This window comes from Actinomadura sp. 1N219 (assembly GCF_044326405.1).
Taxonomy (GTDB): Bacteria; Actinomycetota; Actinomycetes; order Streptosporangiales; family Streptosporangiaceae; genus Spirillospora.
Genome location: NZ_JBIRAY010000017.1, coordinates 57,004 through 114,674, shown reverse-complemented (window position 1 = coordinate 114,674; position 57,671 = coordinate 57,004). Strand labels below are relative to the sequence as shown.

General features: G+C 71.6%; 46 protein-coding genes (2 of these 46 only partly in view). 17 read left to right on the top strand and 29 right to left on the bottom strand.

Annotation, left to right across the window (positions count from 1 at the left end):
• On the bottom strand, positions 1-316 hold the beginning of the coding sequence (locus ACH35V_RS36690; RefSeq protein ID WP_395979474.1) for a hypothetical protein. It extends 365 nt beyond the left edge of the window; only the first 316 of its 681 coding nucleotides appear in the window; its start codon is at positions 314-316; its stop codon lies off the left edge, out of view.
• Between the two features lie 406 nt (positions 317-722).
• On the opposite strand from ACH35V_RS36690, the gene ACH35V_RS36685 reads away from it, so the two are divergent.
• The 4 genes from ACH35V_RS36685 (at position 723) to ACH35V_RS36670 (ending at position 4,708) form a co-directional block, all read left to right on the top strand.
• On the top strand, positions 723-902 hold the full coding sequence (locus ACH35V_RS36685; RefSeq protein ID WP_395979473.1) for a hypothetical protein: 180 nt from the start codon (positions 723-725) through the stop codon (positions 900-902).
• 204 nt (positions 903-1,106) lie between these two features.
• Positions 1,107-2,735, top strand: coding sequence for a hypothetical protein (locus ACH35V_RS36680; RefSeq protein ID WP_395979472.1), 1,629 nt, complete (start codon positions 1,107-1,109; stop codon positions 2,733-2,735).
• A 337-nt stretch (positions 2,736-3,072) separates the two neighbouring features.
• Positions 3,073-3,573, top strand: a complete 501-nt coding sequence (locus ACH35V_RS36675) for a SigE family RNA polymerase sigma factor (protein WP_395979471.1) — start codon at positions 3,073-3,075, stop codon at positions 3,571-3,573.
• Positions 3,566-4,708, top strand: coding sequence for a hypothetical protein (locus ACH35V_RS36670; protein ID WP_395979470.1), 1,143 nt, complete (start codon positions 3,566-3,568; stop codon positions 4,706-4,708). Before ACH35V_RS36675 ends, ACH35V_RS36670 begins: the two co-directional genes overlap by 8 nt.
• Before the next feature lie 135 nt (positions 4,709-4,843).
• Here the strand turns inward: ACH35V_RS36670 and ACH35V_RS36665 are convergent, their stop codons facing one another.
• Entirely contained in the window at positions 4,844-4,978 is a 135-nt protein-coding gene (locus ACH35V_RS36665; protein ID WP_395979469.1) for a hypothetical protein, read from the bottom strand.
• A gap of 107 nt (positions 4,979-5,085) precedes the next feature.
• Between ACH35V_RS36665 and ACH35V_RS36660 the strand changes: the two genes are divergently transcribed.
• Positions 5,086-5,775, top strand: coding sequence for a class I SAM-dependent methyltransferase (locus ACH35V_RS36660; RefSeq protein ID WP_395979468.1), 690 nt, complete (start codon positions 5,086-5,088; stop codon positions 5,773-5,775).
• Positions 5,776-5,960: 185 nt separating this feature from the next.
• On the opposite strand, the gene rox is transcribed toward ACH35V_RS36660, so the two are convergent.
• Both rox and ACH35V_RS36650 read right to left on the bottom strand, forming a co-directional pair.
• On the bottom strand, positions 5,961-7,382 hold the full coding sequence (gene rox / locus ACH35V_RS36655) for a rifampin monooxygenase (protein ID WP_395979467.1): 1,422 nt from the start codon (positions 7,380-7,382) through the stop codon (positions 5,961-5,963).
• Positions 7,383-7,621: 239 nt separating this feature from the next.
• On the bottom strand, positions 7,622-8,224 hold the full coding sequence (locus tag ACH35V_RS36650; RefSeq protein ID WP_395979466.1) for a TetR/AcrR family transcriptional regulator: 603 nt from the start codon (positions 8,222-8,224) through the stop codon (positions 7,622-7,624).
• A 58-nt stretch (positions 8,225-8,282) separates the two neighbouring features.
• Between ACH35V_RS36650 and ACH35V_RS36645 the strand changes: the two genes are divergently transcribed.
• The 3 genes from ACH35V_RS36645 (at position 8,283) to ACH35V_RS36635 (ending at position 11,498) form a co-directional block, all read left to right on the top strand.
• Positions 8,283-9,146 (top strand): alpha/beta fold hydrolase, encoded by an 864-nt coding sequence (locus ACH35V_RS36645; protein WP_395979465.1) that lies wholly within the window; start codon positions 8,283-8,285, stop codon positions 9,144-9,146.
• A complete protein-coding gene (locus ACH35V_RS36640) occupies positions 9,143-10,555 on the top strand; it encodes an erythromycin esterase family protein (protein ID WP_395979464.1) in 1,413 nt (470 codons plus the stop codon). Before ACH35V_RS36645 ends, ACH35V_RS36640 begins: the two co-directional genes overlap by 4 nt.
• 358 nt (positions 10,556-10,913) lie before the next feature.
• Positions 10,914-11,498 (top strand): short chain dehydrogenase, encoded by a 585-nt coding sequence (locus ACH35V_RS36635; RefSeq protein ID WP_395979463.1) that lies wholly within the window; start codon positions 10,914-10,916, stop codon positions 11,496-11,498.
• Positions 11,499-11,512: 14 nt separating this feature from the next.
• Here ACH35V_RS36635 and ACH35V_RS36630 read toward each other — a convergent pair whose 3' ends face one another.
• Entirely contained in the window at positions 11,513-12,052 is a 540-nt protein-coding gene (locus ACH35V_RS36630) for an EF-hand domain-containing protein (RefSeq protein ID WP_395979462.1), read from the bottom strand.
• A gap of 217 nt (positions 12,053-12,269) precedes the next feature.
• On the opposite strand from ACH35V_RS36630, the gene ACH35V_RS36625 reads away from it, so the two are divergent.
• Positions 12,270-12,725, top strand: a complete 456-nt coding sequence (locus ACH35V_RS36625; protein ID WP_395979461.1) for a tellurite resistance TerB family protein — start codon at positions 12,270-12,272, stop codon at positions 12,723-12,725.
• A 182-nt stretch (positions 12,726-12,907) separates the two neighbouring features.
• Here the strand turns inward: ACH35V_RS36625 and ACH35V_RS36620 are convergent, their stop codons facing one another.
• From ACH35V_RS36620 to ACH35V_RS36580, 9 genes are all read right to left on the bottom strand, one after another.
• Positions 12,908-13,798: a M56 family metallopeptidase gene (locus tag ACH35V_RS36620; protein WP_395979460.1), complete on the bottom strand. Its 891-nt coding sequence runs from the start codon at positions 13,796-13,798 to the stop codon at positions 12,908-12,910.
• Entirely contained in the window at positions 13,795-14,157 is a 363-nt protein-coding gene (locus ACH35V_RS36615; RefSeq protein ID WP_395979459.1) for a BlaI/MecI/CopY family transcriptional regulator, read from the bottom strand. Before ACH35V_RS36615 ends, ACH35V_RS36620 begins: the two co-directional genes overlap by 4 nt.
• A 217-nt stretch (positions 14,158-14,374) precedes the next feature.
• The gene (locus ACH35V_RS36610; protein ID WP_395979458.1) at positions 14,375-14,950 is read right to left on the bottom strand and encodes a snapalysin family zinc-dependent metalloprotease; all 576 of its coding nucleotides are present in this window, start codon (positions 14,948-14,950) and stop codon (positions 14,375-14,377) included.
• Positions 14,951-15,193: 243 nt separating this feature from the next.
• The gene (locus ACH35V_RS36605; RefSeq protein WP_395979457.1) at positions 15,194-16,588 is read right to left on the bottom strand and encodes a serine/threonine-protein kinase; all 1,395 of its coding nucleotides are present in this window, start codon (positions 16,586-16,588) and stop codon (positions 15,194-15,196) included.
• Positions 16,575-18,806, bottom strand: coding sequence for a PQQ-binding-like beta-propeller repeat protein (locus ACH35V_RS36600; protein ID WP_395979456.1), 2,232 nt, complete (start codon positions 18,804-18,806; stop codon positions 16,575-16,577). The genes ACH35V_RS36605 and ACH35V_RS36600 overlap by 14 nt, the downstream gene beginning before the upstream one ends.
• 193 nt (positions 18,807-18,999) lie before the next feature.
• Complete coding sequence (locus tag ACH35V_RS36595; protein ID WP_395979455.1) at positions 19,000-20,235, bottom strand: ABC transporter permease; 1,236 nt, start codon at positions 20,233-20,235, stop codon at positions 19,000-19,002.
• A gap of 1 nt (position 20,236) precedes the next feature.
• Positions 20,237-20,986, bottom strand: a complete 750-nt coding sequence (locus ACH35V_RS36590) for an ABC transporter ATP-binding protein (RefSeq protein WP_395979454.1) — start codon at positions 20,984-20,986, stop codon at positions 20,237-20,239.
• Between the two features lie 32 nt (positions 20,987-21,018).
• Positions 21,019-22,227, bottom strand: a complete 1,209-nt coding sequence (locus tag ACH35V_RS36585) for a peptidoglycan-binding protein (protein WP_395979453.1) — start codon at positions 22,225-22,227, stop codon at positions 21,019-21,021.
• Positions 22,224-22,769: a hypothetical protein gene (locus ACH35V_RS36580; protein WP_395979452.1), complete on the bottom strand. Its 546-nt coding sequence runs from the start codon at positions 22,767-22,769 to the stop codon at positions 22,224-22,226. The genes ACH35V_RS36585 and ACH35V_RS36580 overlap by 4 nt, the downstream gene beginning before the upstream one ends.
• Positions 22,770-22,895: 126 nt before the next feature.
• On the opposite strand from ACH35V_RS36580, the gene ACH35V_RS36575 reads away from it, so the two are divergent.
• Together ACH35V_RS36575 and ACH35V_RS36570 are read left to right on the top strand one after the other, a co-directional pair.
• On the top strand, positions 22,896-23,570 hold the full coding sequence (locus tag ACH35V_RS36575; protein WP_395979491.1) for a response regulator transcription factor: 675 nt from the start codon (positions 22,896-22,898) through the stop codon (positions 23,568-23,570).
• A gap of 43 nt (positions 23,571-23,613) precedes the next feature.
• Positions 23,614-24,792 (top strand): sensor histidine kinase, encoded by a 1,179-nt coding sequence (locus ACH35V_RS36570; protein ID WP_395979451.1) that lies wholly within the window; start codon positions 23,614-23,616, stop codon positions 24,790-24,792.
• Between the two features lie 187 nt (positions 24,793-24,979).
• Here ACH35V_RS36570 and ACH35V_RS36565 read toward each other — a convergent pair whose 3' ends face one another.
• Both ACH35V_RS36565 and ACH35V_RS36560 read right to left on the bottom strand, forming a co-directional pair.
• The gene (locus tag ACH35V_RS36565) at positions 24,980-25,234 is read right to left on the bottom strand and encodes a hypothetical protein (protein WP_395979450.1); all 255 of its coding nucleotides are present in this window, start codon (positions 25,232-25,234) and stop codon (positions 24,980-24,982) included.
• Between the two features lie 5,523 nt (positions 25,235-30,757).
• The gene (locus ACH35V_RS36560) at positions 30,758-32,434 is read right to left on the bottom strand and encodes a phospholipid carrier-dependent glycosyltransferase (protein WP_395979449.1); all 1,677 of its coding nucleotides are present in this window, start codon (positions 32,432-32,434) and stop codon (positions 30,758-30,760) included.
• An 801-nt stretch (positions 32,435-33,235) separates the two neighbouring features.
• Between ACH35V_RS36560 and ACH35V_RS36555 the strand changes: the two genes are divergently transcribed.
• A complete protein-coding gene (locus tag ACH35V_RS36555; protein ID WP_395979448.1) occupies positions 33,236-34,897 on the top strand; it encodes an alkaline phosphatase D family protein in 1,662 nt (553 codons plus the stop codon).
• 145 nt (positions 34,898-35,042) lie between these two features.
• Here ACH35V_RS36555 and ACH35V_RS36550 read toward each other — a convergent pair whose 3' ends face one another.
• Positions 35,043-36,185, bottom strand: coding sequence for a winged helix DNA-binding domain-containing protein (locus tag ACH35V_RS36550; protein WP_395979447.1), 1,143 nt, complete (start codon positions 36,183-36,185; stop codon positions 35,043-35,045).
• Positions 36,186-36,328: 143 nt separating this feature from the next.
• Between ACH35V_RS36550 and ACH35V_RS36545 the strand changes: the two genes are divergently transcribed.
• Positions 36,329-37,189, top strand: coding sequence for an LLM class flavin-dependent oxidoreductase (locus tag ACH35V_RS36545; RefSeq protein WP_395979446.1), 861 nt, complete (start codon positions 36,329-36,331; stop codon positions 37,187-37,189).
• A 480-nt stretch (positions 37,190-37,669) separates the two neighbouring features.
• Here ACH35V_RS36545 and ACH35V_RS36540 read toward each other — a convergent pair whose 3' ends face one another.
• The 9 genes from ACH35V_RS36540 to ACH35V_RS36500 form a co-directional block, all read right to left on the bottom strand.
• Positions 37,670-38,305: a DUF4360 domain-containing protein gene (locus tag ACH35V_RS36540; protein WP_395979445.1), complete on the bottom strand. Its 636-nt coding sequence runs from the start codon at positions 38,303-38,305 to the stop codon at positions 37,670-37,672.
• 40 nt (positions 38,306-38,345) lie between these two features.
• Entirely contained in the window at positions 38,346-38,999 is a 654-nt protein-coding gene (locus ACH35V_RS36535) for a DUF4360 domain-containing protein (RefSeq protein WP_395979444.1), read from the bottom strand.
• Between the two features lie 325 nt (positions 39,000-39,324).
• Positions 39,325-39,552, bottom strand: coding sequence for a hypothetical protein (locus tag ACH35V_RS36530; protein ID WP_395979443.1), 228 nt, complete (start codon positions 39,550-39,552; stop codon positions 39,325-39,327).
• 182 nt (positions 39,553-39,734) lie between these two features.
• Positions 39,735-40,568 carry a S1 family peptidase gene (locus tag ACH35V_RS36525; RefSeq protein WP_395979442.1) on the bottom strand — a complete coding sequence of 278 codons (834 nt, stop codon included), beginning with the start codon at positions 40,566-40,568 and terminating at the stop codon, positions 39,735-39,737.
• Between the two features lie 228 nt (positions 40,569-40,796).
• Complete coding sequence (locus ACH35V_RS36520) at positions 40,797-42,104, bottom strand: S8 family peptidase (RefSeq protein WP_395979441.1); 1,308 nt, start codon at positions 42,102-42,104, stop codon at positions 40,797-40,799.
• A gap of 276 nt (positions 42,105-42,380) precedes the next feature.
• The gene (locus ACH35V_RS36515; protein WP_395979440.1) at positions 42,381-43,679 is read right to left on the bottom strand and encodes a M14 family metallopeptidase; all 1,299 of its coding nucleotides are present in this window, start codon (positions 43,677-43,679) and stop codon (positions 42,381-42,383) included.
• A gap of 391 nt (positions 43,680-44,070) precedes the next feature.
• Entirely contained in the window at positions 44,071-45,021 is a 951-nt protein-coding gene (locus ACH35V_RS36510) for a M28 family metallopeptidase (RefSeq protein ID WP_395979439.1), read from the bottom strand.
• A 324-nt stretch (positions 45,022-45,345) separates the two neighbouring features.
• Complete coding sequence (locus tag ACH35V_RS36505) at positions 45,346-46,584, bottom strand: S8 family peptidase (protein WP_395979438.1); 1,239 nt, start codon at positions 46,582-46,584, stop codon at positions 45,346-45,348.
• 140 nt (positions 46,585-46,724) lie between these two features.
• Positions 46,725-49,589 (bottom strand): ATP-binding protein, encoded by a 2,865-nt coding sequence (locus ACH35V_RS36500; protein ID WP_395979437.1) that lies wholly within the window; start codon positions 49,587-49,589, stop codon positions 46,725-46,727.
• 265 nt (positions 49,590-49,854) lie between these two features.
• On the opposite strand from ACH35V_RS36500, the gene ACH35V_RS36495 reads away from it, so the two are divergent.
• Entirely contained in the window at positions 49,855-51,708 is a 1,854-nt protein-coding gene (locus ACH35V_RS36495; RefSeq protein WP_395979436.1) for a protein kinase, read from the top strand.
• 15 nt (positions 51,709-51,723) lie between these two features.
• Here the strand turns inward: ACH35V_RS36495 and ACH35V_RS36490 are convergent, their stop codons facing one another.
• From ACH35V_RS36490 to ACH35V_RS36480, 3 genes are all read right to left on the bottom strand, one after another.
• The gene (locus ACH35V_RS36490; protein ID WP_395979435.1) at positions 51,724-52,539 is read right to left on the bottom strand and encodes a hypothetical protein; all 816 of its coding nucleotides are present in this window, start codon (positions 52,537-52,539) and stop codon (positions 51,724-51,726) included.
• Between the two features lie 125 nt (positions 52,540-52,664).
• A complete protein-coding gene (locus tag ACH35V_RS36485; protein WP_395979434.1) occupies positions 52,665-54,128 on the bottom strand; it encodes a protein kinase in 1,464 nt (487 codons plus the stop codon).
• Positions 54,115-56,310 (bottom strand): PQQ-binding-like beta-propeller repeat protein, encoded by a 2,196-nt coding sequence (locus ACH35V_RS36480; protein WP_395979433.1) that lies wholly within the window; start codon positions 56,308-56,310, stop codon positions 54,115-54,117. The genes ACH35V_RS36485 and ACH35V_RS36480 overlap by 14 nt, the downstream gene beginning before the upstream one ends.
• A 91-nt stretch (positions 56,311-56,401) precedes the next feature.
• Here ACH35V_RS36480 and ACH35V_RS36475 point away from each other — a divergent pair, with 91 nt between their 5' ends.
• The 3 genes in view from ACH35V_RS36475 to sigJ are tightly spaced (at most 20 nt apart) and all read left to right on the top strand, a layout consistent with a single transcriptional unit that may run on beyond the window.
• Entirely contained in the window at positions 56,402-57,067 is a 666-nt protein-coding gene (locus ACH35V_RS36475) for a 4Fe-4S single cluster domain-containing protein (protein ID WP_395979432.1), read from the top strand.
• A gap of 20 nt (positions 57,068-57,087) precedes the next feature.
• Entirely contained in the window at positions 57,088-57,498 is a 411-nt protein-coding gene (locus ACH35V_RS36470) for a YchJ family protein (RefSeq protein WP_395979431.1), read from the top strand.
• An 11-nt stretch (positions 57,499-57,509) separates the two neighbouring features.
• Positions 57,510-57,671, top strand: the beginning of a protein-coding gene (gene sigJ / locus ACH35V_RS36465) for an RNA polymerase sigma factor SigJ (RefSeq protein WP_395979430.1). It continues 690 nt past the right edge of the window; 162 of the gene's 852 nt are visible here — the first part of the coding sequence; the start codon lies at positions 57,510-57,512; the stop codon falls past the right edge of the window.

The window sequence follows — 57,671 nt, the reverse complement described above, 5'->3', positions numbered from 1 at the left end:
CGAGCACCTGCTCCAGCGCCTCGGCCGTGTGCCGCTCGACGACCTCAAGGGCACCGGTGAACGCCGCCAGGCCGGTGGTGGTCGCGTGGATGCGGCGGAGTTTGTGCTGGGCGTGCGGGGAGGCACGGTCGCTCCAGGCGTAGAGGAGCCGATGCGCCTGCGCGAACAGCGTGTCCCCCAGTGCGTGCAAGGTCTTGGTGGCCGTGTAGAGCTCCCGCGACGTGGCGTAGTGGGCGTCCCAGGCCCGGGCCTCCTTCAGAGGACGCAGCCACATCGCGATCTGCTGGGGCGTATACCGTTCGGCGAACTCGGCCACCGGCCGGTCTCGGTGCACTGTCAGCTGCGTCGTGACGGGTCGGCCCGCAGGTGGAACGTCCGTGCGCGCGGTGCGGGCAGGCATCGGCTGGGGCGGTGCCGAGGTGCCGAGCCGCGGCCACACCGACCCGGTAGAGGACGGCTCCCGCTGCCACACACCGGTGTGCGCGAGCGGGCCCAGGTATTTGCGGATCGCCTCCCGTCGCGGTCTCGGCCTGGTGGTAGTTCTCCGAGGTACGGGCGAGCCGAGCCGCGACGTGCCACAGGTTGCGGTCGATCGCGCCGAGAACCGCGCCCGCGTTCCCGCGCGCCGACATGTAGAGCCCGTTGAGGGTCACCGCGGTGTGCCAAGTGCCGAAGTACGCAGGCGCCTGCACGCCCACCGGCACCCTGGTCGCGTTGGACGCATGCCAGACGCCGGCCAGCGTGCCGCGCTCGCCGGACAGGCTTCGAGTCACGCCGTCCATCTGCGCGGGCAGATGGACGATGTGGCCCGGCTGCGCGGTCAGCCCTGGCCAATCATGGCGGTATTCGAGCATCGCACGGATTTCTCGGTCGGCGCCGACCACGGGGGCCACGCGAGTTGATCATTTCCGGGGGACAATGAAAGATCAGAGTACCTTAGGCACCCGTGGGACGAATGTGTCGCCCTGCACCTCTAGGATGCGTGCATGCCGATGCCTTTGCTTCCGGCCGAACACGCCCTTGTGCAGCACATTGAATCCGGACAGGTAACCGCTTTTGGGCCTAATGGGTCACATCGGGGTCAGGTAGGCGCCGGGGACGACGTCGTGCGGGCGGACGTCCTGCGCGACCTGCTGCTGGGGCGCAACGGCATGGAGCCGCCCCCGCAGCCCGGCGTGATCCTAAACGGCGTTCGGCTGGCGGGGATCATGGACCTGCGAGGCGTGGAACTGGGGGTCGGCCTTTTCCTGGAGGACTGCACGGTTCTGCAGCCGATCAAGATCAGCCACGCGCGAATCCCCCGCCTGGTATTGACCCGTTCCAAGCTCGCCGGAGTGGAGGCGAACGACGCGCGCATCGACAACGGCCTGGACGCACGCGAGATCATTTGCACGGGACCGGTGGAACTGCACGGAACTCGCATCGGCGGGCAGACCAATTTCACCGGCGCAAGGATCAACGCGGGGACACGGGTCGCGCTGCTGGCCGACGATCTGCGCTCCGACGGGGACCTGCTGCTGCGCGCAAGCTTCCGCGGAGGCGGAGGCGGAGGCGGTGGCGCCGGGGCGGTGCGGCTGGTCGGCGCGACCGTCGAGGGCAATCTCGACCTGGTCGGCGCCGAGATCACCGCCGACGGCGGGGCGGCGCTGCTGGCCGAGCGCGCCGACGTCGGCGGCAACCTGCTGCTGCGCGGGCTGCGGGCGCGCGGCCGCGGGGACGGCGGCCGCCCGGACGCAGCCGAGGCCGCGGTGGTCGTGCTGCGCGGAGCCACCGTGCGCGGTCAGCTCAGCCTGGAGGACGCCGACCTGACCGGAGGGGGGATGTGCGCGCTGGCCGCCGAGGGCGTCCGGGCCGAGACGGACGTCTTCCTCACCCGCATGCGCGCCACCGGCGCCCATCCCGACGGTGTCGTGTGGTTCACCGGCGCCGAGATCGGCGGAAGCCTGGTCTGCGACGGCGCCACCGTGACCGGCGGTGCGGGAGGGCGCGCCGTCGACCTTCGCATGGTGACGCTCGGCCGCACGCTCAGCATGCGTCCCGACCTGGCCGGAACGTCCGGTCGCGACCTCGTCGCCCTCGACGGGCTCACCTACCGGATGGTCCCGCATGGCATGACGTGCGCCGAATGGGTCGCCTTCCTCCGCGACCGGGCGTGCTACGCGGCGCAGCCCTACCGGCAGCTCGCCGACGTCTACACCGCCGCCGGATGGGACGACGACGCCCGCAAAGTGCTCATCGCCCAGCAGGACGACCTGCTGGCCGGCGGACGCGGCCTGTCGGGCGCCGAACGGCTGCGCCTGCGCGTCCTGCGCATCGTGCTCGGCTACGGCTACCAGACCTGGCGCGCCCTGGTCGGCCTTGCCCTGACCGTCGTCGCGACAGTGATCTTGACCGTGGTGGCGGCGCAGACGACCGACGCCGTCCAGATGCCTCCGCGCCCCGGCCCCGCCCCCGCCCCCGCGGACGCCCCCGCCGCGGTCGCGGCCGGAGAAGGCGCCTCGGGTCAGGGTGAGGACGGGCAGACGCGCCACTGCCAATTTGTCGACCAAGTGGGACTGGGGATCGAATTGGCCATCCCACTGCTGAACACGACGAGGCGGACGCGGTGCAACCTCATCGCCACGTCCGACGGAGAACAATGGATCGTGGCGGCCGGATGGGCACCACAATTTCTGGGATGGGCGTTCGCCACACTGTTCGTAGCAGGCTACACAAAGCTGATCCGCCCCGCCTGACCCCACCGCCTACCTGAGATGCTTTTATTTAGCACTCACAGCCCTCTTCCAGACCCCAATATCTTGGGATTTTGGCCGAGATGGGTTAGGGACGTGCGATTGCAAAAGATGTGCAAGTTGCTTGGCGCGGCTGTTCTGGGGAGAGAACATGTCTGGGTTCGGGGTCCTGCCGCGACCTTTTGTCGTGCCGGCCAAGGCGAGGGCGGCGACGGCGGGGCCTGGCGAGGACGTCCTGGTGGAGTAGGCGGTTGCCCGTGACGGCGACGCAGCCTCGGCTTTTCGGTGGCGTGCAGCGTTGGGGCGGGGTCGTGTGTCCTTGGGTGTTAGGAGGTGCATCGTGTCGGACGAGGAACTGGCCCGGTTCGACGACTTCGTGTCGAGCCGGTTGCCTGCGCTCTACCGATACGCCTGCGCGCTCACGGGCAACCGGCACGACGCCGAGGACCTCGTCCAGGAGGCCCTGACCAGGACTGGCGCCGGGTGGCGGCGGGTGCGGCGCAAGGACGATCCGGAGGGCTATGTCCGCATGACCATGGTGCGGCTCATGATCAACCGGAGGCGGCGCAACCGTGAGCAGTTGATGGCCGACCCGCCGGATCGGGCGGCCGATGACCAGCAGCTGGACGGTGTGACGGCGCTTGCCTCGGCCCATGCGGTGCTGGCCGGGCTGCCAAGGGGAATGCGGGCCGTGCTCATGCTGCGCTACGTCGATGGGTTCAGCGACGAGCAGATCGCGATCGTGCTCGGATGCAGCGCCAGCACGGTGCGGAGTCAGGCGTGCCGTGCGCTCGCCAAACTGCGAGCCGCCGCGGACACTCAGGAGGAGTCACATGGATGAGCTTGAGCGAAAGCTCGGGGAACTGCTCACCTCGCCGTTCAAGGACGAATATCCGCCGGCGTCGCTGCGGAGCGAGATCCTGCGTCGCGCGGCGGCCCGGCGGCGGAGGGTGGCCGCTGGAACCGTGGCGCTTGCGGCGGTCGCGGGCCTTACTCCGGTTGCGGTCATGCAGGCCGTCCCGGAGCAGTCTCCTGTGGACGATCCCGCGACCGTGACGACGACATCAGGCCGGACGAATTTGAGCCCCATGGTGGAGCCCGGCACGATCGTCGAGATCCCGAGAGATCTGCCGGGCAAATCGCCGTTCGAGGCAATGGCGCTTAACAAGAACGGCACAGTTCTTGGGGCTCCGCAAGCAGGCAGCAGCGGTAACAGTGAACAGGCAACCGGGATTTGGCGTGCGGGCCCCCAAGGGGGTATTCCTGCGCTCGTTACGGAGACCCGTCCCGCAACTCGCGCGTACCTCTGGGCAATGGCGGTCGGGGACGCCGGGTACCTGTGGCCCGATGGTGAGCGGCTTTCCTGCCGGGGGCCTGGCGGCGAGGGCCCGACCCGGACCCTCGATGCATCCTGGGGCGGACGAGAGCGATTCCTCGCCGATGGCCCGGCTTTTGTCTGGGGCGGCAATGCCGGCGCTTTGAATGTGGCGACTTCTTGCGGTGGCCAGACCCGAACTCATCGGGTCGGCGGAACGTTGGAAGCCTTCTCTTATCCGCATGCGATCGTGCGGGCGGGAGCAGACCTTCGGCAGGTCGATGTGCGCGATGGCTCCGTACGCGACCTTCCCCGGCTGGGATCAGCATCGGCGGACTTGGTTTTCGCGGCGAACTCGCGTCTGGTCGCCTGGGCAGGCGGCGGAACCCTCACGGCGCTCAACAGGGACACCGGCGGCTCGCGCAAGATCCTTCGCACGCTGCCTCACGCGACGGACACCGCCTATGCGGGCCGGATCACCGCTGGTGATCGAATCGTCGTCTACACGGCCGCGCATCAAGACGAGGATGAGGCCGAGTCGGTCGTCTACGACGTCCGGACCGGTCGTGAGGCCAGACTCGACGGAGAGGCCTGGGCAGCGGGCGGCTGGCTGCTGTGGCGAGAGGGCGCCGACTACCGACTCGCCCGAGTGCGCCCCTGACCGTCATCGGCCCGCGCGGCTGGACGCCATCGAACTGCGCAACCCTCTGCGAATCGGCGACGTGCAGGCAATCATCCGACATCCAGGCCGCCCGATGAAGCGGCGCTTCGTCCACACGTACACACGCGAGGTCCTTTAGGGCGCGTCCACGCCGGGGGCGAGCGGCACGGTGTCCAGGATCCCGACGACGACGAACCAGCGGTCGTCGAGCCAGACCTGCGTGCCCGCGGCGGACACGCCCAACCGCCGCGCCGCCACCGAGCCCAGCACCGCCGCCTAATAGTTCCGCTGCGCCGGGTTAACCAGGTGCCGCTGCGGAGCCGTCCGGGAAGTAGCCTTGGTCGGTGTTCTCGGCTCAAGGTCCGTCTCTGCGTGAATTGGCGATCCAGGCTCTGTCCTCGGTTGAGGACGCTTATGACCTGCTCGCGCCCAAATTCAACCACACGCCGTTCCGCACCCCCGACCGCCTGCTCGGCGCGACCGCGGATGCGCTGCGTCCGCTCGGGCCTTTCGGTGAGGGGCTGGACGTGTGCTGCGGTACCGGCGCGGGGATGGAGGTCCTTCAGCCGCTGTGCGAGGGCCGGATCTGCGGTGTCGATTTCAGCAGCGGAATGCTCGCGCAGGCGCGCAGCGCACGTCCGGACGCCGAGTGGGTACGGGCGGACGTCCGGGCCCTGCCTTTCGACGAGGGCTTCGACCTGGCCGTCAGTTTCGGGGCGCTCGGACATTTCCTGCCCGCCGAACGGCCCGCGCTGTTCGGCGGGGTGTACCGCGCCTTGCGGCCTGGAGGGCTCTTCGCCTTCCCGATCGGTGCGCCGCCGCCCATCGCCTCGGCCTGGTATTGGGCGCTGCTCGGATTCGACGTCGTCATGCGAATTCGCAATGCGGTGTGGCGTCCTCAGTTCGTCATGTACTACCGCACGTGCCCGCTGGGCGCCGTCCGCGACGATCTGACGGCGGCCGGATTCACCGTGACGACCGCTCCCTTGCAGGCCTTGGGGCAGCGCGCGGACGGGAGCCCGCGATACCGGCTCGTCCTCGCCCGCAAGCCCGCGAACGTCCGTTAGCTCTTCCTCCTGTGCGCCACGACCCGTTCCCTGGCGGCCCAGCGGCGGGATCAGTACCGGCGACGCGGCCCGCTGCCCTGGGTCAAATAGACATTCATGCACGCGGACGCCACGCAGATACCGCCGGACGGCGCGCGGCCAGGCGCAGGGGCGCGGGCGCTCGTGTGGGGCGTGGTGTGGCGGGGTCAGGTGCGGGCGCCGAACCATCGGGGTAGGTGGTCGAGGAGGTCCTGCTGGTTGTCGCCGGTCCAGGCCACGTGGCCGTCCGGGCGTATGAGCATGGCGGGGGCGGGCAGGTCGGCGCTGACGTCGACTACGTGGTCGACGCGTTCGGTCCAGGCGGCCGTCGAGAGTTGTCCGGTCTGGTCCAGTAGCAGGCCGCGGCCCTTGTGCGTCAGCTCGTAGAGGCGGGCCCGCTTCAGCGCCACGTCCCGCATCCGGCGGCCGACGAGCGGGTTCTCGTCGCCGAGGTCGTACCGGACGCCGATCGCGATGATCTTCTCGACCAGGTACCGGTTCACCTCCGCGAAGTCCATCAGCTCCGACACGAGCCGCCGCACCGCCCGGGAGCCCGGCTCGTCGGACATCAGCTCGGTCTGCGCGCGGGTGTTGTTCAGCACGTCGCCCGCCACCGGGTGCCGTTCGGCGTGGTAGGTGTCCAGCAGCCCGTCCGGCGCCCAGCCGTTGACCTCGGCGGCCAGCTTCCAGCCGAGGTTGAACGCGTCCTGGACGCCGAGGTTGAGGCCCTGCCCGCCCAGAGGCGGGTGGACGTGCGCCGCGTCGCCGGCCAGCAGCACGCGGCCGACGCGGTAGCGCTCGGCCTGCCGGGTGGCGTCGCCGAAGCGGGACAGCCAGCGCGGCGAGTGGACGCCGAAGTCGGTGCCGGCGTAGGCCCGCAGCTGCCGCTTGAACTCGTCCAGGGTCGGCGGCGTGCCGCGGTCCTCGGCGACGCCTTCGGCGGGCACGACGACGCGGAACGCCCCGGCCATCGGGCCGACGCCGAACCTCAATTGGGTCTTGCGGACGTCCGCGACGATGGCGGCGATCTTCACCGGGTCTTCGGTCACCTCCATTTCGCCCAGCAGGGTTTCGGCCTTGGTGGGCTCGCCGGGGAACCCGACGCCGAGCGCCTTGCGCACTGTGCTGCGTCCGCCGTCGCAGCCGACGAGGTAGCGCGAGCGGAGGCGGGTGCCGTCGGCCAGTTCGACGGTGACCCCGTCATCGTCCTGGCTCAGCCCGGTGAGCTCGCGGCCGCGCCGGATCTCCGCGCCGAGCTCGGTGGCGCGCTCCGTCAGGATGCGGTCGGTGATGGGCTGCGGGATGCCGAGGACGTAGGGGTGCGTGGTGTCCAGCCGGTCGGGCGAGGGCTTGGGAATGGCGGCGAAGAAGCCGCCGATCGGGACCTTCCGTCCGTTCGCGAGAAACCGGTCCAGCAGGCCGCGCTGCTCCATCACCTCGATGCTGCGCACATGCAGGCCGAGCGCGCGGACGAACGGAGTCGGCTCGGCCTCCTTCTCCAGGACGAGCACGCGCACGCCGTGCAGCCGCAGCTCGCTCGCCAGCATCATTCCGGTCGGTCCGCCCCCGGCAATGATCACGTCGATCATGAACCGCCCATTCACTGAGGTCGTTTTCCGGCCGGCCGCTCCGTGCACACGTGTTATTCGTGAGCCCCGGATTTCCACGCGCGCCGGCCTCGGACGGAGATTCTGCGGCACGACCCGGGTCTTGCCGCAAGCCCCCCAGTGCGCTATACATTGAAAGTGGCAGGGAGTTGCGGTCTCCCTGCCTTTTTTCGTGCGGTGTGGACGAGCGAGCCCATCGGCGAATGCAATGTCCGGCCGGTTTATGGCTTCAGTGCCTCGATGATCGGTCCCACGACGGCCATCACGTCGCGTCGCGCGGCGGACGTGTCCTCGGCGGCGCTGACCAGGAGGGCGGCCTCGTCCGCCACCGCGAGCAGCGCGTGGGCGAGCACCTTGACCGGCAGTTCGCGGACCGTCCCGTCGGCCATTCCCTGGGCGAGGACGCCCTCGACCATGCCGAGGATGTGCCGCTGGCAGATCTCCCGCCAGCGGGCCCAGCCGAGCACCGACGGCCCGTCGACCAGCAGGACGCGCTGCAGTTCCGGCTCCTCGCAGGCGTCGAGCCATGCCAGCAGGGCCCGGGTCATCGTCTCGCCGAAGTCGCCCTCGGGGGCCGTGGCCGCCGCGTCCGCCACCTGCCGTGCGGCCTCGCCCTCCAGCTCGTCGAGGACGGCGACGAAGAGGCCGGTCTTGTCGGCGAAATGGTGGTAGAGCGCGCCGCGGCTGACGTCCGCCTCACGGACGATCGCGTCGGTGCCGACACCGGCGAAGCCGTGCTCGGCGAAGAGCCTGCGGCCGGCGCGCACGAGGGCCGCCCGGGTGGTGGCCGAGCGGTCTGCTTGCGTTCGACGAGGTTGTTTCATACAGTCTGTCCGTAAGATACATGCAGGTTGTATGTTACTTGAAAAGGAGGTGGGCCGGATGGAGATGATCGATCTGCCCCACGGCACCGTAAGCTACCGGGCCGCCGGACCCGAGGACGCCGCGTCCCCGCCGGTCGTCTTCGTCCACGGGTTCCTGGTCGACGGATCGCTCTGGTCCGGCGTCGCGGACCTCCTGGCCGCGAAGGGCGTCCGGTCCTACGCCCCCGACTGGCCGCTCGGCTCGCACCGCAGGCCGCTGCCGCGCCCCGCCGACCAGTCGCCGCGGGGCGTCGCCCGGCAGATCCTGGCGTTCCTCGAAGCCCTCGACCTCACCGACGTCACCCTGGTCGGGAACGACACCGGCGGCGCGCTGTGCCAGTACGTCCTCGACACCGACGCGAGCCGCGTCGGCCGCCTGGTGCTCACCAACTGCGACGCCTTCGACACCTTCCCGCCCTTCCCCTTCAGCGTGATCTTCAAGCTCCTCAAGGGCCCGCGCCGCCTCCAGTTCAACCTGCAGCCGATGAAGCTGCGCGCGTTCCGCCACTCGGTGCTCGGGTTCGGTCTCCTCGCGCGGAGATTCGATCCGGCCCAATCCCGCTCATGGATCGAACCGTCGCTCACCGACGCGGGCGTGCGGTCGGACGCGGCCCGGTTCCTCCAGGCGGTCGACCCGGGCGAGCTGAACGACGTCTCGACGCGGCTCGCCGGCTTCCGCGGCCCCGTCCGGCTGGCCTGGGGCACCGCCGACCGGGCGTTCAAGCCCGCTCTCGGCAGGCGGCTGGCGGGCGCGTTCGGCGACGCCGAGTTCGTCGAGATCCCCGGAGCCAGGACGTTCGTCCCGCTGGACGCGCCGCAGGCCCTCGCCGACCAGATCGCCGACATCGCCAACGCCACCTCGTCACCGAAGGAGCCGACATGACCCGCGAGACGCCAGGACGGAGCCTCGTCCAGGGGCCCTCTCGCCGCGCCCTGATCACCGGCGGCACCGCCGCGGCCCTGGGGCTGGCCCTGCCGCAGACCGCCCGCGCCGCCGCTCCGGCCGCCGCCGCGAGCGACCTGCGCGCCTGGCTGGACCGGCACGCCGTGCCGCTCCCCCGCCTCGACGCCGGAGGACCGCTGGACGACCTTCGCGCGCTGCGTCCCCTGATCGGCGACGCGCGCATCGCCGGGATCGGCGAACCGGTGCACGGCGGCCACACCGTGACCACGCTCAAGCACCGGGTGGCCCGCTTCCTCGTGGAGCGGCTCGGCTTCCGGACGATCGCCTGGGAAGAGAGCTGGGCCGCCGGAACCGCCGTCGACCGGTACGTCACCACCGGCGCGGGCGACGCCGCCTCGGTGGTGGGCGACGCGTTGTTCATGCTCCGCAGCCACGGCATCCTCGAATTAGTGACGTGGATGCGGGAGTTCAACGAGGGCCGTCCGCCGCACGACCGGGTGCGCTTCCTCGGCGCCGACATCCTGGAGCTGCGGCCGGTCCTGTACGAGGAGATCCGCGCGTACGTCAAGGACGTCGCGCCGCACCGGTACGCCGACCTGGACCGCCACCTGACGGAGATCGCCATGCGCGGCGGGCCGCAGCAGCATCTGGTCTGGTACAACAACCCCGAGTTCACCGACGAGCTCAAGCGTCCGTACATCGAGCACGCCCGCGCCGTCCTCGACCTGGTGCGCAGCGCGGGCCCCGGACGGTCGCCGGTCTCGCGGGACGACGCCGTCCAGCACGCGCAGGCCCTCGTCGGCTGGTACGAGTCCTACACCACCGCCGGTGACCGGCAGGACACCCGGGAGCGGTACATCGCCCGCTTCATCGAGACCTGGCGCCGCCGGACCGGCCACCGCATCGCCTACAGCGCCGCCAACGCCCACACCGCCGGCGTCGAGGAGCAGGTGATCTCGTTCCCCGACGAGTACCCCGGGCCGGACGTCACCCGGCGGCGGATGGCCGGCGGCATCCTGCGCCGCGTCCACGGACGGCGCTACCGCTCGATCGCCACCGTCTTCGACCACGGCGACGTCCTCACCGGCTGGGAGAAGGGCGGCCCGAGCGTCTACACGATGCCGCCCCCGCACGAGTCGTTCATCGACCGCGACCTCGGCACGGCGCGCCTCCCCGACTACCTCGTCGACCTGCGGCACGCCGCCCCACCGCCGGTCCGGCGCCGCCTCGACGGGCCCGCCAAGCTGCGGACCGTGAGCGCCGCCTACGTCCCCGAGAAGGACGCCGAGTACTACCACACGGTCGGCTCGCTGTCCGGCGCGTTCGACGCGATCCTGCACATCGACCGGATCACCCCGACCCGCCTCCTGAACGCCCCTCCCTCCTGATCAGGCGCCACCTGGCCTGACCAGGGACCACGTGGTCTGAACAGAGGCCACCCCGCCTGAGTAGGGGCCACCCCGCCTGAGCGGGGGCCGCCTGGCCTGAGCGGGGGCCGCCTGGGCGTCCGGTCTGCCGTTGACCTCAGAGCACGACCGTGAGTTCCGCAAACCCGCAGGACAGAAGAGTGCCGGGTCGCCATCGAAGCTGCCGATGGCGACCCGGTCTCCGTCCGATCACCCATGCCGTGGACGCAGGCCGAAGTGGGCGCTGACGCAGGTTGAACAGGGCGCTCGGCCGGAAGCGTTCTGCCGCCCCTGGGGTTCGGTGATCAGGTTGCGGGCTCGCTGGGCCATCCTTGTCGGTATGAAGGTGATCGTTGTCGGAGCGACCGGAACCGTGGGACGCGCTGTAGTGGGCGCATTGGAACCGGCTCATGAGGTGGTGCGGGCTTCCCGCCGTGGACCGGTCCGCGTCGACCTTGAGGACCCGCGTTCCCTGGACGCGCTGTTCACAGCTGTGCCCGATCCCGATGCCGTGGTCTGCTGCGCTGCCAGCGGCCCACTGGTTTCGTTGGAGTCTGTATCGGACGAGGAGTTCGTCCAAGGGCTGCAGGGCAAGCTTCTGGGGCAGGTCGCGCTGGCGCGGCGGGCGCTGCGTCACCTGCGCGACGGGGGCTCGATCACGGTCACCGCGGGCACCTTCGCGGCTCCGCTGGCCGATGGTTCGCTGGGCGCTCTGGTCAACTCCGGCTTGGAGGGCTTTGTCCGCAACGCCGCAGATGAGCTTCCGCGCGGACTTCGCATGAACGTCATCAGCCCGGGTTGGATTCGCGAGACTCTCGAACACTTGGGAATGGACGGCTCGTCCGGCACACCGGCCGCAGACGTGGCTCGTGCCTATGTCGAGGCAATCGAGGGAACCGCTCAAGGCCAGACGTTCGTCCCGTAATGGTGAGAGCCGCTTCAGTCGATTCCGCCTAGGAAAGTCTTGGTTTCGGGGTCGATTTCGAGGTAGTACCTGATCCAGGCCCTCTGGTACTCCTCCCTGGAGATCGTGCCGTTTCCGTCGGTGTCCATGTCGGCCGCGGCTTGGCGTGCCTCGTCCGGGGCGAGGCCGGCGTTCTCAAAGAACTTCTGGAGTTCGGCCAAGTCGACCTGTCCGTCGTCGTCGGTGTCGATGACCGCGAACTCCGCGTCAGCCGCGTTCGCGATGCTCTCGGAGAAGAGCGGGCCGGCGCTCATTCCACCGGCCATCGCGTTGACGAATTCCTCGCGCGAGACGCGTCCGTCGGAGTCGGCGTCGGCGTAGTGGGTGACGACCTCCCAGAAACGCCGATACGCGGCGTGGAGCGCCTGGCTCTCGGCGGAGTCGACGGAAATGTTCCCCGCCTGCACGACGCCGCTGGCCAGCGCGGACAGATCGTCGGCCTCGATCACTCCGTTCTGGTTGGCGTCGAAAAGGTCGAAGGTACGGCCGTATCGGAATGCCGCACTGTCGCTCATATGAGTTCCTCCCGAGGTTCACCGTGCTGGACGCAGAACGTCACCGTATCCCTACACACGGTGCCTGACACATGGCGGAGAGTGGTCCAGGCCCTAGCTGCGGATGGACATTCGCACTACCTCGGCTCCCACCGCCCTCGGGGGACGGCGTCGCGGCTACTACGGTTGTAGCAGGTCCGTTAGTGTCGGGTGGGACGACCAACGAGCGGAGGAAGCAATGCCTTTCTGGGACAAGCTGCGCGAGTCGACCCAGACCATGCAGACGCAGCTGCTCAGCAGGAAGAACGACCTGAAGAGCGGGGCGTTCCGGGACGCGAGCATGGCGATGTGCGCCCTGGTCGCCGCCGCCGACGGCAGCGTCGACCCGACCGAGCGGCAGAAGACCGCGTCCCTCATCGCGAGCAACGAGGTACTGCAGAACTTCCCCGCGGACGACCTGCAGCGCCGCTTCAACGACAACGTGTCCAAGCTGACCGCGGACTTCGACTTCGGCAAGGTCGCCGTCCTGCAGGACATCGGCAAGGCCAAGAAGAAGCCCGCCGAGGCACGCGCCGTGATCCAGATCGGCATCATCATCGGCGGCGCGGACGGAAACTTCGACAACTCCGAAAAGGCCATCGTCCGCGAAGCCTGCTACGCCCTGGGCCTGGACCCAGCCGAATTCGAACTCTGACCCCCGCCGCCTTCCCCCACCTGCACACCTCTTGACCAGGCCCAACACCCCACCGGCCCATGCCCGGCAGCTGACCGCGCCCCAGAGGCCAAACCGCACCCAGAGGCCAAGTGGCGCGCGTGGTGGGTGGGGGGCGCGCGGCGGGTGGGTGGGTGTGGCGTCTCGGGGGTGGGGGGGTTTCCTTAGCGGAGGGCTAGGAGGGCCAGGAGGCAGGAGATGGCGGCCTGGTCGAGTTGGAGAGTGGCGGCCGTGAGGGAGCTTGTGACGAAGCCGTTGCCCATGAACAGGAGCGGGCCGGTGACCGTGTTCCGGTCCGGCGGCGTGCTGAGGAGTGCCTCGACGCGCTGGACGACGCCGGACTCGGCGAACGGGGTGGCCGGTCCGGGGGACGGAGGGTGGGCGAGGGCGGCCTTGGCGATCGTGCGGGCGACGAGGGCGCGGTCGCCGGTCGCCTCCGCGGCGTCCTCGTCCGCCCATCGCTCCACCGCGAGCCGCAGCCGCTCGTTCAGCGGCCGGAGCGGCGGGAGCACGGCCGCGCCCAGTGCGCCGGCCGCCGCATAGCGATGGTGGCGGTGCCGCAGGTGGGACGACTCGTGCTGGAAGACGACGTGGAGTTCCTCGGCCGTGAACGTCCGGAGCATGCCCTTCGACAGCAGCACTCCGCCGTGCCTGCCAGGAACCGCGACGGCGATCGGAACCTCGGTGTCCAACGGCTCCTGGGCTTGTGCTCGTGCGGTGCGCAGTTCGTCCAGCCAGCTGATGGCGGCCTGGGCCGCGAAGAGCAGCCCGGCGGCGGACAGGACGGTCGCCGGGATTCCCACCAGGCCCGGGACCGGCTCGTCGTCTCCGAACAGCGCCCACTCGGGGACGTGCGCGGCGGCGGACGGCGCGAGCGTGGCCGCGTAGTTGATCGCGACGAAGACGCCGGTGCCGAGCGCGGCGACCGCCGTCATCGCGCCGGTCGTGGCCAGTAACCGCGCCGACCAGGACGGATGAAGGGGCAGCCGGGTCCGGCCGAGCGCCGAGCTCAGCGCCAGCATGATGGCGAGGGGCAGGAAGGTGAACCAGTTCACCCGCGGTCCTCCGGCCGGTCGAGGAAGCCGCGCAGCTGGCGCGCCTCCTCGTCCGTGAGCGTCTGGACGAACCGGTTCAGCACACCGCCGGGGTCGCTGGCGTGGCGGAGGTGCTCGCGCATACGGTCCGCCACGAGTTCCGACTCGTCGACGGCGAGCCGGTACCGGTAGTGGCGGCCGGCTCGTGTCCGCGAGACCAGCTTCTTCTCGTACAGCCGGTGCAGGATGGTGTTCACCGTCGTGTACGCCGGGTTCCCTTCGAGTCGTTCCACCAGCTCAGCGGTCCGGGCGGAGCCGCCGAGCCCGGCCAGCGCCGCCAGCACCTCCGCCTCCAACTGCCCCAACGGCCTACGCGACAACGGCTTCTCCCTGCACGGTCGCCTCCCACACGAGCCGCGGGCATTGATGACCAGCTACAACTGCCAGAACGGCAGGTAGTTTAACTGCCCGGACGGGACGCCACGGCGTTTCTGGGGGCGGTGAAAACGCCGTGGCGGCCCGTTGTCGCCCATGGTCTAGGGCTGTCGCAGCCGTGTGCGGGCTACCGCAGGTGTTGGGTCACCTGCGGGTGCGCGGTCACGGTGCGTCGACCACGAGGCTCCCGGCGAAGGGGCTGCTGGAGGTGGCACCAGTGCGGTAGTTGGCCTCCACCCGCGCCTTCTCTGTGCTGTTCGGGACGGGGTTCTTGCAGGGCACCCCGGCAGTGGACCCGGACATCAGCGACGTGCACGGACCGGGCTTCATGTCGGGCAGGCCGAGGCTGTGGCCCAGTTCGTGGGAGGCGATCCGGGTGGTGTCGTACCCCTGGGTGACCGCCTGGCGGCCGAACCACACCTGGACACGTCCACCGGGACGGACGGGGCCGACGATGGCGCGCGGCCAGCCGTTGTCCGCGATGATCTGGATCTCCGCCCGGGCGCCGGGCTGGGCCTCGACGAGCTTGACGTTCTGGACGTTGTCGTTCCACACCTTGACGCCGGCGGCGACCGCGTCCTGGAACTCGGCGGCCTGGCTGTCGTCGTAGTACAGCGTCGTCTGCAGGACCGGGCGGGGAGCCGGGGCCTTGCTCGGCGCCGCCGTGGCGGTCGGTGCCACCGACAACGTGATCGCGGCGGCGCCGATCATGGCGCCGATACTCAACTTTCGCAGCATGCGGGGGGCCTCCTCTGGTTCGAGGTTTGGGAGCTACTGCGGGCGACCCGTGTCGGGTCGGGGCGAGCATATTGGCGTCGCCTCCGCATAACAAGTGGCGTGAACTGTCATAGATATCGCCTTCGTTATGGCAGTTCTGCGCCACGTGCTGGACAGGTTGGTGACCACATTGGCACAGGAATTGACTTGGCCATCAAACCGGTTAATGCGTCATCATCCCGACTGGAAATGGGCCCGGCGGGATCAGACGGTTCCTTTGTAGGAATCGCTGACGTCCTGGCTGGCGCTGGAGCCTCCCGCGCTTGAGCGCTCGGTCCCGTCCACGATCACTTTGGTGACGTAAGTGCCCGCGCCAAAGCGGTAGTCGATCCGCCAGGCAACGCGCTGCGGCTCTGCCGGTATTTGGACCACCCTTCGGTAGGGCAGCCGTTTGTTGCGTACCGTCACTCTTTGCCCGTTCACCGTGGTGGTCAGCGATCTGAGCATGCTCGTGCCGAAGATGTAGAACTCCAGCGTTCGGGTGGTCGGGGCGGACGCCGGGGCCGCTGAGCTGGTGGTGGACGGGCCGGCGCTCGGCTCGGCCTTGGCCGTTTCCGGTTCGTCGTCCAGCGACAACATCGGCGGGATGGCGAAGGCCAGCGCCAAGGCCGCGGCGCACGCCCCGCCTGAGATCGCCAGCGTCCGTCGGCGGACGATCCGGCCCGGGAACGGAACAGATCCGCGTGGAGTCGGGGTCGCAGGCGGGGTCGCAGGCGGGGCCGAGGAAGGGGGCGGGATTGGCACTGGTGGGTTTGCTGCTTCGCTCGTCCGGCGGTCTATCTCTGCCGTCACGATCGGCGGCAACTGGAGGGCGGAATGGTCTTCGGCGCTCGCGAGGGCCAGTGCGGCGGCCAGTTCGGACATGGTCGGGCGGGCGGACGGGTCGGGACGCAGGCAGTCGGAGATCAGCGTCCGGAGGCGGTCGTCGGTGATCCCGTCCAGTTCCTCGCCGGACGGCGGCATTCCCGTGCAGGCGTATGCCAGCGTCGCGCCGAAAGAGTAGACGTCGCTCGCCGGAGAGACGGGTGCTCCCGCTGCCTGCTCGGGTGACATGAAACCCCAGGTGCCCGCCGGTTCTCTTGCGGCCGGAGCGCCGGCCGGAGTCGCGGCGGGAGGTAGGTCGGCGGCGATTCCGAAGTCGATCAGGCGGGGTCCGTCGGCCGTCAGCAGGACGTTCGCGGGCTTCAGGTCCAGGTGGACGATCCCGGCGCCATGGACGGACGCCAGCGCCTCAACGACACCCGCGGCCAGCGGAAACACCAGGTCAGGCGGCAACTGACCGAGCAGCCCGACCGCTTCCCTGAGCGACACGGACGGCAGGAACTGCGTCGCCAGCCAGGGAAGCTCGGCGTCGGGGTCGGCGTCCAGGACCCCTGGGCTGTAGCGTCCGCTGACGGTCCGGGTGGCCGCGACCTCGTGGCGGAAGCGGTCCCGGTACTCCGGCTCGCGGGCGAACTCGGCGTGCATCAGCTTGACCGCCACGGGACGGCCGCTCCCGGAACGCCCGAAGTAGATCATCGCCATGCCGCCCGCGCCGATCCGGGCCAGGATCCGGCAGCGACCGACCGTCCGAGGATCGTGTGGCTCAAGAGCCTGCACGGGGGGCTCCGTCCGGAGGCTGCGGAGGGGCGACGGCTTCCACGGCGCCCTCACGGGTGCCGAGGAAGACCAGTCCCGCGGTGCTCGCGATCACGGGATCGCGGTCTATCTGGGCTTTGTGCGTCCACAGAATGCGTCCGTCGGCCGCGTTCAAGGCGTACACCGTGCTGGTGTGGGTGCAGGCGGCGAAAAGCGTGCCGCCGAACAATGCGAGTTCACTGTCGGCGTTAAGAAAGCGGGACCAGCGCTCCTCGCCGGTCGCTGGGTTCAAGGCGACCACGCTGCCGTATCCCCCGTCGGCGTACAGCACGCCGCCGGATGACAGGAGCGACGAACCGTTGAACCAGGTCGGGCCCCTTCCCTTACGCCAGGCCAGCGTTCCGTCATCGGCGCGCAATGCGTGCAGGACGCCCTGCCGATCGCCGACGAAAACGAAACCGTCGCTGACCAGGAATGCGTAGACCAGGTAATTTCCGAGGTTCAGCGGATAGGTCCATCTCTTCCGTCCGCTGGACGGGTCGAGCCCGACCACCGCAGTCTTGTTCACTGCGGCGACCAGGCCGGAGTCGGCTGCCAGCCCCGTCTGGGGGGACACGTCCGCGACCCAGCGCGTGTCGCCGTCGCGGACGCCCACCGCTCTGATCGGGCCCTCGTACCCGAAGCAGGCAACCGGCCCGGAGACGGCCATGTGCACCAATCCCTCCCGGTAGTTGCGCTCCCAGCGAGTCTCGCCTGAGACGGCCTCGACGGCCTTCATCCACGGTTGTATGGGATTGCTGAGGTATACCGACTTGCCGAAGGTATGGCTCCCGTTCCCCGCATGCTTCTTCCACAGGGTTTTGCCGGTTTGAACATCCAGGGCGCGGACGTCGCTTTCCTGGCCTTCCGTGACCACCACTCCGTCCGCTGCGAACACCTTGGGGTAGTAGTCGCTCACCTTGGACTTCCAGCGCAGGACGCCCTGCGGGGGCGGGGTCGTCGACGCGGATTTCGGTGATCGCGGGGCGCCGGCGCGTGGCTGCTCGGTATCGCAGGCCCGGACGAGCGCCACCGCACCGAACGCGGCGAGCGCGACCGGCGCGGAAACGATCAACGCCCGGCGGCTGAGCTGCGGCGATGGGCCTGAAGGCGGGGTGGGCGGGGCGTCTGTCGGCGCATCGCCGGATGCGGGTTCGCGACTCGGCTGCGGCTGCGGCTGCGGCTGCGGCTGCGGTTGATCGCGTCCGTCCATCGGCTCGGCGGTTTGCGCGTCTTGCGGGTCGGCCGTCTCCAGGTCGACGACGTGTGCCGCGTCTCCCGCCAACGATTTCGCTGGACGCCCCGTCGGGCGGACCTCGGCGATGCGGCGGTCGATCGCTTCCGCCAGAGCGGCGGGCAACCATCCGGTGCCTTCGTCCGGCCACGGCGCGTCCTGGCCGATGCGGTCGAGCATGTCCAGGATCTGGACGGCGGACGGCCGCTCCCCCGGTTCCTTGCGCAGGCACGCCACGATCACACCGGCCAGCCCGGGATCGGTGATGCCCCCGAGATCCGCCTGCGCCTCGATGACGCGGCGACGTGTGGTGGCGCTGTCGCCGAGGCCGAACGGTTCCCTCCCCGTCGCCGCGTACGCCAGGACGGCTCCGAACGAGAAGACGTCGCTCTTCGGACCGGCCACACCCCCGGACGCCTGCTCGGGCGACATGAATCCCGGTGTCCCCAGGACGGCGCCGACCTTCGTGATCGCCGTGACGTCGTCCGGCCGGGCGATCCCGAAGTCGATCACCCGTGGGCCGTCGGCGGTCAGCATGATGTTGCCGGGCTTCAGGTCCCGGTGCGCCAGGCCGGCGCGGTGGATGTCGGCGAGCGCCTCGGCCAGGCCCATGGCCAGGACGCGGGCGGGCGCCGGAGCGAGGGCGCCGAACGTCCCGACCGCCTCCCGGAGCGTCAGCCCCGGCAGGTAGGCGGTGACCAGCCACGGCACCGCGGCGTCGGGATCGGCGTCCAGGATCGGCGCGGTGAACGTCCCCGTCACCTTGAGCGCCGCGGACACCTCGCGCCGGAACCGGGCGCGGAACTGCGCGTTCGCCGCGAACCGCGCCTTGATGACCTTGACGGCGACCGGCCGGCCGCCGGGCGAACGTCCGAGGTAGACCGCGCCCATGCCGCCCGCGCCGAGCCTGCCGAGCAGCCGGTAGTCGCCCACCTGGCGCGGGTCGCCCGGCTCGAACGGGTCCACAGCCTGCCCTCCGTCGCCCTGGTGCCGCGATGCCGCGATGCCGCCCGATGGGTCCGGTTTCTTCCGACGCTACGTGGACGACTGGACCCGGCACAGCAGGATTCCACAACTCCTTGGGAGGGCCTATTCGTCGACGCCAGGGGCGCGCTCCTTACAGCCGTGTGTGGGTTCGCCGCGACTCACCGGCCTAGGGTCAGGCCGTTCGCAGGGCCTCGGTCGGTGAGAGGCGGGCGGCGCGGAGGGCGGGTATCAGGCCGGCGATCGCGCCGATGACGATGGCCGAGCCGATTCCGCCCGTCCACGCCTCGGCGGGGATGACGACCGTCCAGCCCTTGACGCCCGCGTAGACCGCGGTGGCCAGGGCACCGGCGGCCACGCCGACCACGCCGCCGAGCACCGCCAGCATGATCGCCTCGGACAGGAACTGCGTGCGGATCTGTCCCCGCGTCGCGCCGAGCGCGCGGCGCAGGCCGATCTCCGAGCGGCGTTCCAGGACGGAGATGATCATGATGTTGGCCACCCCCACCGCCCCGACGAGCAGGGCCACCACGCCGAGCCCGAGGAACAGGCTGTTGAACGCCCCCTTCGCGGCGGCGCGCGCGGTGAGCGCGTCGGACGGCTGGCTCACGTTGACCTCGTTCGGCGCCTCCGGGTTCGCGGTCTGGGCGAGCACCGACTGCACCGCGCCGACCGCGTCGGGCTGGGCCCGCACGTAGAGCGTGCTCGGCGGGCCGTCCGCCAGCTCGCCGCGAGTCATGCTGGTGTGGCCGAGGTAGCGCCGCGCGGCCGGGTATCCGACCAGGGCGCTGGTGTCGACGTCCGGCGCGAGCGTCGCCGGGGTGAGGATTCCGGCGATATAGAACCACTGCCCGTCCAACCACACTCGCTGCCCGGGATACACGCGGCTGATCCCCAGTCGCGCCGCGGCGGCGGCGCCGAGGACGACGGCGGGCTGCGTCGCCGTCGCCTCGTTGAGCCAGCGGCCGTGGGCGACGCCTGCGCCGGCCACCCGCGGCAGGTTCAGGCTCGCCGCCTGGACCTTCAGCCCGTTGGTGTTGACCGGGGGTATCAGCGGGCTCCGGTACACCTTCGCGTCGCCGACCGTCCCGGTATGCGCGACCTCCTCGACGGACCCGAGCCGCAACACCCGGCCGGGCGCGGCGACCGGCATGACCGCCGCCTCCTGGGTGAAACTCTGGCCGGTCTTGGCGGTCAGCAGGTTCGTGCCGAGCCGGTCGATCTCCGCCAGCAGACCGGCCTGCGACGACGCCGACAGCCCGAGCACCGCGACGATCGCCGTGGTGCCGATCGCGATCCCGAGCGCGGACAGCGCCGCCCGCAGCGGCCGGGCCCGCAGCCCGGTGCTCGCCACCCGGGCCTGGTCTCCGGCGCGCAGCCGCGCCGGCACGAGATGGGACGGGATCGGCATGTCATCCCACCTCTCCGGGCCCGCTGTACGCACCGGCGGCGGAGGCGGCGCCGCTGTCGGTGATGATCCGTCCGTCCAGGACGTGCACCTGGCGGGGCAGCCGTGCGGCCAGGTCGCCGTCATGCGTGATCATGACGATCGTCGCGCCCTCGGCGTTGAGCTCCCGGAGCAGTTCGAGGATCGAGGCGCCCGTGGCGCTGTCGAGGTTGCCCGTCGGCTCGTCCGCGAGGACGAGCGCCGGCCTGCCCACCAGCGCGCGGGCGATGGCCACGCGCTGGCGCTCGCCCCCGGACATCTTCGTCGGACGGAAGCCGCGGCGATGCGCGAGCCCGACCCGGTCGAGCGCGTCCGCGGCACGGCGCCGCCGCTCGCCGACCTCGACGCCCGCGTACAGGAGCCCGTTCGCGACGTTCTCCAGGGCGGTGGAGTGCTCGGCCAGGAAGAACTGCTGGAAGACGAACCCGATGCTGCGGGCGCGCAAGGCCGCGAGCTGCCGGTCGCCGAGCCCCGCCGCGTCGACTCCGTCGATCCGGAGCAACCCGTCCGTGGGACGCTCCAGCGTCCCCATGACGTGCAGGAGCGTCGTCTTCCCCGACCCCGAAGGCCCGACGATGGCGACCAGTTCGCCATGCCGGACGGTGAAGCTCACGCCCCGCAGCGCGGGCACGGGCGGCTGCCCTCCGTAGATCTTGGTGACGCCCGCCAGTTCGAGCGCGGGAGCCCGGCCGTCTCGACCGCGAGTCGCGCCCATGGGGCTTATGGAGTTCATGGGGCTTGTGGGGCTCATGAGGCCGGCACCACCACGTGATCGCCGACGGACAGGGGCCCGGATACCTGGACGAGCCCGTTGTCGTTGTCGAACATGCCGAGCGTCACGGGAACCAGCCGGCGCCCCTGGCCGCCCGCCGGGTCGCCCACCTCGACGACGTAGCCGCCCCCGGCCCTGCCCATGAGCGCGGTGACCGGGACGATCAGCGCCTTCTCGACCCCGTCCGTCGTGATCTGCACCTGGACCGGGGCCTCGTCCAGCTTCCCCGCGTCCTTGGGACGCGTGAGGGTGATGTACACCGGGATCGTGGATCCGGACGACTCCTGCTTCTCGTCACCGGATTTCGCCACCGTCCCGATGCGGGTCACCTTGCCCGGGGTCGTCCTGTTGTCCGGAAGCGTGATCTGGGCGCGGTCGCCGACCTTGACCTGGGACTGCTGACCTGGGTCGAGTTCCACCGTCACCTGGCGTCTGGCCGAGGTGGCCTGGGCCGTCTGGGCTCCCGGCGCCGCCCGCGTCCCGGCCTTGGCCGTCGCCTTCGTCACCAGGAGCGGGCCTGGCAGGAACACGGCGTCCCCGAGGTCCAGCCTCCCGGTCTCGGCGACGCCCAGTTCGTCCTGCAGTTCGGCGACCGCCTCCGCCGTCTCCGACCCGTAGTAGTCCGAGCGGGGATCGAGCTCGGACCTCTCGGCGTACCCGAGCTTCACGAGGTTCTCGTTGAGAGCGCGCACCTCGCGGCCCTCGTCGCCCACCGACAGGGCGCGGTAAGCCGGTGTGCCCCCGCAGATCAGCACCACCGGCTTCTCGTCCACCCGGTAGAGGGCCTTGCCGCAGCCGATCTCCGTGCCGGCGCCGGGGACCCAGGTGTAGACGCCCTTGGCCTGGTTGACGACGGCGTACGGGGTCCCGTCGCTGAGGGCCGCGTACGAGAGCGTCCCGCTCTGCGTCACCTGCGTGGACAGCGGCCCTTCCCGGACGGCCACCAGCGTGGTGCCGTCGGTCGAGGACGCTGGCTGGGCGTTCCCGTCATCGAAGGGATTCGTGACGGCGACGGCGACACCCGCCGCGGCCAGCAGCACCAGGACCCCCGTCCCAGCGAGCACCTTCCGCCGTCCGCGCCGACGCGGCTTCCGGCGATCCGCAGCCAGGACGCCCTGCGCGGCGTCGGCAGCGTCGGCGGCGGCGGGCGTGCCGGACGGCGCTTCGTTGACCTCGGTGCTCATCCTCCGGCGCCCCGCGGCCGCAACGACTTGCATTTCTCGTCCGCGGCCTTGAACTGCGGCGATTCGGGATCGAGCCGGCTCGTGTCCAGCGATCCGCTGTCGGGGAACTGGGGCACCCCGTTCTTGCGCATGCACTGCGCGTACTTCAGCATCTGGGCCTGGACGGCCGGGTCCTGCGGGGAGCCGTCCCATCCCGGCGGCGCGATCGACTTGCATTTCTGCGACGCGGCCTTGAACTGCGGCGTTTTGGGATCGACCAGCGGGGTGCCGTCGCTCGCCCTCGGCATGCGGAACTTCGTCCCGTCAATGGGGTCGGGCCAGTTCGGGACTCCGTTCTGGCGCATGCATTGCGCGTACTTCACGTACTGGTCGCCGCCCGTGCCGCCCGTGCCTGCCGCGGCACCGCCACCGCCACCGCCCGTCGCCGCACCCGAACCGCCGGACGAGTCGTCCGATCCCCCGCAGGCCGCCAGCAGCGGCAGGAAGATCGCGAGCGCCGCCAGCGGCGGCGCCAGGGCCCGTCTCGCCTTCGTCGTGGGCATGTCAGGGTCTCCTTCGCGTCAGGGGATGGGCGCTGGAGGCCATTTCTAGGGAAGGGGCGGTCACATCACGGTCAGAGCGCCTGTGACCCGGCTGTGACCGCGGCGATGGCTAACCTGATTGACACGATGAGAGTGCTGGTGGCCGAGGATCACGCCGAGCTCGCGGCGTCCGTGGCGAGAGTCCTGCGCCGCGAGGGAATGGCCGTCGACGTCGTCCACGACGGTGAGGCGGCCGTCGAGCGGACCTCGCTGCTGGACTACGACGTCGTCGTCCTCGACCGGGACCTGCCGGCCGTCCACGGCGACGACGTGTGCCGCACGCTCGTGGGCCGGGCGGGCCGCACCCGCGTCCTGATGCTGACCGCGTCCGGCACGATCGCCGACCGAGTGTCGGGCCTGAGCCTCGGCGCCGACGACTACCTGCCGAAGCCGTTCGCGTACGCCGAGCTGGTGGCCCGGATCCGGGCGCTCGGCCGCCGGGCGCAGCCGGCGCTGCCGCCGGTCTTCGTCCACGGTGACCTGCGGCTGGACCCGGCGCAGCGGATCGCGACCCGGGCGGGAATGCGCCTGGCGCTGAGCCCGAAGGAGTTCGCGGTCCTGGAGTACCTGCTCGGCGCCGGCGGCCGCGTCGTGTCCGCCGAGGAGCTGCTGGAACGGGTGTGGGACGAGATGGCCGATCCGTTCACGACCACCGTCAAGGCCACGATGAACCGGCTGCGGTCCAAGCTCGGCCGGCCACCGGTGATCGAGACCGTCCAGCAGGGCGGCTACCGGATAGGGGACGCGCATGCGCCCTCATGAACTGCTCAGCCCGCACCTCCCCCCGCATCATTCGCTCCGCACCGTGCGCGTGCGCCTCACGGCCCTGTACAGCGCGCTGTTCACGATCTCCGGCGCCGTCCTTCTCACGATCACCTACTGGCTCATGCGCCGCTCCAAGTGGGTGATCATCGTTTACGACGACAGCGGCCCGGAGATCCGCGAGCATCTGGAGCGGCTTCGGGCCGCGCAGCTGCGCGCGCTGCTGACGCAGTTCGGGTTCGCTTTCGCGGTCATGGTGGCGATCTCGATCGCGCTGGGCTGGCTGGTCGCCGGGCGCGTCCTGCGGCCCCTGCGCACGATGACGGCCACGATCCAGCAGATCTCGGCCCGCAACGTGCACGAACGCCTCGCCGCCACAGGACCCCGCGACGAGATGAAAGACCTCGCCGACACCGTCGACGGCCTCCTCGGCCGTCTGGAAACCGCCCTCAACGCCCACAAACGCTTCGTCGCCAACGCCGCACACGAGCTGCGCACGCCGCTCACGCTGGAGCGTGCGCTCCTGGAGGAGATACTCACCGACCGCGAGGCCGGGCTGGAGTCGTACCGGGCGACCTCGGAGCGGCTGCTCGCGCTCAGCAAGGACCAGGGACGGCTGCTGGAAGCGCTGCTCACGCTGGCCAGCAGCGAGCGCGGCCTCGACCGGCAGGAACCCTTCGACCTGTCCGATCTCGCCCGTCAGGCCCTCGACTCCGCACACCTTGAGGCGGACGCGCGCGGCGTGCGCATCGACACCCGGATCGCGCCCGCCCCGTCCGCGGGTGACCCGGCGCTGGCCGGACGCCTGGTCGCCAATCTCGTGGACAACGCCGTCCACCACAACGTGACCGGCGGCCGCATAGAAGTCGCGACCGGCTTCAGGGCCGGGCGAGCGTTCGTCTCGGTGGCAAATACCGGACCGGCAATCCCCCCGCAGCAGGTCGGACGGCTCTTCGAGCCCTTCCAGCGGCTCGGCGAACGGACGGCTCGCAGCGACGGCCACCACGGGCTCGGCCTCTCGATCGTCCGCGCCATCGCCACGGCACACGGCGCCGCCATCACCGCACACGCGCTTCCGGACGGCGGCCTCTCCGTCGAGATCTGCTTCCCCACGACCGCCGCACCCGGGGACCCGCACATGCCGGACACCCCGCAGCCACACGGCCTGCACACGTCCGCGACCTCCTCCCCCGGGCATCGTCCGAACCACCCGGACAGGTGAGGCTCGTGCCCGCCTGCACCGCCCCCGTCGACGGCGACCGCACCGGGAACGCGATCACCCTCCGGCCTCGCCGACTTACCGGCGAAACCGAAGGGTGATCAGCTACTCGATCCGACCCGTCCTCGATGCGTTGACGACCTTGGAGATCAGGCCGTACCCGCCTCGAGAGCGAGGCCGGATGCGACCACTATCCAGTCGTTTCCCTCATGCAGATCGCATGAACGGTCATGTTGGTGGCCGCCGATGATCTGCCCCACGCGCTCCAGGCTTGCTGGTTCTGGAGCGGCTCGCTGCCAGAGAGGATTCCCTGGTTCGTGAGGCCCATGGTCGCTCCACCCCCGGTAACGGTGTAGCCGAAGGGGCAGTAGGCGACGCCCTGGGTAGACAGGTCGACATTCCCTGGGATATTCACGATCTCGTCCACGAAGACGGTCTCGGTCACCCCCTCACTCGCAGGCCCCGTGGGTCCGGTAGGCCCGGTAGCACCATCGGAACCCGCCGGACCAGTCGCGCCGTCGGAACCAGCCGGACCGGTAGGCCCAGTGGCGCCGTCCTCGCCATCGGCACCGGGCAGACCCCTCGGGCCGGTAGCGCCATCAGCACCCGCAGGGCCGGTAGCGCCATCCTCCCCAGCAGCACCCGTCGGACCAGTCGGACCCGCCGGACCCGCCGGGCCCTCTGGACCCGTCGCGCCGTCAGCGCCCGTTGCACCAGCGGGACCCGTCGGACCGGTGGCACCATCCTCGCCATCGGCACCGGGCAGACCCCTGGGGCCGGTCGGGCCGGTAGCGCCGTCGGCACCCGCGGGGCCAGTGGCACCATCCTCGCCGGCAGCACCCGTCGGACCAGTCGGACCCGCAGGACCCGCAGGACCCGTCGCGCCATCGGCACCAGCGGCACCCGCCGGACCCGTCGGACCGGTGGCACCATCCTCGCCATCAGCGCCGGGCAGACCCCTCGGCCCGGTCGGACCGGTAGCACCGTCAGCACCCGCCGCGCCAGCAGGACCCGTCGGACCGGTAGCGCCGTCGGCACCCGCAGGACCAGTGGCACCAACCTCGCCGGCAGCACCCGTCGGGCCTGTCGGGCCCGCAGGACCCTCGGGGCCCTCTGGACCCGTCGCGCCATCGGCACCAGCGGGACCCGCAGGACCGGTAGCGCCATCAGCACCCGCCGGACCCGCCGGACCGGTAGCACCGTCAGCACCCGCCGCGCCAGCAGGACCCGTCGGACCGGTAGCACCATCCTCGCCATCAGCGCCGGGCAGCCCCCTCGGGCCAGTCGGACCGTCTGCGCCCACCGGGCCAGTCGGGCCGGTCGCGCCATCAGCACCCGCCGGACCCGCGGGACCGGTCGCGCCGGCAGCACCTGCAGGGCCAGTGGCACCATCCTCGCCGGCAGCACCCGTCGGACCAGTCGGACCCGCAGGACCGGTAGCGCCATCGGCGCCCGCCGGACCCGCAGGACCGGTTGCGCCGTCAGCACCCGCAGCGCCAGCAGGACCCGTCGGACCGGTGGCACCATCAGCACCATCAGCGCCGGGCAGACCCCTCGGGCCAGTCGGACCGTCTGCGCCCACCGGGCCAGTCGGGCCGGTCGCGCCATCAGCACCCGCCGGACCCGCAGGACCGGTAGCACCGTCAGCACCCGCAGGGCCAGTGGCACCATCCTCGCCGGCAGCACCCGTCGGACCAGTCGGACCCGCAGGACCGGTAGCACCATCGGCGCCCGCCGGACCCGCAGGACCGGTTGCGCCGTCGGCGCCCGCAGCGCCAGCAGGGCCAGTGGGACCGGTGGGACCGGTGGCACCATCAGCACCATCAGCGCCGGGCAGACCCCTCGGGCCAGTCGGACCGTCTGCGCCCACCGGGCCAGTCGGGCCGGTCGCGCCATCAGCACCCGCCGGACCCGCAGGACCGGTCGCGCCGTCAGCACCCGTTGCACCAGCAGGACCCGTCGGACCGGTAGCGCCATCAGCACCCGCAGGGCCGGTGGCACCGTCCTCGCCGGCAGCACCCGTCGGACCAGTCGGACCAGTTGCGCCATCAGCACCCGTCGGGCCCGCAGGACCCGCCGGACCTTCTGGACCCGTCGCACCATCGGCACCAGCGGGACCCGCAGGACCGGTAGCGCCATCAGCACCCGCCGGACCCGCAGGACCGGTAGCGCCGTCAGCGCCCGCAGCGCCAGCAGGACCCGTCGGACCGGTGGCACCATCGGCACCATCAGCGCCAGGCAGACCCCTCGGGCCAGTCGGACCGTCTGCGCCCACCGGGCCAGTCGGGCCAGTCGCGCCATCGGCACCCGCAGGGCCGGTGGCACCATCCTCACCCGCTGGGCCAGTCGGGCCCGCAGGTCCCTCTGGCCCCGTCGCGCCGTCCTCGCCCGCCGGGCCGGTAGCGCCATCGGCACCTGCCGGACCCGCAGGACCCGCCGGACCGGTAGCGCCATCAGCACCCGCCGGACCAGTAGCACCAACCTCGCCGGCAGCACCCGTCGGACCAGTCGGACCCGCAGGACCCTCGGGGCCCTCAGGACCCGTCGCGCCATCGGCACCCGCCGGACCCGCAGGACCGGTAGCGCCGTCGGCACCCGCCGGACCGGTTGGACCGGTTGCGCCGTCAGCGCCCGCCGCGCCAGCAGGACCCGTCGGACCGGTGGCACCATCAGCACCATCAGCACCGGGCAGACCCCTCGGACCAGTCGGACCGGTAGCGCCATCGGCACCCGCAGGACCGGTAGCACCGTCCTCGCCGGCAGCACCCGTCGGACCAGTCGGACCAGTTGCGCCATCGGCACCCGTCGGACCCGCCGGGCCTGCCGGACCAGTGGCGCCGTCGGCACCAGCCGGACCGGCGGGGCCGGTCGCGCCGTCAGCGCCCGCTGCACCAGCGGGACCCGTGGGACCGGTAGCGCCATCGGCACCCGCAGGACCAGTGGCACCATCCTCGCCGGCAGCGCCCGTCGGGCCAGTGGGACCCGCAGGACCCCCGGGGCCCTCTGGACCCGTCGCACCGTCAGCACCTGCCGGGCCAGCCGGACCAGTGGCTCCGTCGGCACCCGCCGGGCCGGCTGGACCGGTTGGACCGGTCGTGCCGTCGGTGCCGTCGGCACCGGCAGGACCCGTCGGGCCGGTCGGACCGGTCGCGCCGTCCGCGCCAGCGGGACCCGTAGGACCAGTGGCACCGTCGGTGCCGTCCTCGCCGTCGACACCTGCCGGACCTGTGGGACCGGCCGGGCCCTCTGGACCCGTCGCACCGTCAGCACCTGCCGGGCCAGCCGGACCGGTAGCTCCGTCGGCACCCGCCGGGCCAGCTGGACCGGTTGGACCGGTTGGACCGGTCGTGCCGTCGGTGCCGTCGGCACCGGCAGGACCCGTCGGACCGGTCGCGCCGTCTGCGCCGGGAAGACCTCTCGGGCCAGTCGGGCCGTCCGCACCCACCGGGCCCGTCGGACCGGTCGCGCCATCGGCACCCGCGGGACCGGTGGCACCATCCTCACCGTCGGCACCCACCGGACCCGTCGGGCCCGCAGGACCCACTGGGCCTTCAGGGCCCTCGGGGCCGGTCGCGCCATCGGCGCCGTCAACTCCCGCTGGACCCGTTGGGCCGGTGGCACCATCGGCACCAGGAAGACCCATCGGACCAGTCGCACCTACCGGGCCGGTCGCGCCATCGGCACCTGTTGGACCCGTGGGACCGGTCGGTCCGGCGGGGCCGGTCGCGCCGTCCGCGCCATCGGCACCGGCAGGGCCGGTGGGACCGGTCGCGCCGTCCTCACCGTCTACGCCGTCGGCACCAGCGGGCCCCGTAGGACCAGTCGCGCCGTCCGCGCCCGCCGGGCCGGTGGGACCGGTGGGACCGGTGGCGCCATCCTCACCGTCTACGCCGTCGGCACCAGTGGGGCCTGTCGGGCCCTCCGGGCCCATTGGGCCCGTCGCACCGTCGGCGCCCGCTGGGCCTGCTGGACCGGCTGGGCCGGTGGCGCCGTCGGCGCCCGCTGGGCCGGTGGCACCGTCCTCGCCCGCCGGGCCGGTCGGGCCGATCAGGCCGTCTTCGCCGGCAGGGCCCGTCGGGCCAGGGGCGCCGTCAGCGCCTGCTGGGCCTGTCGGGCCATCGGCGCCTGCCGGGCCTGTCGGGCCAGGGGCGCCATCGGCTCCGGCTGGGCCCGTCGGGCCTGTCGCGCCGTCTGCGCCATCGATGCCGTCAGCACCCGCCGGGCCCTCGGGGCCGGTCGGACCGGTAGCGCCTTCCGCGCCTTCCGGGCCCATCGGGCCGGTCGGACCTGCCGGGCCTGTCGCGCCATCCGCGCCGTCCGCGCCGTCCGCGCCTGCCGGGCCCGTCGGGCCGGTTGCGCCGTCTGCGCCAATCGGGCCGGTCGGGCCGGGTAGGCCGTCGGCGCCGTCTGCACCCGCCGGGCCGGTTGGACCGGCCGCGCCTTCCGGGCCCATCGGGCCGGTCGGACCTGCCGGGCCGGTCGCGCCGTCCGCGCCATTGATGCCGTCGGCACCCGCCGGGCCCGTCGGACCCTCGGGGCCGGTTGGGCCGGTCGCGCCGTCCTCACCAGGAGGGCCGGGTGGGCCATCGGCGCCCGCCGGGCCTGTCGGGCCGGTCGCGCCGTCTTGTCCGTCGGCGCCCATCGGGCCGGTCGGACCGGTGGCACCGTCCGCGCCGGCCGGGCCCGTCGGGCCTGTCGCGCCGTCCGCGCCATTGATGCCGTCGGCGCCAGCCGGGCCTGTCGGGCCCTCGGGGCCGGTCGGGCCGGTCGCGCCGTCCGCGCCGTCCGCACCGTCCGCGCCAGCCGGGCCCGTCGGGCCGGTTGCGCCGTCAGCGCCGGTCGGGCCGGTCGGGCCAGGTAGGCCGTCCGCGCCGTCGGCGCCGTCTGCGCCCGTCGGGCCGGTTGGGCCAGTTGGGCCGTCTGCGCCTTCCGGGCCGGTCGGGCCTTCCGGACCCGTCGGGCCTGCCGGGCCGGTCGCGCCGTCCGCGCCGTCCGCGCCATTGATGCCGTCAGCGCCCGCCGGGCCTGTCGGGCCCTCGGGGCCGGTCGGGCCGGTCGCGCCGTCCTCACCAGGAGGGCCGGGTGGGCCATCGGCGCCTGTCGGGCCGGTGGCTCCGTCCTCGCCGGCGGGGCCGGTCGGGCCGGTGGGACCGTCCGGTCCAGGTGGGCCTGGTGGGCCCGGCTTGCACTTCTTCTTGCAGCATTTCTTTTTGCAGCACTTCTTCTTGCAGCACTTGTGCTTGCCGCAGCCACCACCGCCGCCGCCCATGCGGTCGGGCTGGTGCTGGCTCGGCTTGGGCCCGTCGCTGATCGGCTTCCGTGTCGCGCTACTCGTCGAGGCGGAGGTACTCCGAGAGACCAGTGGCTGAATCAGGGCAAGCAGGAGCAACGTAGCCATGATCACGGCGATTCTGGTCTTATGTCTTCGCCGCAGGATCCAGTAGAACACGCGATTGATTCCCCCTTGGCAATGGGCACGCCAAATGGTGCGCTCGGAGCGGCCCACTCTTCTGTGAGCCCTTGGTAGGAGCCGTCGGCAAGCCGAGCGGCAAGGACCGAAACGTTGTTAACGGTCCCCGCATCCTGATCAAGCATGACGACGGAGCGCACTTTTGAAGATCTTTTACATGTCCCGTTAGGACGCATTGATGAAGCCGCGAAAGCGATGACGAAGACGGAGCGTCATGGATAGCGTTCCACTACGGGGTCAGCTCTGGTCGGGCCCATTAATTGATGCCTGTTTAGGGTGATTTATCCGACCTGGCAGTGTGACCCGCGGCGCGCTCTGCTGGCGGTTCTGAGATGTCGCACTATGGGGTGGCGCGACCGTAATATGTGCACGCCGAGATGCGCCGTCGGTGTGTTGAAGGCATGCCTAGGGGCTATACGAGGGTGGGTTGTATAGGGCTGCCTATTTGCAGGGCCTTGCCGGTTCTCCTCCAATTGGAGATTAGGCCCGCAGATGTTGTTATGGTGTGGTGGCGCTGTTCATTCGGCGCCACGCCGCCCAGCCGCCGAAGCCGGGCTTGCGGGCCGAGACGATGCGCCAGTCCGCCGGAGCCGCCGGCCAGGTCTTCGCGAGCGCCGTTCCCGGAGTCCAGGGGACGACGACAACGGTCAGATCCGCGGGGATCGGGAAACGGCCGAACCGGTCGATCGGCACCAGGCCGTGGCGGGATTGAAAGGCCTGCAGCACCCAGATCCGCCAGCCGAGCTCGGGGAAGTTCACACCGACCTTGTCATTGGCCCGAAGCTCGTATTTCAGGCTGGCCGTCGCGGCGTAGCGCTGATCCCAGTAGCTGACGACGTGATTGGTGGTGGCGAGCACGGCGGCGATGTTCAGGACGGCGATCAGCCCGGCGGCGCCCAGAATCGCTCGCCTGCCGCCGTAGACGCTCAGCGCGGCAATAACCGCGAGGAGCAGCAGTGCCGCAATGGTCGCCAGCCACAGGTGGAACTCTTCCCAATTCCAGGTGAGGAAGCTGATCTCGGCGAAGTCGGTGGAGAGGAAGAAGTCCCGGGAGAGCTGGTCACCGGCGTGCAGCCACACGATGGCGCCGGCGGCGAGGGTGATGGCCGCGGCGAGGGGCACCGCCCGAAACGCGATGAACCCCGGGCCGCGAGTGACGAGGACGACGGCGGCGAGGAAAAGAATCGGGGCGAAGCAGGTCAGATACCGGCCGTAGACGAAATTGGCCACCGTGCCCTCGTCCGGAGTGGCGGCGGAGGTGGCGAGCGCGACGCCGACCATGGAGACGGCGGCCTGGACGGCGACGACGCGCGTGCCCAGTGGAACGCGATCGCGCTTTACGGCGACGGCCAGGGCGATCAGTCCTATTCCGGCGATCCCCCAGGTCGAGACGATCAGATACCACAGCTTTCCGGCGCTCAGCGAGAGCGTCCACCCGAGCCCGGAAATGCTGGTGATCCGGTCGAGCAGCAGGTCTTCCAGCCCGTAAGCTCCCCGGGGATACAGCTGTGAGCGCACCCAGTCGTTGAGCTGCATTCCGGCGACGGTGGTCATGATGAGCAGCCAGGCCGTGACCGTGATGCCGCGCCGGTTCGCCCAGCGCCGCCACCACGCCACGCCCAGCGTCCCCGCGAACACGAGGACGACGACGAAGCCGCGGACGTGGACCCAGGACATGTAGGCCGCCAGAACGCCGGCCAACGCACCGTAGATCTGCCGCTCGGACGTGAGCCAGGAATGCACCAGCAGCAGCCACCCGAGGACCATCACCGGCAGGACGGCATCGGTCAACGCGAACTGGCTGTAGTGGACGTTCGACGTTATGAGCGCGGTCAGCGTGGCGGCGATGTAGGCGGGAATCTGATTCATCCCGAGCCGCCTGAGCGCGAGGTACGCCAATGGAAGCAGCGTCGCGGCGATCAGGGCGTTGGTGACCAGGACGGCCCGGTACACGATCGCCGGATCGTCGCTGATCCAGTTCGCCGGCGCCAGGAGGAGCGAATAGCCGCCGTAGTACAACAGCCGTCCGGTCAGGTCGCCGTCCGCTCCGCCGGCGAACAGCCGGCCTCCCAGCAGATATCCGACCTCGTCCGGCACGTAGAGCGGGACGCTGCGCCAGGTCTCCAGCACCACCCGGAAAAGCACCTGCACCAGCCAGCCGACCGCCAGCAGCACCGTCCACCAAGGGACTCGTCCGGTCCCCTTTTCCGGTGCGGTCGCCCGCTCACGGAGAGCGACCGACTTAACCCGATCGCGTAGTGCCGAGTCGTTACCGAACATTGTTAGCCCCCCGGAGTATTCCGCCGCCCCACCACGGCCGGATGTCCGTTATCCACCTAATTCTTCATACATTTATAAGGAACATTGCCTGCGAGCCTTTTGCTCTGGTTGAGGCTTTAGCCCGCATGGCCGTCCTATGGATAACATCGCAGGTGAGAGTATCCACGACTCGGACAACTCGAACGCTTCCCGAGTCGCTATTGGTGAAATCCATAGGCAACTCTTCGCCTATCAAGACCCAACTCGTCGACACCTCACCGGTTCCCGGTGGCGGCCGCTCCCGGCATCGCCCAGCAGGCGTCCTCGATGTCGTCCAGCGGGCACCCTTGGCGCCGTCCAGTGGGCGCCCTTGGCGTCGTCCAGTGACTACCGCTCGGTGCTGGTCAGCGGCTACCGCTCGGTGCTGGTCAGCGGGTGAGGCTCGCGGTGGCGGAGGTGTGAGGTCCCCGAGTGGCGCCGACGGGGTCCATGTCGAGCCCGGATACGCCGCCCGCAGAACTCGTTTTCGAATGGCGAAATAACAGATCCTTATGACGCCATAAGGCACCCGTATAGCGCCGGTGCGAACTTATGCGACCAATAATGCGCAGGTGAGAGGCCGTTGTTCGCGTCCTGGTCGCTTCGGTGTCAGCATTCACGCCTGCCGGAGTTCACCGATCTGCGATCATCCTCCTGTATTGATCACAAGGAGGGTGTATGTCGGAAATGTATCCGCGACGCCGGTTCCTGGCCACCGGCGGAGCCGTGTCGGCGCTGGCCACGGGCCATATTCTGGTCGGCCCGGCGCTGCTGGGCCAGGACGGAGCGGTCGCAACCGTCCGCTCGCACGGCGGCGCCCCGCTGCCGAATGACCTGTTCACTCTCGGCGTCGCGTCCGGTGACCCGCTGCCCGACGGTTTCGTGCTGTGGACGCGCCTGGCCCCCCGGCCGGTCGACGGCGGCGGCATGCCCGACCGGCAGGTGCCGGTGGCCTGGCAGGTGGCCGAGGACGAGCGCTTCCAGCGCGTCCGCGCCCAGGGCGTCGAGGTGGCGCGGCCCGAAAGCGGGCACGCGGTGCACGTCGAGGTCGGCGGGCTGCGGCCCGACCGGGTCTACTTCTACCGGTTCCGGGTCGAGAAGGAGTTGTCGCCAGTCGGCCGCAGCCGGACGGCGCCCGCGCCCGGAACGGTCAACCAGCAGCTGCGGTTCGCGTTCGCGAGCTGCCAGAGCTGGCAGGACGGCTACTACACCCCCTACCACCACCTCGCACAGGAGGATCTGGCGTTCGTCGCCTTCCTCGGCGACTACATCTACGAGTCCGTCCCACGGACGACTACCGTCCGCACCCATGAGGGCAAGGACGAGCCGTACTCGCTGGTCCAGTACCGCAACCGGCACGCGCAGTACAAGACGGACACCGACCTGCAGGCCGCGCACGCCGCGTTCCCTTGGATCGCGACATGGGACGACCACGAGGTCGACAACAACTGGGCCGACGAGATCCCCCAGGACCCCGACAAGCAGCCGCGCGAGAAGTTCCTCGCCCGCCGGGCCGCCGCGTTCCAGGCCTACTACGAGCACATGCCGCTGCGCCGGTCCGCCCTTCCCAAGGGCATCGACATGCGGCTCTACCGCAGGCTCGCCTTCGGCAGGCTCGCCACCATGCACGTGCTCGACACCCGGCAGTACCGCAGTGACCAGCCGGCCACACTCGCCGAGGCCAACGACCCGGCCCGCACCATGACCGGCGCGGAGCAGGAGAAGTGGCTGATGGACGGCATGTCCCGCTCCGGCGGCCGCTGGAACCTGCTGGCCAACCAGCTGATGTGGGCGTCCAACGACCGCAAGGCGGGGCCCGACCAGGTCTTCGACTTCGACAACTGGGACGGCTACCGGGTGCAGCGCCGCCGCATGCTGGAGTTCTTCGGCTCCGGCCGGACGTCCAACCCCGTGGTGCTCACCGGCGACCGGCACGCCACCTGGGTGTGCGACCTGAAGCCCGACTTCGACGACGAGAAGTCCCCGGTCACCGGCGCCGAGATCACCGGGACGTCGATCAGCTCGGGCGGCGACTCCGACCCCGTCGCGTTCCACCGGACGTACGACCCGATCATGGCCGAGAGCCCGCACTGGAAGTACATCGGCAACCGGCGCGGATACGTCGTCTGCGACGTCACCCCGTCCCGGCTGCTCGCCTCGCTCCGCATCGTCGACACGGTGTGGACGCCGAGCGACACGAAGATCGCCACGGCCGCGCGGTTCGAGGTCGAGGCGGGACGTCCGGGAATCCGCGTCGTCGACCAGATCCCGCCCGAGACCGAGGCGCGGACCCTCAAGAAGACGTCGCGCCATTACGACGTCGACGACGACCAGTTCTGACCGACCTCAGTTCTGACCGACCTCAGTTCTGACCTACCCCAATACTGACCGACCCCCAGTTCGGGCGACCGGGCAGGGCTTGATCCTCCGGGCGTGGACCCCACCCAGAAAGCCACGCCCGGCCAACGACTCCCCGCCCCCGGCTTCAGGCGTGGCCGCCGACGGTCACCGGGCCGATCGTGAGAGTGGTCTTAGCGGCCTCCAGGACGTGCGCGACGCGCTCGACCTGCTCCTCCAGGTCCGCGTGCTGCGCCTTGGTCAGGGTGACGAGCGGCTCCGCGGTGACGTCGATGCGGCGGCCGGAGCGGCGCTGATGCCATAGTCCGGCGACGACGCCGTCCACCAGCAGGAGCTGGAAATTGCCGCGCAGCGCCCGTTCACCGGCAGGTCCCGGATACAGCAATTCCGGGGGCTGATTGCCGACCCGGTAGGCGTAGACGTCGAAATACGGCAGCAGGCGGACGCCGCGTGGCGCGTCCGACGACAATTCGGTGTCGCCTGCCGCGACCCACGCTTCCGTGCCCTCCACCTCCACACGTTCCAGGTCGAGCGATGCGAACAGGTCGGCCGCCCACCCGGCGGGGGTGCCCAGCCAGTGCGCGAAGCGGTCCGACGTCGAAGGCCCGAAAGCATGCAGGTAGGAGTGGACGAGCCAGCCGAGCGCCGCGTCCGCCGGAGCGGGCTGGAAATCGGGGAGCAGGCGCCGCGGACTGGAGTAGGTGACCTTGCGTCCCCGCATCGGCCCGAAGCACATCGCGCCGCGCTGCCCCGCCTGCGCCATCGCCTGCCGCCAGCGCGGCCACAGCGTCTGGAACGCCGGCATGACCAGGTCGCCCGCCCACGGCCCGGTCCGCTCGACCACGGCCTCGGTGAGCTCGTCGACGGTCAGGTCGGCCTCGTCCACGGCGCCGGCGATGGCCGCGACGACCTCCTCGGTCTGCTCCGCGGTCATGCGCACGGCGTCCTGGAACGGGCTCGGCGCCGGGGGCAGCGCCGACAGCGCCGCGACCCACATGGGCAGGTCACGCGCGGGCAGCACGTGCACCGTCCCGCGCGGCCCGTGGGCCTTGACGAGGCTCCGCTCCTCCCACAGGGCGCGGCGCACGTCGGCGCGGGTGGCGCCGTCCAGGCGCAGCCCGATCCCGAGTTCGGCCGCGGTCATGACCTGCGCGTGGACGCCGGCCATCCCCGCCGCCACCTCCGCGCAGCCGTCCTTGGACGGGACCGACAGCGCATGCCGCTCCAGCCGCCGCGCGCACACGTCCTCCCAAGACATCTGCACCGTCATCAGGGCTCCTCAGCGTCCGTTCCGCGGCGGAATGTCGCGTCCGAGCTAGGCTACTTGGAGTGGCCGGACGTCCGTCCCGCATGACCATCGGCCCACGCCCCATGATCCCGTCCGCCGCGGACCTCGCTACCGGAAGGACGCACATGGACATCGGAATCGGCCTGCCCGCGACCATCCCCGGCACCCCGGGCACGCGGATCGTCCAGTGGGCCAAGGCCTCCGAGGAGCGCGGATTCTCCACGCTCGGCGTGATCGACCGGCTGGTGTACGGCAACTCCGAACCGCTCGTGACGCTGGGCGCGGCGGCGGCGGTCACCGAGCGGATCCGGCTGATGACCTCGATCCTGCTCGTGCCGTTCCGCGGCAACGCCGCGCTGGTCGCCAAGCAGGCCGCAACCGTGAACCACCTGTCGGGCGGACGGCTCGTGCTCGGCATGGCCGTCGGCGGATACGAGGACGACTACGCCGCCTCGGGCGTCCCCTTCTCCGGGCGGGGCCGCCGCTTCGACGCGATGCTGGACGAGATGACGAGCATCTGGGCCGGCGAACCCCGCGGTGTCGCCGGGCCGATCGGTCCGCAGCCCGGTGTGCCGTCCGAGCGGCTCGTGTTCGGCGGCCACGGCGAACGGCCCTTCGCCCGGGTGGCCGCCCGCGGCGCCGGCTGGATCGCGGGGAGCCGCGGCGTCGGGACGTTCCGGCAGGGCGCGCGTGCGGTGCGGGAGGCGTGGGCGCGGCACGGCCGCGACGGCGAGCCGCGCCTGATGGCGCAGCCGTACTTCTCCCTCGGCCCCCGCGCACGGGCGGACGCCGAGACCTTCCTCACCGACCACTACGCCGTCGAAGGATGGGACGCGGAGAAGGTCGCGTCCCTGGCGCTCACCGACGCCGAGGCCGTCCGCGACGCCGTCGCCGCCTACGAAGAGGCCGGCTGCGACGAACTAATCCTCTTCCCGTGCAACCCCGACCCACAGCAGGTAGAGCTACTGGCGAACGCCGTCCTATAGGCGGGCGAAAGCCGAAGGCTTAGACAGGGCGAGCGGCCGGACAGGCGGCGCGGCCGGCGTAGGACGCGCAGGCATCCACGGACGGGCAGGCCACGTGAACGGGCGGGTGAGGCGGCCCGGACAGGCGGTGCGGCCGGCCGGGGCGAACGCCTGAGCAGACCGAACGCGTGGCGGGCGAGCGGCCAGGGAGGCACCGCGGTCAGCGGATGCACGGGCAGACGGGTGCACGGGCAGACGGGTGCACGGGCAGACGGGTGCACGGCCAGGCAGCGCGGTCGGCGGGGCGGCTGGGCAGGCGGGGCGGCTGGGCGTGACGCGGCCTGGCGGGCGGGGGTTGGACGGTAAATGGGGGGGACGCCGAAACCCCGCCGGTCGCCGGGGCGGCGGGGCGGCCGGCGGCTCGGCGGGGTGGCCCGCTCATGCAGACCGGGCCGCGTCCTTCTGGCTGAAGGGCGCGGCCCGATCAGTCCGATCAGATGCCTAGCACTTCTTCCAGGAGATGTGGTAGATCGTCTTCACGCTGCCGTCGGTGGAGTCGAAGGACATGAAGCTCGTCTCCTTCGAACTGCCCTTGTTCACGCGCAGCTCGGTGTTGACGTTGAGGTTGCGCTCCTCACCACAGGGCTTCCACACCAGCTCGGCCACTTCGGTGCGGTCCGTGAACTGCCAGTTGTTGGAGTACGGGCCGTTGACGTTGTGGGTCTTGGGCGTCGTCTGCGACATGCCCTGGAAGTAGTAGTTCGCGCGTTCCATGCCGGATGCGCCCTTGGCCAGATGCGCGAAGCCGCGGTAGTCCGCGCTCGCGATCGCATACGTGAATCCCTGCGGGATGTTGATCTGCATGCTGATCTGGCAGTTCTTGCGCATGTCGGTGGGGTTGGAGTCCCCGCCCGCCTGCGCCATGTAGTCGCTGTAGGTGACCGTGAACGCCGTGGCGTCACTCGACGGTGCCACCGCGGCGGTGCCGGCGGGGCAGCCGGAGCCGTTCACGGTCTTCACGTCGATGGTGATCTTGTCGGGAGCCGAGAGAGCGTTCGCCGAGGCCGACGGGACGACGCCCGCGGTCAGGGCCAGGGCCGCGAGGCTGGCTGCCGAAGCAGTCACTCCTTTGCGCATGGATTTCTCCTTTGGGGGTTGCGCGGGGTGATGCGGGAGGTTACGGGCAGGTCTTCCACGAGAAGTGGTACTTGGTCTTGATGCTGCCGTCCGCCGAGTCCATGGCGATGAAGCTGGTCTTCGTCTTGTCGGTGCCGGCCGTCGCGCGGACCTCGGTGTTGATGTTGAAGTTCCGCTGCTCGCCGCACTTCTTCCACACGAGCGCGTCCACCGGGATCTTGTCGGTGAACTGCCAGTTGTTGTCGTAGGCGCCCGGGATGTTGTGCTGGATGACCCCGGTCGGCGAGTTGCCCTGGAACCAGTAGCTGGCCTTCTGGACGCCCGAGGCGCCCTTCTCCAGGTAGGCGTACCCGCGGTAGTCCGTCTGCGCGATGGCGTAGGTGAAGCCCTGCGGGACGTGCACCTTCATGCTGATCACGCAGTTCTTGCGGCCGTCGGTGGGCTTGGAGCTGCCGCCCGCCTGCGCCATGTAGTCGCTGTAAGTGACCGTGAAGGCTTCCTTGTCATCCGAGATGGCCACCGCGGTGGTGCCGGCCGGGCAGCCGGAGCCGTTCACGGTCGCGATGTCGATGGTGACGCCGTCGGGCCCGCGGTCGAGCAGTCGCGAGGACGCGGCGGCGGCCGGGGAGATGGACGCCGCGGTCAGCCCAAGCGCCGCGGCGGCCGCGGCGGTAATGGCGATCCCTTTACGCATGTGATTCCCTCTTCGCTGGGAGTGGACGCATTTTTTTCTTCGGCGACCGAAGAGGCGAGTGCCGCTAATCCGGATTAATCGGCACTCGTCAATGGACGTAGATCCAGGATCTGGAATGGAGCGTAACTTTCACCCCAGGTGCTGTCAATCATCGGTTTTTAACTTTTCTTGACCCGCCTTCAATTGCTGGGGGCCGGAACGGCATCAAGCTTGATCATCGATTATCGAATGTCAACGGCCAAGTTTTTGACAAGGACCGTTCCATTAAGGTGATCATCATCGATAAACGCGGCGGCGGCGGCCGTGTGCGGACACCCTCCGCAGGTCACGGGGCCCCTTCGACGGCGGGCCGCGCGAGTTGCGACAGCCGCGCGCGGAGGTCTTCTGGGGTGTCCGCGTCCACCGCGTCGACCTCGTTGACCTGGTCGAACGGCAGCGGGCCGCGCAGCGCCCACCACCGGCGGCGGTCGGAGACGAGGACCCGCCACGCGGGAAAGTCGCGTTCCAGTTCGGCCTTGGCGGCCGCGTGAGATGTCGTGCCGGCAGGACGCATGACCTTGTCTCTCTTCGTGTTTTCCTCTGCGCGCATTGCGACTGGAGCGATGCGAACGCCAGTACGGCGCGCTGTTGAAAACGGTGAGCTGTTAAATGATTCGCCGCTGGAAGCGGCTCGGCGGCCCGCCCTGTGGATGGGAGCGGGCCGCCGCGCCGTGGGGAGACCGAACGGCTAGCGGGTCACTGGCCGATGGTCCGGTCGATCCAGCTCCGGTACCTGGTGATGTCGCTGTACGCGCCGAAACCGGACCCGTCCGTGGGCTTGTTTCCGGCGGTGCAGGTCCCGATGAGCCGGCCCGAGTCGGTCAGCATCGGCCCGCCCGAGTCGCCGCCCGCGGTGTCGCCGTCGTTCTCGATGCACAGGGTGGCGCCGAGCACATTGCAGCGGGAATCGTAAATGGTCCCTTCGGAATACTTGAGAACCTCCGAAAGCTGGGACCAGTCGGATCGCGTGTAGCCGTATCCGTAGACCCTTTCCCTCGTTCCCGTCGCCGCGTCGCCCGGGCCGCCGAGCGTCGGGTACTGGGCCTGGATGTCCTTGTCGATCCGCAGCAGCGCGATGTCGGACCCGGACGGCTCGCTCACCTGCTGGGTGACGTTCGCCGTCTGGCCGCCGCTCTCGCGCTGCAGGGAGCCCACCCGGACGGAGAGGGAACCGCCGATGCAATGGTCGGCCGTCAGGACCCAGTGCGCCGCCACGAGCGACGCCGTGCAGGCGAAACGGCCGCCCTTGTAAAGGGCGGTGATGAACGGGGGAGCTTGGGTGGCGTTGTGGCCGCCGACTATCGGCACCCGTCCGCCGCCGTTCGCCGCCGTCCCGGGAGCGGGAGCCGGGACGGCGGCGGACGGCGGCAGCGCGGGAGCGTGGACCGCATTGGGGTAAGGGTTTTCACCGGCGGGGCCGCCGCCCGGTCCACCGGCCGTCGCCGGCGCCGTGAGGGCCACGGCCATGATCAGGACGGCGGCACCGGAAATTGCGCCGGCGCGCCCGGACGTTCGCTTAGTGCGGGGCATCCGATCCTCTCTTCCGCTTCGCGATTGATGCACACCACACCATCGAATGGAAAGCGGACCGGAACAATCCGGGAAAGGGTACGCGGCCCTACCTATCTATTGTCGCCGGATTCATACGGGCACTTGGCTACGAACGGCCAATTGGCTTTCACGCCGAATTGGCAGGCGGCGGCGACCCGCCTGGAATTGCTGGGCGGGTCGCCGGCGCCGTCCGCCTGCCCCGATGCGCTACCGCCCGGAGAGGGCCGGGGGCGTGGCGGCCAGTTTCGTCACGTTGAGCAACCGGTTCGGCGAGCCGCTGCCGGGGTTGCTGATCACCCCGGTGTCGGCGGCCGCGACGATCGCGTCGTGGGCCTCGGCCGAACTCGCGCCCGGATGGCCCTCAAGGAAGATCGCCAGCGCGCCCGCCACGTGCGGGGCCGCCATCGACGTCCCGCTCATCGTGGCCCTGCCGGTGTCGGACGAGTGGCTCGCGGAGACGATGTTGCTGCCGGGCGCGAAGACGTCCACGCAGCGGCCGTAGTTGGAGAAGCTCGACCGGCCGTCGCCGCTGGTGCTCGACGCGACCGTCACGGCCTCCGGGACGTCCGCGGGCGTGCTGCCGCAGGCGTCGGCGCTCTCGTTGCCCGCGGCGACGCCGAACTGGATGCCGGCGGCGACGGCGGCCTTCGTCGCGTCGCGGATCGCCTGCGGCTCGGCGTCGTCGCCCCCGGAGGCGAGGCTCATGTTGCCCACGGACGGCCCCTTGGCGTTCTTCAGCACCCAGTCCAGGCCCTCGACGGTGTCCCTGTCGGGCGCGCTGCCGTCGCAGCCCAGCACCCGGACGCCGACGAGCTTGACGCCCTTGGCGACCCCATACTCCTTGCCGCCGATGGTGCCGGAGACGTGCGTGCCGTGGCCGTTGCAGTCCTGCGCCTCGGCGTCCTCGTCGACGAAGTCGTGGCCGTGGGAGGCGCGGCCCTCGAACGTGCTGTGGCTGATGCGGATGCCCGAGTCCACGACGTACACGGTGACGCCGGCGCCCGTGGCCGGGTAGGCGTAGGAGCTGTCGCTCTTGCCGTCGACGCGGTCCAGGCCCCACGACGGCGGGTTCGGCTGCTTCCCGGGGCCGGCCGCTCGCACCATCAGGGACTGCTGGACGTAGCGCACCCGAGAATCGGCGGCGAGCCGCCGGGCCTGCGCGGCGCTCATCTCGGCGGCGAACCCGCGCAGCGCCGCGCTGTAGACGGTCTCGACGGAGCCGCCGTAGCGGTCCGTCAGCTCCTCCGCCTGCGCGGACACCGCCGCCTCGGCACCGGAGGCGAGGGACGTCGCGCCGTGCAGGGCCACGATGTAGTGCCCCTCGATCGCGCCGGACGCCCCGGCGTTGAGGACCGCGCCCCCGGCGGCGGTCCCAGCGGCTTCGGCGGCGGCGAGCGTGGGCGGCCCGGCGAACGCGACGCCACCCGCCAAGGCGGCGACCGCCCACCCCGAGTACCAAGCCCTGAGCCCTGGACGTTTCGTGCGGTGGGGACGATTCGTGCGGGGGGCGTTCATCCTCGCTACCTCCTGTGTGGGGCGGCGCCACGGCCGGTCCGGCGGTGGCGCCACCACGATGAGGCGCGGCGGAGGACGTAACAATCCGGGGAACCGTAGGTAGGCCTACGTATTGCTCGCGCTCACGGCCGCCCGAACAGGAGCGATACGGAAACACCGTTACGAAACGGCGATGCGGAAGCACGGCACGGGGCCGCGGCTAGAGGGCGCCGGTCGTCGACCGGCCGCCGCCGCGGCCCCTCCCTCTCCGTCGTAAGCGCTGCTCGTCCGGAGACGTCAGCAGTACTGGTCCTGCTTGCCGATCGCCCGGTACGGGCAGTCCGCGTACCCGGTCAGGGCCAGCACCGCCGCCTTGTTCCGCGTGGTCTCCCGGACGATGACCTCGTCCGGCGGGTAGAAGTCGGCGTTCCGCGGATACATCTCGAACGTGTACGAGAAGATGTCGTGCTCCGCCCACATCCAGTCGTTGACCGACCCGTCGGTGATGTACAGGTCGCTGGACTGCTGCGGCGTGTAGCGGTTCGTCCCCGCCATCTCGCGGCCGATCGTGGCGAACGTCCGGTTCGCGTCCGCGCTCATGTCGGGCCCGGTGTCGTCATAGGTGTGGCCCATCGGCCACAGCACCAGCTCGCTGTAGGTGTGGAAGTCGATGTGCGCCTTGATCTGCTGCTTGCCGCCCACGACCCGGCCGCGGACGAAGTTGGCGACCGCCTTGGTCTCGACCCCGGCCTCCGGCGAGGGCCCGCGGTACGTCTCCGCACCCGGAGTGCCGGACGACCCGCCGCAGCAGCCCCACTTGTAGGCCCAGTTGCGGTTGAGGTCGATGCCGGTCGCGCCCGTGACCGGCTGGCGGTTGTGGCGCCACATGCGGTACTGGCCGGTCGCGATGTCGTACTCCAGGCCGTCCGGGTTCACCGACGCGACGATCCAGATCTCCCGGCCGTTGACGAGCTCGGTGATCTGGTTGTCGGTGCCGTGTCCGTCGGTGAAGAGATTGGCGGCGTAGAGCGCCATCTCGGGGGTGAGATGCTCGCGCGCGTGCTGGTTGGCGGTGAACAGGACTTCGGGCTCGTCCTCGTCGGTCGCGACATTGTCGCTGATCTTGATGGCGGGGATTTCGCGGCCCTGATAGGTCTTGCCGACGGTCGCGCGCTGCGCGATGGCGGGATGCTCCCGGACGATCTTGTCGAGCTCGGCGACGATCTCCGGGTAATCGTGATAGAGCGCGTCCTCAGGCGGATAACCCAGTTTCAGCGCGAGTTCGTCGACGCGGTGGCCGAGTTTCCTGATCTGCGCGGCCTGGGAGGGCTGCCCGGTGATCACGACGAAGTCCTTCTTGACCTCGTCGATGGAGACGCCGGTGCCGGCGATGGCCGTCCGCTCCTCGCGGGTGTCGGGGCCGGTCACCTTGTAGCGGTGCGGGACGGGCTCGCTCTGAGCGGGCGTCTTGCCGTAGGAGCCGTACGAGCCGTAGGACCCGCGTGGGCCGTTCGCGTCGGCGAGCGCCGAGGGGAGCGCGAGCGAGGCGCCGGCCAGCAGGGCGGCCACCGCCATGGCGAGGGGACGTTTTCGCATAGGGAATCTCCGTTGTCTTCCGTGAAGCACGGCTGCTTTCCGTGAAGCACGACGGCGCGCCGGCGAGAAACCCCCGGGTATGCGGCCCGGCCCGCCTAACCATTCCCCGTGATTTGCTATATTGAGGTCATCGCATGATGGAACAATCCGCGATGAGCTGAGTGGGCATCCCGTATTGTTACGGCGGCTGCGCGCATCGGACAAGGCCGCGGAGCCCAGAATTTATTGACGCTGTCAGGTAGTGCCAAGACGCGGAACAAGGACGCGCGGGACGCCGACCAGAATGTGCCAGGCGGCTGAGAAGTGCGGTCGGCATTGGCCGGGCCGGGCCCAGTCGGGAGGGGTTCTGGGCCCGGCCCTCGGTGGGCGGTCGCTGCGCGGGAGGTCCCGGTCAGGCGCCGCTGAGTTCCCAGATGGCGTGGGCGATGGCGTCGGTGTTGCGGTCGAGCGCGGTCGCGTCGATGTTCGCGGTGGTGTCGCAGGCGCGGTGGTAGCACCGGTCGTAAGGCTGGCCCGCGGTGCCGCCCCACTTGCGCGCCTGCTCCTGCGTCTTGGTGCCCTCGGCGCCGGTGAACAGGCCGCCGGTGGCGACGCCGGCCCGCTGGAACGCGGCGTGGTCGCTGCGCCCGTTGATGACGATGCCCTCCGTCTCGACGCCCTTGCCCTTGAAGAACCCGGTGAGCGGCGCCATCAGCGCGGGGTCGTCGTCGTAGACGAAGTAGCCGGGATTCGGCGAGCCGATCATGTCGAAGTTCAGATAGCCGCTGATCTTCTCGGTCTCGCCGTCCGGGAGGGTCTCGACGTAGTGCGTCGACCCGATGAGGCCCAGCTCCTCCGCGCCCCACCAGGCGAACCGGAGGTGCTTGCCGGGCTTCAGGTCGTTCGCGGCGACCGCGAGGGCCACCTCCAGGACGCCCGCCGACCCGGAGCCGTTGTCGTTGATGCCCGGCCCGGCGCGGACGGAGTCCAGATGCGACCCGGCCATGAGGACCTGGTTCGCGTCGCCGCCCGGCCAGTCGGCGATCAGGTTGTAGCCGGTCGCGCCGCCGTGCGTGAATTCCTGGACGCGGGTCTCGTACCCGGCTGCGTCCAGCTTCTGCTTCACGAACGTGATGGACGCCTGGTATCCGGGCTGGCCGTGGGCGCGGTTGCCGCCGTTGGCGTCGGCGACGGCCTGCAGCTCCTTGAGGTCCTGCTGGACGCTCGCGACGGGGATGTCCGGTGCGGCCGCGAGCCCGGCCGGGGCGCTCGCCTGCGCGCCGCCGGTGAGGAGCGCGGCCGACAGCGCGACGGCGGTGGCGGGGAGGGCGAGTGCGGTGCGTCGTCTGATCCCGTGTATCACGATCAACTCCTGTGAGCCGTGGACGGTGGAGGGTGCGGACAGGAAGACGGGCGGATCCCGTGGACGCATCTCAGGGAGCCGAGGGCCGGGAGAGCGCTGCCCTGCGGAAGATGCGGCCACGGGACGTCTACCCGCCGGGGCCGGGAGTTGGAACGCTCCCGACCGCCGCCTTCTCCTACCGTCGCCGGATAGGCCGGGCCGCGACCGGCCGGGCCCCGATCAGCCGAGCCCCGAGCGACCGGGGCCCGACCAGTCGGGGCCCGAGCAGCCGGGCCCCGGCCGGCCGAGCGCCGGTCGGCCGGGCCCGGAGCGGCCCGGCGCCGGTCAGCCGAGCCCGGTCACGTTGAGCAGCCGGTTCGGGGAGCCGCTGCCCGGGTTGCCGACCTTGCCGGATTCGGCGGCGGTCGCCAGCGCGTCGTGGATCTGCTGCGCGGTGGCGTTCGGGTGGGCGGACAGGTACAGCGCGGCGGCGCCGGCGACGTGCGGCGACGCCATGGACGTGCCGTTCATCGTGGCCGTCCCGCCGCCCATCCGGGTGGAGACGATGCTGCTGCCCGGCGCGAACAGGTCGAGGCAGCGGCCGAAGTTGGAGAAGCTCGACCGGGCGTCCCCCTGGGCCGTCGACCCGACCGTGACCGCCGAGGGCTCCCGCGCCGGGCTGGAGCCGCAGGCGTCGGTGGACTCGTTGCCCGCGGCGACCGCGAACACGACGCCGTCCTGGGCCGCGCCGCGCACCGCCTGGTCCACGCTGGCGGAGCCGGGGCCGCTGAGGCTCATGTTGCCGACGGCCGGGCCGGAGGCGTTCTGCGCCGCCCATTCGATGCCGGAGATGACCCCGGAGTACGGGCCGCTGCCCTGGCAGTCCAGCACCCGCACGGCGACGATGGTCGCCTTCTTCGCGACGCCGTAGTCCTTGCTGCCGACGGTGCCGGCGACGTGGGTCCCGTGGCCGTGGCAGTCGTCGGCGTCGTTGTCGTCGTCGATGAAGTCGTAGCCGCTCTTGGCACGGCCCTCGAAGTTGGTGTGCGAGATGTCGATGCCGGTGTCGGCGACGTAGACGGTCGTGCCCGATCCCTCGTTCGGGTAGGCGTAGACCTTGTTGATCGAGCCGTCGATCCGGTCGAGGCCCCAGGACGGCGGGTTCTGCTGCTCGCCGGCGGCGTGGGCGAGAACGTCCGCCTCGACGTAGCGCACCTCGGGAGCGGCGGCCAGCTTCCGGGCCTGCGCCTTGGTGGCCTTGACGGCGAAGCCGCGGAACACCGTCGAGTACACCTGGGCGACCTGACCGCCGTGCGCCGCGACCAGGCCCTGCGCCTCGGCGCGGACGGCCGCCGCACCGCCCTTGTGGACGGACGGCGCGCCCTTCAGCGCCACGATGTAGCTGCCGGGGATCACACCGGGCGCGGCGGCGTTGCGGATCTCGGTCTTGGCGGGGGGTGCCGGCGGGGCCGCCTGGCCGTCAGTGCCGGTCTGTCCGGCTACAGCGGTCCCGCCGGCCAGCGTGAGCGCCGCCAGTACGGCGGCGCCCATGCCGAGCGTGCTGAGTCTCTTCTTCACATGCATCCCTCTGCTCCTCCGTGGGGGTTGCCTGAGCCGTGGGAGGAGGGCTCAGGCCGGGGGCGAGATTCACCTTCGCCGCCCGGGCAGAGGCTTACAATCCGTGATGCGGTAGGTAGAGGTACGCAATCATGTCCGGCGCCGCGTCACATGCGGCTGACTTCGGCTCGCGAACTCACGTTGAGCTTGCGCAGCACTTTCGCGACGTGCTGCTCGACGGTCCGCGTCGACAGGAACAGCGCGTCGGCGATCTGCCGGTTGGTGTGGCCGAGCGCCACCAGCCGCGCCACCTCGCTCTCGCGGGGCGAGAGCTGGTCGCCGTAGCCGCGGCGGCCCCGGCGGGACGGCAGGTTGACGCCGTGCCCGCGCAGCACCCGGCGGCAGCGGGCGGCGTCCCTGAGCGCACCGAGCGCGGTGAACTCCTCCGCGAGCAGCGCGAGGTCCCCCGCCCCGCCGTCGTCGCCCGCGGACATCCGGCACCGGGCCGCCGCCTCCGCCGCACGGGCCGCCTCGTACGGCTGCGGCAGTGCGGCGTAGGCGGCGTGCGCGGCGGTGAACGCCTCGATCGTCTCGGCGGTGCGGCCACGTGCCAGGGCGAGGACGCCCCGGCAGGCCGGCAGCGCGGCCGCGGCCATCGGGGCGTCCCGGCCCGCGATGCCCTCGGCGAACTCGTCGGTCACCCGCTCGGCCTCCGCCGGGCAGCCGCCGCGGGTCAGCGCGACGACGGCCATCGGCACCAGGTCGCCGGACCACGCCCAGATGCCCTTCCGCCGCAGCCTGGCGATGCCGCGCTCCGCTTCGGCGCGGCCTTCGTCCAGCTCGCCGCGCGCGATCCGCAGCCGGGTCATGGCGCCAGAGGCGGTGGCGAGGACGGTCACGGGCGCGTTGCCCGGATCGGCGAGCCCGGCGGCGTTCAGCTCCGCGGCCGCCGTGTCCCAGTCGCCGACGGCGGACGCCAGCAGCCCGAGGACGAGATGCGCGTCGGACGCGATCCCGGAGACGCCGTGGACCGTCTCCAGGGTCCGCCTGGCCCGTTCGGCGAGCCCGTCCCAGCGGCCCGCGTACCAGTCGAGACGCAGCGCCGTGCCGTCCATCATGCCCTCGTAGAACGCGGCGCCGCACTCGGCGGAGAGCCGTCCACCCTCGGCGAGGAACCGCTGCGCCCGCTCGTAGTGCCCGAGCCAGGTGGCGGCGTCGGCGAAGTTCCCGCAGGCGCGGGCGGTCTGCTGGCGGTCGGCGTCCGCCCCCGCGCCGCCGATGAGGGTCTCGGCCTGATCCCAGACGGCGGGGTCGCCCGCGGACATCAGCAGCGCCAGATGGTTCCCGCGCACCGCCGTCCGCACGGCGGGGTCGCTCTCCCCCGCCACCAGCTCCTCGGCCCGCTCGATCCAGCGCCGGCAGACGTCGTAGGGCTGGTCGTCCCAGATCGTCATCGCCAGCGCCGCCATGCCGCGCGCCGCCAGCGCCGGACGTTCCCGCAGCTCCTCGACGGCGGCCTCGATGCAGATCCGGCCCGCCTCGTAGTCGCCCATCTGGTTGCGGAGGAGCAGCCCCACGTTCAGCCTGATCTCGCCGCGCACGTCGTCGGGGACGTGCTCGTCCCGCACGACGGTGCTCAGCAGCTCGACGGCGCGGCGGTGGGTGAGGCCGAGCACCGCGTCCCGGCTCAGCTCGACCGCGATCCTGGCGCGTTCCGCGCGTCCGAGCCGCGCGTCGGACAGCAGTTCCTCAAGGAGTTCGACGGCGACGGCCAGGTCGCCCATCTCGCGGGCGGTCGCGGCGGCGGCCTCGGAAAGGCGCTGCCACTCGTCCACCATCCCGGCTTCTCGCGCGTGGTAGGCGAGCTGGACGAGCGGCTGCGGGTCCTCGTCCGCCAGCGCCCGCATCGCACGCCGGTGCAGCAGGCGCCGGTCGGGGCCGGGCAGCGCGGAGTAGACGGCCTGCTGGGCGAGCGTGTGCCGGAACCCGTAGCTGTCCTGGCCCCACTCGTGCAGGACGCCGGCGACCAGCGCCTCGCGGACGGCGGACGCCCCGTCCTCCTCCGCCGGGTCACCGCTCATGACGGCACCGATCAGCGCCTCCCCCGCCGAGACGCGGAGCACTGACGCGGCCCGGACGGCGTCGGCCGCCGGGGGCGAGAGCAGGCTCATCCGGTCGGCGATGGCCTCCTGGAGGAGGGTGGGCACCTCAAGGTCGTCGAGGACGCCGCTGTCGACCGCGGCCACGTCACCGGCCACGCCGCCGGGGAGGGCCAGGACGACCTCCTCCACCACGAACGGGATGCCCGCCGTCCGCCGGTGCAGCTCGTCGGCGAGGCACGTCGTGATCTCCGAGACGCCGGTGATCGCGGTGAACATGCCGCGCACGCCGTGCACGTCGAGCGGCTTCAGCGGGAGGAGCACCGCGGTGGTCCCCGGAGGGTGCCGGTACGCGCGGCCCAGCGGAAGCCGCGCGCCCGGCAGGTCCTCCCGGCGGTAGCTGAGCACCGTCGACAGCCCGGCGGGCGGGTCGTCCACGAGGAAGCGCAGCAGGTCGCGGGTGCCGTCGTCGGCCCAGTGCAGGTCCTCCACGATCATCACGGTGTCGCCGAGCGCGTCCAGCAGGGCCCGGACGGCGCGGAACAGCCGGTGCTCGCGGGCGCGGACGTCCTGCAGCGGCTCCGGCGCGGGCGGGAGCCGGTCGGCGAGCTCGGGCAGGTAGGGGCGCAGGGCGCCGCAGACGGGGCTGAGCCCGGCGACCCGGTCGCCCGCCACGCCGCGCAGCAGCTCGAAGACGGGCCCGTACGGGAACGGCTCGCGCAGCGGATGGCAGTGGCCGGTCAGGACCCGGCGCCCGCGCGCCGGCGGCTGCCGGAGCGCCTCGTGGATCAGGCGGGTCTTGCCGATCCCGGCCTCGCCCTCCACGAGGGCCACGGCCGGCGGGTGGGTCATCGCCTCCAGCAAGGAGTGCAGCTCTCCCGAACGGCCGATCAGAACGGGCGCTGCCGGGGTGCGAATGCGTGGGGGGTTCATGTGCGACTCCGGCGGGTCGTGCCGCGATGAACACCGTGACGTAGCGATACCGGGCGGTCACCGCGGTGACGTCGAAGCTAAGCCTTCTGGAGGGCCGCGACAACCCCGGGGCCCGGATTCGCTTGTCCGGGAAACGGTGTGTGCCCGGACGGTCACTCGGTAGGTTGGTCGCGCGACGGCGGGCATTGCCGGGTATGTCGCTTATGGGCCGCGTGCAGGGTCGGATCCGGACCGCGTCGGGCGGTGCCGGCTGAGAGGAGCCACGGTGCGTCTCGGAGCGCTGATCGCCGGACGGTACCGGCTGGTCAAGGGGCCCATCCGCGGCGGGACCGGCGAGGTGTGGCACGCCGCGGACACCCGCCTGCCGCGCACCGTCGTCCTCAAGCGGGCCGCGTTCCGCGACGACGGCTCCGGCGCGTTCGACCGGCTGTGGTCGGAGGCCCGCGCGCAGGCGCGGTTCGGCCATCCGCACGTGGTCACGCTGCACGACATCGTCGAGGAGGAGACGGACGGGCGGGTGACGTCCTGGCTCGTCCTGGAGCACGTGCCGGGCGGCAGCCTGGACGACTGGCCGCCGATGTCCCCGGCGGCGGCGGCAGGCGTCGGCGCGCAGATCGCCGAGGCGCTGGCGGCCCTGCACGTCCAGGGCATCGTGCACTGCGACGTCAAGCCGGGCAACATCGTCGTCACCGAGGACCGGACGGCCAAGCTCGCCGACTTCGGCGCCGCCTACCGGCTGGGCGGCACGGACACGATCACGCCGAACGGTCCCGTCAGCCACACGCCCGCGTTCGCCGCGCCCGAGGTCGTGCGCGGACATCCGGAACCGGCGTCGGACGTGTACTCGTTAGGCGCCACCGTCTACGCGCTGGCCGTCGGCGAGCCGCCAGGCGCCGAGCCGAGGTACGAGGGGCTGGGGCCGCTGGGCGGCGTCCTCGAAACGCTGATGCGGGTGGCGCCGGGCGAGCGGCCCGGCGCAGACGAGGCGCGCCGCATGCTGGACGAAATCGCCGGAACCGAGCAACCGAAGCTGCCCGGCCACTCCACTCCGACCGACAACGACGGGCCCGGCACCGAGCGGGGACGGGGCACGACGTGGGGACGGGGCACGACGTGGGGGCGTCCGGCGGCGTTCGTCCGGCGGCATCCGCGGCCCGTCGCGGCGGCGGCGCTCGCGGTCGCGGCGGTGGCCGTCGCGGTCACGGTCGTGATCCCCTCCGGCGGTGAGGAGGCGCCCGCGCGGCAGAAGCCCGCGTCGCTGATCGGCGACCCGCGCACCGCCGACCCCTGCGCGCTCGCCGACGCGGCCGCGCTCGGCAGGTTCGGCGAGGCGGAACTCGACAACGACTACGGCAACTTCGACCGGTGCGACGTGCTCGTGTCCGTGAGCGAGAACGACGTCATCGACGTCCGGATCGGCATGGCGACCGGCTCCGTGCCCGAGACGGGCGGCGGCCCGGCGCGGACGATGGGACGCGTCCGGGTGATCCCCGAAGCGCCCGAGGAAGGCGAGTGCGGCCGGATGCTCGTCCTGCCGTCCCCGGACGGCGGCACCACCATCTCCATCGACGCCCGGCAGACCGAGGAGCCGCAAGCCGGGGCCGCGCCCGCGCCGCTCTGCCCGATCGCCGACACCGCCGTCGCGTCCGCGGTCGCGGTCCTGAACCGGGGGCCGATCCCGCGCCGGACGCCGCCGTTCCCGCCGCAGTCGCTGGCGCACAAGGACGCCTGCACGATGCTCGGCAACGACGCGCTCGACGTCGTCCCGGGGATCGACGCGGGCGACCCGGAGATCGACTACGGCGGCTGGGCGTGCGAGTGGCACAGCACCACCCAGGACATCCAGGTCAAACTGCGGTTCGACCGCGGCCAGCCGATCGGCGCCGAGGACGGCAGCCCCACCCGGCTCGGCGGCCGCCGCGCCTTCGTCGAACCGGACGGGGAGGGCGACGGGACGTGCCTCGTCCGCGTCGTCCACCGCACATACGCCGACCAGCACGGCGACGACGCGATCGAGATGCTGTTCCTCGTCGTGCAGGGCGATCCGCCCACGGAGCGGCTGTGCTCGATGGGGACGCACCTGGCCGGTGCGGCCGCCGCGCAACTCCCGACCGTCTGAGCCGAGGGGACCGCGCTAGCCGTCGATGAGGGCGAGGTCCTCGGTGCGGAGCCTGGTGTGGACCAGCAGCGCGACGATCAGGTTGTGGTTGAGCGCGTTGCCGATCGGCGGCGGGATCTCCTCCTCGCGGAGCCCGCCCACGTGCGGGCTGAGCCGGTTGCGCACCTCGGTGACGACGCGGGCGGCCTTCCGCCAGTTCCAGTTCTCGGCCGGGCGGAGCAGCGCGATCTCGTCGGCGACCTGCGCCCAGGTGAGCGGCTGCGGCCAGGGCTCCTGCCGCAGGTACCGCTGGGCGAGGCAGACCAGGACGAGCCGCTCCTGATCGCTGAGCTGCCACGGGGACGCGCGCTCGGCGTCGGGGTTCTCCGGGTCGTAGGTCGCGAGCTCGTGCACGTCGACCGGGCCGGACGAGGCCCGTCCGGCCGCGATCCGCACTTCGAGGAGATGCTCCTGACCGGGCGAGACGATGAACAGCGGCGTGTACATGACCGGCAGCTCAGCCCGGTGCCCGCCGAGCACCAGCCGCGACCCGGGGAAGCGGATGGCGAGCTTGCCGAGGTTGTACAGCACCCAGTGCGAGTGCTCGCGGGTGATGATGCCGTGCTGGCGGCTGACGCGCGTGTCGTCCCCGCCGACGCAGACGTGGACGTCCGGCGCGCACCGTCCGAACACGACGTTGAACCGGGCGTCGGGCGACACCCGCATCCCGCCGTTGGAGCCCTTGACGAACAGCGTCCCGGGCTCGGCCGGGGGCAGGCCGGTGGCCAGGCTCCCGATCTCCTCCGGAAGGATGTCGACCTTGCCCGGCGGCTTCCGCATCATCGTCGACATGCGTCCCGTCCTCTCTGCGTGCGCACCCGCGCTCAGCGTAACCCGGCGCCGCGGGAGGGGTACCGCCGTCAATGTGGCAGGGGCCGGTATCGGCAGAGCAGGGCTCGGTATCCGCAGGGCAGGGGTCAGTAGACGCCTTCGGCGCCCAGGTTGGTGCCCGCGCTCCCCTGGCCGCCCATGACGTTGTTGCCGTCCACCTCGACGGTGAAGCTGCTTCCGCCGGACGGGGCGCGGTACGCCAGCTTCCATGTGATCCGCGGCGGCCAGAGCGGCATCGGGACCGTCTTCCGCCAGGGCAGCTTCACGTCCTCCACTTTGGTGGTCTGCTCGTTGACCATGTAGCTCAGCGAGGAGACCGTGCCGCTGCCCTCGACGTTGAAGGTGATCTCGCCTCGCGTCCCGGTCGGGGTGGGCGAGGGCGAGGCGGCCGCCGAGGCGGAGGCGGCGGTGGGCGTGCCGGACGACGGTGCGGCGTTCGCGCTGGTCCCGCCGTCCCGCATGACGGTCCAGAGGCCGGCCGGGATCCCGATGGCGACGAGCAGCGCGACGGCGGCCGCGGCCCCGACCAGCAGGGCGCCGCGCCGTCCCGTCCCGCCCGGGTCCGTCGGCGGCCCCGGCGGGAGCGGAGGCATGGTGCCGGGCAATGCGGGCGCGGGGGCGGGGGGTTCGAGCAGGGGGCGCGGGACGGGCGGGTTCTCGGCGGCCGTCCGGCGCCGGGCGATCTCGGCGATGACGGACGGCGGCAGCGACGCCGCACGCTCGCCCTCGCCGGTGGAGCGTCCGGCGACGCGCTCGGCCAGCTCCGCGGTGGTCGGACGGCGCTCCGCGTCGCGCCGCATCCCCGACTCGATCAGCGCGCGCCGCCCGGGGTCGCCGCGCCCGTCCAGCCGGGGCGCCTCGGACTGGACGCGGCGCAGCTTCAGGTGCCACACGCCGTCGCCGAACGGCTCCCGGCCGGTGGCGGCGAACGCCAGCGTCGACCCGAGCGAGAAGACGTCGCTGGACGCGCCGATCGTCTCCCCCGCCGCCTGCTCCGGCGACATGAACCCGGCGGCCCCGGCGCGCGTCCCGGGACGCGAGACGGACGCCGCCTCGATCGCGCGGGCGATGCCGAAGTCGATGACGCGCGGGCCGTCCGCCGTCAGCAGGACGTTCGCGGGGCTCAGGTCCCGGTGCACGACGCCCGCCTCGTGGATCGACACGAGCGCCTCCGCGATCCCGGCCGCGAGCTCCCACACCGCGTCCGCCGCGAGCGGCCCGGACGACCGGACAGCGTCGCGCACCGACACCGACGGCAGGTACTCGGTCACCAGCCACGGCAGCTCCGCCTCCGGGTCGGCGTCGATGACCGCGGCGGTGAACCCGCCGCCGACCCTCCGCGCGACGGCGGCCTCGCGCTGGAACCGGTCGCGGAACTCGTCGTCCGCGGCGAACTCGGGGTGCACCATCTTGATCGCCACGGCGCGTCCGGCGGCGGAGCGGCCGAGGTAGACGACGCCCATCCCGCCGGATCCGATGCGGGCCAGGACGCGGTAGCGGCGTCCTTCGGTCTCGACCGAGCGGGGGTCGTCGGGCTCAAGGGGTCGCACGTGGTCCTCCGTTGGTGCGCGGTGCGGCGTCCGGCTGCGCGACGGCCCGGACGTCGCCGTTCGCCGTGGCGATGAAGACGAGCCCGTCCGCGGTCACGGGCCGGGTGCGGTTGGGTTCGTCTCCGCCGTACGTCCACTGGACGCGGCCGTCGGCGGCGCTCAGCGCGTAGAGGACGCCATCGGTGCAGGAGACGTAGAGGGTGGGTCCCGCGAGGCCGAGCGCGGTGGCCTGGCCGCGCGGGTCGTCCGTCCGCTCGGACAGCAGCGCGCGCGACCAGAGCTGCTTGCCGGTCGCGCCGTCCAGGGCCAGGACCTCGCCGTCACCCGCTTCGAGGTAGCAGCGGCCGCCGCCGGCCTGGCTGCCCCAGCCGCTGACGTTCCGCCGCTGCCAGGCGAGCGCGCCGGTGTCGGTCCGTACGGCGTGCATCGTCCCGAACCGGTCGACGGCGTAGACCATGCCGTCGCCGACGACCTGGAAGTCGGGGTAGTCCATCGGGTGCTTCCATCTGGTCTTGCCGGACGCGGCGTCCAAGCCGACAAGCCCGTCCCGTGCGAGGACGATCAGGAGGTCGCCCACCCCGGAGACCCCGTACCGGCCGGGCAGCTTCGACCGCCAGCGCCGCCGCCCGCTGGACCGGCTCAGCGCGGTGATCTTGTCGAGGCCGAAGACGAGGACCGAGTCGGTGATCGCGAGTTCGTCGGTCGGGCCGTCCTCCTCGAAGGAGAGGTCGTACGCCCACAGCGTCTTGCCGGTCATGGTGCGGACGGCGCAGATCTGCCGGCCCTCGTTCTGGCTCAGGTAGGTGACGCCGCCGTAGGGGGTGGCGCGCATGCCGCCGTCGCGCGTCCATTTGATCTTGCCGGTGCGCGGGTCGAGGGCGTGGAGGATCTCGTTGCCGTCGTCGCCGTTCGCCAGCACCACCCCGCCGCCGGCGGCGAGCTCCAGGTACTTGTCCTTCTTGCTGACGTGGCGTTTCCACCGCGCGACCCCGTCGGGCGGCGGCCCCTCGGGCGTCTTCGGGGTGCCGGAACGCCCCGCGGCGACCGGGTCGCGGCTCCGGTCGCGTTCGTCGTCGTCGGTCAGCCGCCACACGAGCGACCCGAGGCCGCTCATGGTCAGGAGACCGGCGCCGGCGCCGATGAGGAGCGTCCGGCGGCCGGTCCCGAGGGGCGGCGGGATCGTCCTCGGGCCGCCGCCGGGGCCGGTGTCCGAGGTGGCGACGCTGCCGAGCGCGAGGTTCTGGACCAGCGGACGCGGCGCCGACTCCCCCGGCGGCGCGGGGTTCTCCAGCGGCGCGGCCTCGGCGGTGCGGCGGTCGATCTCCTCCGCGACCGCCGCGGGCAGCCAGCGGGTGCCGAGCAGGGACGGCGCGCCGTCGTCCGGCGGGCCGAGCCGTTCTAAGACGCCCGCGGCGGTCGGACGCCGCTCCGGATCGAGCCGCAGGCACGCCCCGATCAGGTCGAGCAGCCAGGGCTCGGCGATCCCGCCGAGGTCGGCCCGCCCGTTCAGGACGCGCAGGTCGCGGGACTCCAGCGGCCCGTCCCCGAACGGCTCCTTCCCCGTCGCGGCGTACGCGAGCGTCGCGCCGAGGACGAAGATGTCGGCGGACGGCTCGGCCTTCTCGGCGCGGAGCTGCTCGGGCGCCATGAACCCGGGCGTCCCGACGGGCGTGTTCGCGCGGGTGATGGTGACCGCGTCCTCCGGCCGGGAGATGCCGAAGTCGATCACGCGGGGCCCGCTCGCGGTGAGCATCACGTTGCCCGGTTTCAGGTCGCGGTGCACCACGCCGGCCCGGTGGATCTCGCCGAGCGCCTCGGCCAGCCCGGCGGCGAGCGGCCGGAGGGCGGACGGCGGCAGCGGCCCGAACCGCGTGACGGCCTCGCGCAGCGACAGCCCCGGCAGGTAGGCGGTGACGAGCCACGGTGTCGGGGCGTCGGGGTCGGCGTCCAGCACCGGCGCGGTGAAGGCGCCGGTCACCCGGCGGGCGGCGGCGGCCTCCCGGCGGAACCGGGCGGCGAACCGGGGCTCGCCCGCGAACCGCCGCTGGATCACCTTGATCGCGACGGGCCGCCCGCTCGGCGACCGGCCGAGGTACACCACGCCCATCCCGCCCGCGCCGAGTCGGCCGAGCAGCCGGTACGGACCCACCCGGTCGGGGTCGGCACCCTGAAGCGGTTGCAACGCCGTCCCCCTCCCGTATCCGATCAGTTGCACGATAGTCGCGGAGAGTGCCCCGGGACCGGTCCCGGCGTGACGGGAGTGTAATAACGACGTGACCGACGAACGCGAAAAGGACGGCTTTTCCGACAAAGGCCAGGTCGCGCTTCCAGCGCGTGCCCAGCGTGCGCCGCGTGCCCCGCGCGCCCCGCGTCCGCCGCGTCCGTTGCGGGTCCACGCGTTCGAGCCGTACAGCCGGGCCGACGGCCCCGGCGCCCGCGCGGTGGTGTGGCTGCAGGGCTGCACACTGGGCTGCCCCGGCTGCTGGACGCCGGAGACGCACCCTCGCGGCGGTCACGAGGTCGCCGTGGACGAGTTGTTCGCGCACATCGCCGGGCTCGGCGGGCGGATCGAGGGCGTGACGGTCAGCGGCGGCGAGCCGCTGCAGCAGTTCCGGCCGCTGCTGCGGCTGCTGACCCGCATCCGGGAGGAGACGTCCCTGTCGGTGCTGGTGCTCACCGGCTTCGGCTGGGACGAGATCGTCCGGATGCCGGGCGCGGCGGCGCTGCGCGAGCGCGTGGACGTCCTGCTCGCCGGGCGGTACGAGCGCGATCTGCGTCTCGGACGGGGGCTGCGCGGCTCGTCCAACAAGACCGTGCACCTGTTCACGGACCGCTACACGGCCGCCGACCTCGACGCCGTCCCGGACGCGGAGCTCATCATCCGCGCGGACGGCACGCCCGCGGTCACCGGCGCCGACCCGCCGCCCCGCGACGAGTGAGCAGTGGGCAGAATGCGGGGATGGCCAGGTGTCCTTGCGGAGTCGGTGACCGCTACCGGGAATGCTGCGGGCGGCTGCACAGCGGCGAGGCGGCCGCCGCGACGGCCGCGGAGCTGATGCGGTCGAGGTTCAGCGCGTTCGCGAGAGAGGACGAGGCGTACCTGCTGAACACCTGGCACCCGGCGACGCGTCCCGAGCGGGTCGGGTTCGAGGACGGCCCGCGCTGGACGCGGCTGGAGATCGTCCGCGAGGAGGCCGGCGGCCCGGACGACGACAGGGGCGTCGTTGAGTTCCGCGCCCACTACCTCGCCGACTCGGGACCCGAATCGAGACCCGGATCGCAGCCGGGCGTACTGCACGAGGTGAGCCGCTTCGTCCGGCATGACGGCGCCTGGGTCTACGTCCGGGGCAAGATCATCACCGGCGGGTAGGCTCCGCAGGCGTGGACGACCTGGACTGGGCGGCGCACCGTCCCGCGGTGTTCGGCGCGGCGTACCGGCTGCTCGGCAGCGTGGCGGAGGCCGAGGACGTCGTCCAGGACGTGTGGCTGCGCGCCGAGGCCGCCGACCGGTCGGACGTCGCGGACCCGCGCGCGTGGCTGGTC

Excerpts from the sequence above, each read along its gene's own strand:
- ACH35V_RS36670 (WP_395979470.1), top strand. The coding sequence starts at position 3,566 with ATGGATGAGCTTGAGCGAAAGCTCGGGGAACTGCTCACCTCGCCGTTC.
- ACH35V_RS36595 (WP_395979455.1), bottom strand. The coding sequence starts at position 20,235 with ATGCCGATCCCGTCCCATCTCGTGCCGGCGCGGCTGCGCGCCGGAGAC.
- ACH35V_RS36625 (WP_395979461.1), top strand. The coding sequence starts at position 12,270 with ATGCCTTTCTGGGACAAGCTGCGCGAGTCGACCCAGACCATGCAGACG.
- ACH35V_RS36530 (WP_395979443.1), bottom strand. The coding sequence starts at position 39,552 with ATGCGTCCTGCCGGCACGACATCTCACGCGGCCGCCAAGGCCGAACTG.
- ACH35V_RS36490 (WP_395979435.1), bottom strand. The coding sequence starts at position 52,539 with ATGTCGACGATGATGCGGAAGCCGCCGGGCAAGGTCGACATCCTTCCG.
- ACH35V_RS36575 (WP_395979491.1), top strand. The coding sequence starts at position 22,896 with ATGAGAGTGCTGGTGGCCGAGGATCACGCCGAGCTCGCGGCGTCCGTG.
- ACH35V_RS36630 (WP_395979462.1), bottom strand. The coding sequence starts at position 12,052 with ATGAGCGACAGTGCGGCATTCCGATACGGCCGTACCTTCGACCTTTTC.
- ACH35V_RS36640 (WP_395979464.1), top strand. The coding sequence starts at position 9,143 with ATGACCCGCGAGACGCCAGGACGGAGCCTCGTCCAGGGGCCCTCTCGC.
- ACH35V_RS36470 (WP_395979431.1), top strand. The coding sequence starts at position 57,088 with ATGGCCAGGTGTCCTTGCGGAGTCGGTGACCGCTACCGGGAATGCTGC.
- ACH35V_RS36550 (WP_395979447.1), bottom strand. The coding sequence starts at position 36,185 with ATGACGGTGCAGATGTCTTGGGAGGACGTGTGCGCGCGGCGGCTGGAG.
- ACH35V_RS36610 (WP_395979458.1), bottom strand. The coding sequence starts at position 14,950 with ATGCTGCGAAAGTTGAGTATCGGCGCCATGATCGGCGCCGCCGCGATC.
- ACH35V_RS36585 (WP_395979453.1), bottom strand. The coding sequence starts at position 22,227 with ATGAGCACCGAGGTCAACGAAGCGCCGTCCGGCACGCCCGCCGCCGCC.
- ACH35V_RS36685 (WP_395979473.1), top strand. The coding sequence starts at position 723 with ATGCCAGACGCCGGCCAGCGTGCCGCGCTCGCCGGACAGGCTTCGAGT.
- ACH35V_RS36645 (WP_395979465.1), top strand. The coding sequence starts at position 8,283 with ATGGAGATGATCGATCTGCCCCACGGCACCGTAAGCTACCGGGCCGCC.
- ACH35V_RS36535 (WP_395979444.1), bottom strand. The coding sequence starts at position 38,999 with ATGCGTAAAGGGATCGCCATTACCGCCGCGGCCGCCGCGGCGCTTGGG.
- ACH35V_RS36545 (WP_395979446.1), top strand. The coding sequence starts at position 36,329 with ATGGACATCGGAATCGGCCTGCCCGCGACCATCCCCGGCACCCCGGGC.
- ACH35V_RS36500 (WP_395979437.1), bottom strand. The coding sequence starts at position 49,589 with ATGAACCCCCCACGCATTCGCACCCCGGCAGCGCCCGTTCTGATCGGC.
- ACH35V_RS36515 (WP_395979440.1), bottom strand. The coding sequence starts at position 43,679 with ATGCGAAAACGTCCCCTCGCCATGGCGGTGGCCGCCCTGCTGGCCGGC.
- rox (WP_395979467.1), bottom strand. The coding sequence starts at position 7,382 with ATGATCGACGTGATCATTGCCGGGGGCGGACCGACCGGAATGATGCTG.
- ACH35V_RS36580 (WP_395979452.1), bottom strand. The coding sequence starts at position 22,769 with ATGCCCACGACGAAGGCGAGACGGGCCCTGGCGCCGCCGCTGGCGGCG.
- ACH35V_RS36520 (WP_395979441.1), bottom strand. The coding sequence starts at position 42,104 with ATGAACGCCCCCCGCACGAATCGTCCCCACCGCACGAAACGTCCAGGG.
- ACH35V_RS36635 (WP_395979463.1), top strand. The coding sequence starts at position 10,914 with ATGAAGGTGATCGTTGTCGGAGCGACCGGAACCGTGGGACGCGCTGTA.
- ACH35V_RS36505 (WP_395979438.1), bottom strand. The coding sequence starts at position 46,584 with ATGCATGTGAAGAAGAGACTCAGCACGCTCGGCATGGGCGCCGCCGTA.
- ACH35V_RS36590 (WP_395979454.1), bottom strand. The coding sequence starts at position 20,986 with ATGGGCGCGACTCGCGGTCGAGACGGCCGGGCTCCCGCGCTCGAACTG.
- ACH35V_RS36540 (WP_395979445.1), bottom strand. The coding sequence starts at position 38,305 with ATGCGCAAAGGAGTGACTGCTTCGGCAGCCAGCCTCGCGGCCCTGGCC.
- ACH35V_RS36525 (WP_395979442.1), bottom strand. The coding sequence starts at position 40,568 with ATGCCCCGCACTAAGCGAACGTCCGGGCGCGCCGGCGCAATTTCCGGT.
- ACH35V_RS36650 (WP_395979466.1), bottom strand. The coding sequence starts at position 8,224 with ATGAAACAACCTCGTCGAACGCAAGCAGACCGCTCGGCCACCACCCGG.
- ACH35V_RS36555 (WP_395979448.1), top strand. The coding sequence starts at position 33,236 with ATGTCGGAAATGTATCCGCGACGCCGGTTCCTGGCCACCGGCGGAGCC.